This window comes from Mycobacterium pseudoshottsii JCM 15466 (genome assembly GCF_003584745.1).
Classification (GTDB): Bacteria; Actinomycetota; Actinomycetes; order Mycobacteriales; family Mycobacteriaceae; genus Mycobacterium; species Mycobacterium marinum.
The window spans coordinates 5128272-5185942 of the sequence record NZ_AP018410.1 but is presented as its reverse complement, the minus strand read 5'-3'; the positions used below and the strand labels follow the sequence as shown (position 1 = coordinate 5185942).

Sequence of the window (57671 nt, the reverse complement as noted above, 5' to 3'; positions counted from 1 at the left end):
AAGTGTGTTGGTGGATGATAGCTTGTAGTGCATAGGCCGTGCTTGTCCAAGGCTTGGACAAGGGTGACCCCGGGTTGACGTGCCCGTGTCATCTGGGCTTTTCAGTCGGCGGTCGACATCCATGAATCGAACGCCATGACCATGGTCGCCCGCGGCACCGCCGAAGCTCCCGAGTGGGACGCCTCGGCCGCCCGCGACTTCCTTGAGAGAAAGGTAAGCGTCTGTTGTGTAGCAGTTTTCGTCACATGCCACCCGCGCGCACATCCAGCCGAGTAACGGTCGACGTTGTGGCTGGTCAGCGGCTGGTGGGTCTACGTGGTCGCCTGCGATCGGTCGGCGTCCCTCGTGGTGGCCGCGACGTCCAGCTCTCAGGTGATCGATCATGACATCGCCGGTATGGATGGGTTCACCGCCAGAGGTGCATTCGGCGTTGCTGAGTTCGGGTCCGGGTGCGGCGTCGTTGCAGGTGTCGGCGTCGGCGTGGACGCCGCTCGGCGCCGCGTATTCCTCGGCGGCTGACGAACTCACCGCCGTGGTGGTCGTTGGTGAAACCGAGACGTGGGAGGGGATGGGTGCCGCGAATTATGCGGCTGCGCACCAGCCGTATGTGGCATGGTTGATGAGAAACGGAGCCGAAGCCGAGGCGATGGCCGCCGAGCATGAGGCGATGGCCGCCGAGCATGAGGCGATGGCCGCCGCGTACTGTGCAGCGCTGGCGGCGATGCCCACGATGGGCGAGTTGGCCGAGAATCACCTCACTCACGGTGTGTTGCTCGGGACTAACTTCTTTGGCATCAATACCGTTCCGATCGCCGTCAACGAGGCCGACTACGCGCGCATGTGGGTCCAAGCCGCAACTACCATGTCCGCTTATGACGCGGCCTCAACCGTGTTTGCGGCGCGAGCGCCACAAACGACCCCTGCTCCACGACCGATCCGCTCCCTTGGCGACGACGCCCCGAATGTGTTGCCACAGGCTGCAAACGTGCTGGGCAGCTGGTCGGATTTTTGGGAAGAATTCGTGTACAATTTCTTCGATATCTTCACTTATGCCTGGGATTCCATAGCATTGCTCGGCATGGATATCGGCGAGTACCTGGGTGACCCCATCGGCTTCTTGATAGCGGGGGTCATCGGCTTTTTTGGGGGCTTCGCGTATGGAGCTGTGTCTGACGCGGTGGCTGGGCTTCTCGTGGCGCACAGCGTGTCCGAGGCCGTGGCGATCTCGCTAGCTCTCGCCAGCGTGCTCGCGCTGGATTTTGCAGTGACCGCGATGGTGCTAAGCGCCGTTGCCGTGCCACTTGCCGCCGCGATCGCTGTGCCAATCGCATTGCCGATCGCATTGCCGTTGGGCATTGACGCGTATGTCCGGGGTTCATCGGACCTCGGTGTGGGCGTGGCAGACGCTGGTTTGCGGAGTGTGAGTGTGTCGTCGCAAACGCAAAACATTGACACTCCAACGCAACTGGGAGGTCTTGCCGGTGTTCAGTCGGTGCCTGGGCCGAATGATGCCGTGGCGGGTATCGATCAAGATTCTGTGAGGCATGGGTTGGCAGGATCGGTGGGTGTGGGGGATGTGCAGTCGTGGGGGTTTGTCGGGACGTCGGGTTCAGTGAGAGGGGAGCCATCGGGCTTGTCGATGTTGGGTGCTGAGTCCGGGGGCCTGCGGGTGCCGGTGTTGCCGTCGTCGTGGGATCTGAGTTGGTCGAAGTGATCGGCTTTGATGGCGGCTTGTTGGCCGTGCTACGGCCACTGCTTCGTCACCGTCTCAGTGTGACTGGCGCGGCCACAACGCCGACCCATCCAGCACCCACCCGCCTACTTGTCCTGGACCTAGTAATGACTCCCCAGTGGCACAACCTCGGGCACGGTCCAACCAGTAGCCATCATCGCTCGGCCGTCCTGCCAAGGTTCCTACTGGAACCCGTTGCCTTGTAGCGTCTTTCGTCCAGATCCCCTTGTCCGCCGCGACCATAGTTGCGTGTACGGTGAGGAGGTGCGTGACGCAAATGTGTGGATACCTCGCTTCATCGTCGCAGTCTCATTGTCGCTGGCTATCGGCACAGCAGCGTGCGATCGACATGAACACGCCACCAAGCCAATCAGCACCTCTCCAGCGCAGGATATTTCCTCTCCCGTAGAGCACCGAATCGTTGAGCTTGCAATTTCGGACATCTCAACGCAGCTTGGCATTCCAGTCGGTCTCAACGTCAGGCGCCTGAACGCTTCCGGAACGTGGGCGTTCCTGTATGGCCAGATCGTCGCTGGCGATGCGGGCAAACTGGACTACAGCGCTACCCCATTCGCGGATGCGGCCGCCAACGGGCTCAAGACCGATACCTATGCGGGCCTATTCCAGGCCAGCGGCGGCGATGCCAATCAACGCTGGACTCGTGTCGATAGCGCCATTGGGCCGACTGCTTTGGCCTGGAGCGATTGGGCCGTGCGGTACGCGGCACCGGCAGAGATATTCGATACACGATAACGAGCGGAGCAAACGCGACACGTCGTTCGGCTGGGCTGTGTGCAGTGGTACGCCTCCGCAGCAGCCGGCGAAGTAGGACGGCGACCAGAGGCGTCCGAGCGGCGGGCACATCGGCTTCGGTGTATTCGCGGCGCACGGCGTCGGCGGTGCGGCCCTCGACTCGCTGGACCGGTGTGGAGATCGCCAAGTTGGGTGGGTAGCCGACGAGTGGGTGCATGTGGTCGGCTTCGCCGTTGAACTCGATCAACTCGGTACCGAGCTCGGCGCAGACCTGCCCCATGGTGTTCTCGCCACCTGCGAGTGACCCGATCCACCGCAGTGGAATAGAAAATGACACCACTTCGCGCAGCTCAACGGATGCAATCAATTGCCCAACCGCCATGTTTTCGATTAGTACCGCATCCAGTGCGCTAATCGGATTCACGCGCCGCGCGCTGCGGCCGCTTCCTGGATCGCGTTCAGATTTGCCAGCAACGCAATGATCGCCGTGGCCGTGGGTGGCTGTCGGCGGCCAGTTGGTGCAGATGGGGAGCTGGCGCGAGCTCGCCGGACCGGTTAGGTCATATGACTCATCCCAGCAGGAGTTTCGGCGACGAGACTTTACCTACCGTCGGCGCGAGCTGCTTCAAGCTGCTCGGGCTGTCTGCTATTCGATGGCCAATTGGGGACAGCGCATGTCGTTTCTCATCGCAACGCCGGGCTTTGGGGCGCTGATGGGCGACCAACACCGCTATGGCCACTGGCGACCTGAGGCGCCGAGGGCAAGGGGCGTCGTTCATGACGCGAAGGCCGCAATAGCCGCGAAAGTCGTTGTGCTGCAACGTGGCGATCACCGGGACCTTCGGGAGCTACGGGCTGAATATCCGGCGCTCAGTGCGCGGGTGCCGGTGTTCCACGAAGAGTTTGTGCGGGCGTCTTGCTCGGCCGCGCGGCGCGTCTGCGGGCACCCGCTTGGTCTCCGAGAAGAAATCGTTTACGAGTTAAGGGGTCCCAGATGTTGTCTTACGTGACCGCAGCGCCTGAGGCGTTGGCCGCCGCGGCGGGAGATTTGACGGGGATCGGGGAAGCGCTGCGGGCGGCCACCGCGGCGGCGGCGCCCTCGACGACGAGCCTTGTTGCGGCGGCCGGTGACGAGGTGTCCACCGCGATCGCGACATTGTTCTCGGAACACGCGCAGAGCTATCAGGCACTCAGCGCACAGATGGCGGCATTTCACGATCGGTTCATGAACGCCCTGGCGGGTGCCAGCGGGTCGTATGCGAGTGCCGAGGCCGCCAACGTCACGCCATTGCAGACCATCGAGCAAGACCTGCTCGGCGCGGTGAATGCACCGACACAGGTGTTGTTCGGACGCGGGTTGATCGGCGATGGTGCCAACGGCACTGCGCCCGGGCAGGCTGGCGGGGCGGGCGGGCTGCTAATCGGCAACGGCGGTAACGGGGCGCCAAGTGCCGTCGGCCAAGCGGGCGGGGCCGGTGGCGCCGGGGCGAACGGTGGGGCTGGCGGCTCGGCGGGCCTCTGGGGTGCCGGTGGGGCAGGGGGCGCCGGTGGGGCCGGTGCTACCCCGGGTGGGGCAGGCGGTGCCGGTGGAACCGGCGGCGCCAATGGGCTTCTCGGCGGCGGTAACGGCGGCGCCGGTGGTGCCGGCGGGGTCGGCGGTGACGGTGCGACCGGCACCACCGGCGGGGTCGGCGGTGACGGCGGGGCCGGTGGTGCCGGCGGGGTCGGCGGGGTCGACCGGGCGCTGATCGGGTGGTCAGGTGGGGCAGGCGGGGTCGGTGGATCCGGCGGTGCTGGCGGTCTGGGCGGCACCGGCAGCGCTGGTGCAGGCTTGGGCGCGACCGGCGGTGACGGCGGTGCCGGCGGGGTCGGCGGTCAGGCGGGAGCCGGCGGCGCGGGCGGGGCGGTGACTGGCTCAATCAATCATTTGGGGAATGCCGGCGCGCACGGGGCCAATGGCACCGGCGGGGTCGGTGGTACGGGCGGTGCCGGCGGAACCGGCATTGCGGGCACCGGCGACCTGGTCAGTCCGACCGCGGGCTATCAGGGTGGGCAGGGCGGTATGGGCGGCAAGGGCGGTGACGGCGGGGCGGGCATCGGCGGGGTCGGTGGTGGTGCCGGCGGCGACGACCAGGTCAGTCCGACCGCGGGTCATCAGGGTGGGCAGGGCGGTATGGGCGGGCATCGGCGGGGTCGGTGGTGGCACCGGCGGCAAGGGCGGTGCCGGCGGCACCGGCGGCCAGGGCGGTGGTCCGGGCGGCACGGGCGGTATCGCCAGTGCGCTAGACAGCGGCGCCGGCGCTCAGGGCGGCGGGGTCCCCAGCACCACCGGGGTGCCCGGTGCCGACGGTGGTAAGGGCGGCACGGGTGGCACCGCGGGTGCGGCCGGTGTGGGGGTCGACGGCGGCGCGGCGGGCAGCATCGGCACCGGCGGAGTTGGCGGCACGGGCGGCAATGGCGGCGCCGGCGCCGACAATGACGTCAATGGCACCTCGGGTATTGCGCAGGGCTCCGGCGTTGTTGATTAGCAGGCTTGTGAGCTGGGGGATTGTGGATTGAGGAGGTCTAGGCGGCGGTTGGCGGTCAAAGCGGTGATCCGGCAGGCTTCGGCGATGTTGTCGGCGCCGTTGAGGCGGTGCAGATTGATCGCGGTGTTGCGTAGCGTTGCTAGGGCCTGTGCGCCGTTTCCGGTATGTGCCCTTTGACGGTCTTCGTCGAAGGTGACGTCGCGTATCCAGTGCAGGCTGTTCTCGATTCCCCAGTGTTGACGCATCCAGGTCATGATCGCGGTAGGGCGGGCGTGCTCGAAGGGCAGGCTGCAGATGGCATAGACCACCTCCACGCTGCGCTGGTCGGTGGCGGTGATCAAGCGTTCACGAGTGATCCGGATGATTTGTTTTGCGTAGGGGAAGCCGATTCCTCGTGCAGCGGTGATGATTTGCAGGGTGCGGGTCTCGACACGGCCGTGGCCGCGGGAGTCGTCGGTAGCGGCTGCGGGCACCTCGGCCCAGGGCAGCGCGGTGATACGCGCAAGTATTTTGGCTTGGTTGGACTTGACGATCATCAGGTAGTGCGACTTCAAGGTGGCGCAGATCAACTTCGCGGTGACGACCTGGGTATGCATCGCATCCACGGTGACCAGCCACCGCAAGCTACCCGGCAGCAGCGTGAGCAGGGCACGTACGCAGGGAATTTCATTGCTTTTCTCGGCGACAGCGAGTTGACCGAGCACCAATCGGGCACGGTGGGCGAACACCGACACGAGATGCGTGGCTGTCGCTTTGGCGCGTAAAGCACCACGCAGCATCTTGCCGTCCAACGCGATCGGCACCAATCCACTGGGGTCGCTGCTGGCCACGTGTGCAGTGAAGTAACTGCCCATCCTGGCGTTGAGGTCGGCGGGGTCTAGCCGAGACAAAACAGCGCGGAAGGTCTTCTCACTGGGCCGCCGGAACCGGACCCCTAATTGGGCCAACACATCATCGGGAGCGGTGGCCGCCCATGTGGCAAAACCAGCATAGCCGCGCATCCCCGCGGCAGTGGCCAGAACCGCGATCGCCAACAAAGCCATCAGCGAATACCTCCGACCGCGTGGGTCCCTCGGGTCTGGCACCGAGGCCAACACATCGAGAAACTCCGATCCGATGAGCTCGCTGCGCTCACCAGGACTCCAGCGGTCGAACACCTCTGGAACCGACGACACAGGCAATACTGAAACGGTAGGCACGGGCAACTCCAGACCAACGACGAACAGTAACCAACTCGATCGTTCTCCAGATAGCCCGTGCCTACACTCCGGCCCCAATAGCGCGGCACCAAAGATCATCAACCCAGCTCACAAGCCTGCTAATCAACAACGCCGGAGCCCTGGGTTCCGTGGCCGGAGTGTGCATGCGGCACTGCTGGCGGCCGGCGTCTGCGACGTCGTCATCCTCGACCACGCCCCCGGCCTGCCCGCCAACTCGCAGCTGCGACCCGGCCGGGTCATCGGCGCGGCCTTCGACGACGACACCGACACCTGGGCGCTGCGCACGGCCGATGGCGCCACCGTGTGCGGCCGCGTGGTCGTGGCAGCCTGTCCGCCGGTGTACGTCCGCTGGACACCCGACTTTGCCGGGCGTAACGATTTCCGGGGCGAGTCGTTTCACGCGGGCGCACCCGACCCGGCTTTCCGTCCGGCGGGCAAACGCATTGCGGTGCTGGGCACCGACTCCAACGTCGCTCATTGGATCGATGAGTGGGCGGACTCCGCGGCATCGGTCACCGTGTTCGCCCAGGGACCACGGCGCGTGGTCACTGACCTGGCACGCCACCCACCCCAGGCCAAGGGATGGCTACTCGGCCGCATCGGCGCCAAGCGACCGCGGCGGGCGCCCACGATCGCAGCATCAGCCATCGCGGCGCTCACCCCGTCGGGCATCCGGACCAACGATGGCATCGAGCACCCCGTCGACGCCGTCATCTACGGCACCGGATTCAGCATCCCTGAGCAGACCGTTGAACCGACACTGGTGGGCACGCGCGGACTGACCATCCAACAGGCCTGGTACCCGGGCATGGAGGCCTTCCTGGGTGTTGCCGTGCACGGGTTTCCCAACTATTTCTTCATCTGCGGTCCCGACGTCGCCGCGCAGATCAGCTACGTCGCCGAGTGCGTGGACCTGCTGCAACGCACCGCCAGCACCCGCATCGAGGTGCTGCGCAGCAGCCAGCAAGTGTTCAACGAGCGCGCCCAGCTAAGGCCGGTGCAGCCATACCAGCCGCTTCGGGCGTTCGACCTGTCCGCCGGGGCGCCCGAAGACACTGGCATTCCCAATATCCCCAACATTTATGACGGGGCGGCCACGTTGGAGATTGGCGGCGTCCGCCATGCGGTGCATGTGCGCCTTGCCGGCCACCTCGACCCGATCGACGGCAATTACCACTGGCAGGGAACGGTCCTTGATCGGCTTCCGCGGGACACGCTCAAGCAGGCCAGGGCGGGCACCCTGACCGTAGGTGAACGAAGCGCCGCGGTACGTGTCATCGAGCAAACGCCGCGGGGCACCCATTCGGTCGCGGGACTGGGCGCACCCCCCTATGCGGACAGCGGCCGGTAGGCGTCGCTGCGTCGGCCGTCGGCCGTCGGCCGTCGGGCGCGTAGTCGTCGCGCTTGTCCGATCCAAGCCCGATAGGCTTGACCCATCCCAGCCTTGGGTTGGCCGCGCACGTGTGTGGGTAACCATCCTGGGTGGCTCGTGCGGTGACGGACGACGACACAAGCGAGAACGGCATGGTCTGCGATAGCGGTCGGCAGTTCGGGCGGGCGCGGTGGCAGGATCCGCCCGGCCCGCCCTTGGCATGCTGCACGGATTTGCCGGCCGCGCCGATCTACCCGGTCCGGGTACGAACCATCGATAGCCGACAAAATTTCCCGTCTCTTGGCCATGGGCGAGACAGATGGCACCCGATGTACCCAAAGCGTCCGCGTTGGCCGAAAATGGAAGTTTGCGCCACCGATGTAGTCGGTGTCCTCTAACGATTCACGGGCGGGAGTTCGAGGAGCACGACATGGAACCGGAGGACAGGATGCAGCTGGCATACCGGTTCGGGATGTCTGCAGATCGGCTAGCCAGGCACCGGCCGCCGGTCGGGGCGATGATCAGCTCGCGGAAGCGGGAGCGGGTCCAGTGAACGCGACGGCGAAGTCTCCCAACGCCTTGGCCATCGACACGCGCAGCGAAGACTCGCTGGTGGTCCTTTCGGTCGAGGGCGCCATCGACTCCACCAACTGCGCGGCGCTGCGCGATGCCATCATCAAGGCCACGCTCGACGAGCCGTCCGCCGTCGTCGTCAACGTCAGCGCCCTGCAGGTACCCGACGAAGCGTCCTGGTCCATCTTTGTCAGCGCACGCTGGCAGGTCGATACCCCGCAGCATGTCCCCATCTTGCTGGTGTGCGCGAGTCGCGCCGGCCGGGAACTGATCACCCGAACCGGAGTTACCCGTTTCATGCCGGTGTACCCCACCGAGAAAGGCGCCATCAAGGCCGTCGGCCGGCTCGCGCGACGCAAGGTGCGGTATGCCCAAGGTGCAATTGCCCGCCAACCTGGGCAGCCTTCGCGAGTCCCGCAAGCTGGTCCGCGAGTGGCTCACGTCGTGGTCGAAACCCGGGCTGATACCGGTCGCCTTGGTGATCGTCAACGTGTTCGTCGAGAACGTGCTGGAGCACACCGGAAGCGACCCAGTGATCAAGGTCCAGTGCGACGGCACCGCGGCCACCATCGCCGTCTCCGACGGCAGCAATGCCCCGGCTGTCCGGTTGCAGACTCCGCCAAAAGGCATCGACGTGTCCGGCCTGGCCATCGTGGAAGCGCTGTGCCGCGCGTGGGGCAGCACTCCCACCGCGACCGGCAAAACGGTGTGGGCGATCATCGGCCCGGAGAACCAGCTCTAGCCGGCGACGGTGTGAGCCGGGCCCTCATCCCGCGTGCTTGCTGGGCGCCGGCCGAGTAGCCGCGGTTGTCCGGACTCGCCGCGATTGCACTAGAACACGTTCTAGTATCGATCTGGATGCCCGCTCACAGAAGGGAGGGATGACGTGCGGTTCAGCTACGCCGAGGCGATGACCGACCCGTCGTTTTATGTCCCGCTGGCACAGGCCGCCGAGGCGGCCGGCTACCACAGCATGACGATCGCCGACAGCCTCGCCTATCCCTACGAGTCCGACTCGAAGTATCCGTACACACCCGACGGCAATCGCGAGTTTCTCGACGGCAAGGAGATCATTGAAACCTTCGTCCTGACCGCGGCATTGGGCGCGGTCACCAAGACACTGCGGTTCAACTTCTTCGTCCTCAAACTCCCCGTCCGGCCCCCCGCCCTGGTCGCCAAGCAAGCCGGTTCACTGGCCGCGCTGATCGGCAATCGGGTAGGGCTGGGCGTGGGCACCAGTCCATGGCCGGAAGACTACGAGCTGATGGGTGTGCCCTTTGCCAAGCGCGGCAAGAGGATTGACGAATGCATCGAAATCGTCAAAGGACTCACCACCGGTGAATACTTCGAGTTCCACGGCGAGTTCTACGACATTCCCGAGACGAAGATGAGCCCGGCCCCGACCGCGCCAATCCCGATCCTGGTCGGCGGCCATGCCGATGCCGCACTTCGGCGCGCGGCGCGCCTGGATGGCTGGATGCATGGCGGCGGCACCGATCCCGACGAACTCGACCGCCTGATCAGCAAACTTCAGCACTTTCGCGAGGAAGAGGGGCACACCGGCCCGTTCGAAATCCATGTGATCTCAATGGATGCCTACACCGTCGACGGCATCAAGCGGCTGCAGGACAAAGGAGTCACCGACGTCATCGTGGGCTTCCGGATGCCCTACATCAAGGGTCCCGACACCGAGCCGCTACAGACCAAGATCGCCCACCTGGAAAAGTTCGCCGAGAAGATTATCTCGAAAGTTTAGACGCTACAGCGAATCCCATGCCGGCGGACGCTTCTCCTGATGCGCGCGGGCGGCCTCGGCCGGGTTGTTGGTGAAGCCGCTGATAATCTGGGTACGGTTCTCGATTTCCTTGGCATGCCGCAGGCTGGGGGCATCCAGCGCCGCGTTGAGCCCAATCTTGGTCTGCCACACGCCATACGCATTGTTCTCGGCGATCGATCCGGCCAGCTTCTGCGCCGCAGTCAACAATTCGTCCGCTACCACCACCTCGTGCACCAGCCTGATCCGATAGGCCTCCACAGCGTCGATGATGCGGCCGGTCAGCATGAGTTCGCGCGCCACCCCGGCACCGACGATTCTGGGCAGCAGATAACTGGTGCCCATGTCCATCGACGAGAACCCGGCCTTGATGAACACCGATCCGAACCTGGCGTCTTCGGCAGCGATCCGGATATCGCAATGCAGCGCAAAGGCCAGCCCGCCGCCGACCGCGACGCCGTTGACCGCCGCGATCACGGGAATGGGCAGCTCGTAGAGCCGGGTCAATTGGTCGGCCAGTCTGACCTGGGCATCGTAGGTGGCCTTGAACGGCGGGGTGGTGGGTGTGGCCTTCGTCCAAGGCTGTCCGGTGCCGCTCAAATCCGCTCCGGCACAAAACCCGCGCCCGGCGCCGGTCAGGATCGCGGCCCGAAACTCGCCCCCGCTCAGCGCGTCGAGGGCGTCGTCCATCGCGTCGAGCAGCGATCCGTCGATGGCGTTCAACCGGGTCGGCCGGTTCAAGGTGACGCAAGCAATGTTGTGCTGAAGAGTTTGCAATTCCACTGCAGCCATACCCGAACGGTAGGCGACGTGACCGTTTACCGACACGGCCTACGGTGGATTGACGCCTGCCCAAGTCGAAGGAGAAGAAGATGGCACGAACCGAGGGCGATAGCTGGGACCTGGCCAACAGTGTGGGCGCCACCGCCACCATGGTCGCCGCGGCGCGGGCCGCCGCAACCCGGCGGTCACGGCCGATCATCGCCGACCCGTTTGCCGAGCCGCTGGTCCGCGCCGTGGGGCTGGACTTGTTCACCCGGGCGGCCTCCGGCGAGGTTGATCTCGACGAGGTTGCAGCCGGTCTCGGATTTGCGCGCATGGTGGACACGTTCGCCGCCCGTGCACTGTTTTTCGACAAGTTCTTTGCCGATGCGATCGCCGCGGGACTGCGCCAGGTGGTGATCGTGGCCTCCGGCCTTGACGCGCGACCCTACCGGCTGCCCTGGCCGACCGGAATGAGGGTGTACGAAATCGACCAGCCGGAGGTGATCGAATTCAAGACCACCACGCTGGCTCGACTCGGTGCATCCCCAACCGCCGACCACCATCCGGTGGGCATCGACCTGCGCGACGACTGGCCGTCCGCGCTGCGGGCAGCGGGTTTCGACGCCGCCCGCCCGACCGCCTGGCTGGCCGAAGGGGTGCTCATCGGTTTCCTTCCTCCGGAGGCCGAAATTCGATTGCTGGACAATGTCATTGAGCTCAGCGCCGTCGGCAGCCGGCTAGCCGCCGACTACGGAACCATCAATGGGTCATCGGCGGAGTCCCAGCAACTGGCGCAGCAGATGACCGAGGGATGGCGAGCCCATGGACTCGACATGGATATCGCCGGTTTGACCTATCCCGGTGAGCACACCGACGTCGCGGCCTATCTGCGATCACACGGCTGGAAGACGGCCACCGCCGACCATGGCGATCTGGTCCTGGCCGCCGGGCTTGCGGAACTGACCGCGGCCGACCGGCAGAGCCCGGCCAGCACGATCGGCTTCGTGACCGCGGTCCGCTCCACCGACTAGCAACAGCACGGCATCCAGAAAGCAAGTCCGACAACGATACTCGCAGAACACGACGACGCAGTTCGGTATCGCGATACGCTGCACTTTCCCGCCTACTCACCAGAACACAAGGGACAAACATGTCGTATGTGATGGCAGTGCCGGAACTGTTGGCTTCCGCGGCGGCTGACCTGGAAGGAATTGGCTCGGCCCTGAGCACCGCCAATGCTTTGGCACTGCCCTCGACCAGCGAGATCCTGGCCGCGGGTACCGACGAGATATCGACCGCGGTGGCGTCGCTATTTGCCGACCATGCCCAGGACTATCGAACAATCAGTTTAGAAGCCAACGCATTTCACCAGCAGTTCTGGCGATCGTTGAGCGGTGCGGCGGCCTCCTATTCCAGCGCCGAAGCCGCCAACGCATCCCCGCTGCAGGAACTGCTGAACGTGATCAACCAGCAGAGCACGGCCTTGCTGGGGCGCCCGCTGATCGGTAACGGTGCTGACGGTGCCGCGCCTGGGCAAAGCGGCGACGACGGCGGGCTGCTGTTCGGCAACGACGGCAACGGCGCGCCCGGCACGAACCAGGGTGTGGCCGGCGGTAACGGCGGAAGCGCCGGGCTGATCGGCAACGGCGGGGCCGGCGGGCTTGGCGGGCCGGGCGGCGCCGGCGGGGCCGGCGGGCACGGCGGAATGCTGTTCGGCGACGGCGGCGCCGGTGGAGGCGGCGGGGATAGCCCGTCGTTCGTGATCGGCGGCGGTGCCGGCGGCAACGGCGGCAGCGCGGGGCTGTTCGGCAATGCCGGCGCGGGTGGTGCCGGCGGCGCGGGACAGCAGTTCTTTTTCAATGGTGGGGCCGGCGGAGACGGCGGGAGCGTGGGTCTGATCGGCAATGGCGGTGCCGGTGGCGACGGCGCCAATGGCGCGGCCGGCGGTGCCGGCGGTGACGGCGGCATGCTGAGCGGCAATGGCGGTAACGGCGGGGCTGGCGGCGACCTCAACGACCCCGCAGTACCCACAGGCAGCCAGGTCGGCGGTCGTGGCGGAAACGCCGGATTGATCGGCAACGGCGGTATCGGCGGCGACGGCGGTGTGGCCGCAAACGGGGGCGCCGGCGGGCAGGGCGGTCTGCTACGCGGCGACGGCGGTGATGGCGGAGCCGGCGGTGCCGGTCCACCGGCAAGTTTCAACAGTAATGGCGGGCCGGGCGGCAACGGGGGCTCCGCCGGGCTCTGGGGCAACGGCGGCACCGGCGGGGCCGGCGGTGGTCCTGGAACCCAAGGCTCTGATAATTCCGCCTCGGGAGGCAACGGCGGTAACGGCGGCAACGCCGGATTGTTTTCCGGTATCGCCGGCAACGGCGGCGATGGCGGACAGGGCGGCGAGGCCGACCGGACTGGCGGAGTCGGCGGCATGGGTGGGGCCGGCGGGGCGGCCGGGTTGTTCGGCACCGGCGGCACCGGCGGTACCGGAGGCACCGGAGGTACCGGGGGCGCCGCCGGGTTGATCGGCGTCGGCGGCTCCGGGGGCGCCGGGGGCGATGGCCTGCTGTTCTCCGACGCGGGAGTGGGCGGCAGCGGTGGCACCGGCGGAGCCGGCGGATGGTTCTACGGTACGGGCGGTGGAGGGGGCGCGGGCGGCGTCAGTGCCACCACGGGCAATGGCGGCAACGGCGGCAACGCCGGTCTGATCGGGGACGGCGGTGCCGGCGGTGCCGGCGGCGCCGGCGCGATCCCGGGTGCCGGTGGCGCCGGCGGCCGGATATTCGGCGCACTCGGGTTACCCGGCTAGCCCGCTAGACGCGCTTGGCCGCCCACTCGGCCTGCATGACCAGCAGCGCCAATCGCTCTACCTCCGGGGTGTGGGGATCGAGTTCGCGGTAGCGCTGATAGATGTTGACCACGATCCGCTCGGAGTCCAGCCACGCCGCATACTCTCCAAGCTCGACGGTCTCGATTGCCTCGGCGAAGGACAGACCCTTGCGGTAGGCAGCCTCGGCCTGTTCGTTGACGTGCTCGAAATAGCCGCGGACGGCCCGGATTCCATCCGGGTCGGTGACTGGGCCATGGCCGGGGACCACGATGGGCGCGTCCAGCGCGATCATCGCGTCGCAGGCCGCTATCCAGTTCGCGATCGGCCCGTTCCAGACGATCGGCGTGCAGCCGATGAACAGCAGATCCCCGGCGAACAGCACGCCGGCATCGGGCACATGCACCACCGAGTCCGCGGCGGTGTGCGCGGGACCGAGGTTGATCAGATCGACCCGCCTGCCACCAACATCGATCGTCAGCTCGTGGTCGAATGTCTGATCCGCGTTGCGCAGCCTTATTCCGCTGAAATCGAAGTGCCCGAAGCGATCCCGCATGAATCTCGTCGCGACCGGCCCGAGGTCGATGGTCTGCATCGCCGTCAGCAAGGTGGGACCGGTGTCTTCGGCAATCTCCTCGGCGGTGCCTTTGGCCGCGATGATGCGCACCGAAGGGCTCAACAATTGGTTGCCATGGGTGTGGTCACCGTTGGAATGGGTGATCAGCGCATCGGTGATGGGCGCCGCATCGGTGATCGGCCGCATCGCGTCCAGCATCTCGCGCGTGAGCGCCAGATCGAACAGCGTGTCGACCAACAGCGAGGCACCGTCTCCGGCGACCAGCCCGGCGTTGCTCCAGCCAAATCCGCCGTCCGGCAATGTCCACGCCCACACCCGATCGGCGACCTGGTGCAGCCCACGGGTGTAGGGCACCAGCGGCGGCGCCGGGTTGACCCGGGCGGCCTCTGGCGCGGCGTTGGGATCAACGCGAGGTGCCAAAGGCTGCGGTGGCGGGGTCGCACATACCCGCTGCCGCGTCTGCCCCAACCCCTCGACCTCGAGGGTGACGACGTCGCCGTCATGTAGCCAGCCGGGAAACGAGTCGGGGTTGGTCAGGTGCTCGACGAGGGTGCAGGTGGGCACGGTGCCGGAGCCGATCACATCGCCCGGCGCCAGCATCACCCCGCGCGAGACATAGGAGATGACTTCCCCGAAGGTCCAATCCATCGTCGCGGTGGATCCCGAGCCGATGACCGTGTCATTGACCAGCGCGCTCACCTGCAGACTCAGCTTCCCGTCGCGGCGATAGGCCTGCAGCTCATCGGCGGTAACCAGATACGGGCCCAAGGTGACTCCGCTGTCTTTGCCCTTGGCCTGCCCGATGCGCAGCTGGCCTTCCAGTTGCTGCAAGTCACGTGCCGACCAGTCGTTGAAGATCGTGTAGCCGATGATGGACTGCTCGGCCTGCTCGACGGACAGATCCTGGCCGCCGGTTCCGATCACCGCCGCGATCTCCAATTCGAAGTCCTGCCAGGCGCTTCCGGGGGCCATGGGCGCGTCGTCGTAGGGCCCGAGCACGGTGGCCGGACAGGCAAAGTAGAACGCCGGGATGCGATACCAGGTATCCATCAGCACCCGGCCGCCTCCCACCGTTTCCTGACAGTTGCGCATGTGGTCCAAGAAGCACAGTGAGTCGCGGATCGATGGCGGGCGCGGTATCGGCGCCGCCAACGTCACCTCGTCGAGAGCCACCACCTCACTCGGTGAGCGCAAGACGTTTTCACCGGCTTCGCGTAATCCGTCGGCGCCGCGCTTGATCAGATCGAGCAGGGCGACTCCCGGCGCCATCGCGTAGATCGAACCGTCGGACAACACCCCGACACGCTCACCGTCCGCACTTCGATACGTCACCCATTTCATTCGCGCACCACCTCACTCGGGTTTTTGTCCGGGCGCAACCCACGCCAGCTGGATTGCCGCAATCGGCCATCGGGGGTCCACTCGCTATAGCGCACCTCCCCGACCAGTGTCGGCGCGACGAACGTAACACCCTTGGCCTCGCGCGCCGGAAGCGCAGCGTCGAATGGGGATTCGTCGGTATGCAGCGGCGCCAGCGTCTTCTTGAGGTTGGCCAGGTCACGTTCGGTGAAGCCGGTTCCAACACGGCCGGCGAAGTGCAAACCGCTCGGGCCGGGAATGCCCATGGGCAACGATCCAATCCCGCTGCTGCGCCCACCCTCCCCAACTCGCCAACCGCCGATGACGACTTCCTGGGTGTTCCAGTGTTTGTCCTTGATCCACGCCGACGAGCGCCGCCCGGGTTGATAGCCGGAGTCGCGGCGCTTGGCAATGACTCCCTCCCAACCGCGCTTGTGCGAGTAGGCCAGCGCCTCGGCGCCGTCACCGGGCAACAACTCCGGAACGATCAGATTGCCCGCACTGCCCAGGGTTTCCAGTAGCTTGCGCCGGTCGCGGTATCTGGCCCGCAGTAGCGAGCGACCGTCCAGAAAGAGCAAGTCGAACGCCCAGAACTCGATGCGGGTGGCGCGCACCCGGTTCTGCATCTCGTTGAAGCTGGGCACTCCGGAGGAGTCGAGGGCCACCAATTCACCGTCGAGCACCACGTGGTGATCAGCGAGATCGGCGGCCAATGAACGTAATTGGGGGTATTCCGCGGTGACGTCACGTCCGCTGCGGGAGCGCAGTCGCAGCGCGCCATGGTCGGCTTCGACCAGCAGCCGGTAGCCGTCCCACTTGCCTTCGAACGCCCACTGACCCGACTCGAGACCTGCCACCGAACCGTGGGAGGTGAGCATGGGCGCGAGGGTGTCGAAATCGAAGGCCGTCTGGTCCTTCATGCGATGCGCCAGCCATTGGTCCCCGTTGGTCTGAATCAGCGCGTACCGCCCCGAGATTCGACTGCCGTGCAGGTTGACAATCACCTCCCCCTTTTCCGCACCGTTTCTCGAGTCGTCGCGGAACTTCTCGGTGTCATAGGTGCCGGAATCCCAGATGATCACCTTGCCGGCGCCGTACTCCCCTTTCGGGATGTTGCCCTCGAACGTCGCGTATTCCAGCGGATGATCTTCGGTGTGCACGGCCAGGTGGTTCACCGACGTGGTTTCCGGCAGGTTTTTCGGCACCGCCCATGACACCAGTACCCCATCACGCTCCAGCCTGAAGTCGTAATGCAGACGGCGCGCGTGATGCTCTTGGATCACGAAGGTATTACCCTTCCCGACAACGGGTCTGGCTCGGGGCACCGGCTCCGGCGTTTTCGACGCGTTGCGCATGCTGCGATATTTGAGCAGCCGGTCGTCGCCGGGGAGGTCCGCGTCCAGCGCCGCAATCAGATCGCCATCGCGGGTGAGGCGGGCAAGCACCTCGTCGTAGGTCAGTTGGCGCAGCCCCGGGTCGTCGAGCTCCTCCCAGCTGCGTGGTGCGGCGACTGTCGGTTGTTCGCGCCCACGCAGCGAATACGGCGCGATGGTGGTCTTCGAACCGCTGTTTTGGCTCCAGTCCAGGAACACTTTCCCGGCCCGCAGACTCTTGGTCATGGTCGCGGTGACCAACGCCGGCATCACCGTTTCCAGTTGCTGCGCGACCCGTTTGGCCAACACCGTGGCGCCCTTGCTGCTCACCGGCTCGTCGAGCGGGGTGTAGAGGTGCAGGCCCTTGCTACCGCTGGTGAGCGGGAGGGTACTCAGGCCGATGTCGGCGAGCAGATCGCGCACCGCCCGCGCCACCTGCGCGAGTTGGGCCATCGTCACGCCCTCGCCCGGGTCCAGGTCGAACACCAATCGGGTGGCCGGCCCGGGCGTGAGGATTTCGCCTTTGGACGTCCACTCGGCAACGAACCGCCACTGCGGGACGTGCACCTCGAGGGCGGCCTGTTGTGCGATCCAGGCCAGCCCGGTGGCGCTGTCGATGATCGGATAGGTCGTCGTTCCCGACCGGTGCACCACGCTGGCACGCGGCAGCCAGTCCGGCGCCGACGACGCTAGCTGCTTTTCGAAAAAGGACGCCTGATCGACGCCGTTGGACCAGCGCTTGCGAGTCGCCGGGCGCCCGGCGATATGCGGGATCATCACCTCGGCGATGCCGGTGTAGTAACCGAAGACGTCAGACTTGGTGGTTCCGGTAGCCGGGTACAGCACCTTGTCCGCGTTGGTCAGCGTCACCTGCGGACCATTCGCCTGTCCAGGAGGCCAGGCCTGCGTCGAACCCATATGGCCAACGTAACCTGTCGCCATGGCACGTGGGCTGGTGATCGGTGAAGCCCTGATCGACATCGTCGATGGGCCGGACCCGGCCGAGTACGTCGGGGGCAGCCCCCTCAACGTCGCGGTCGGACTGGCCAGATTGGGCCGCGACGTCGATCTGCTGACCCACATCGGCCGCGACGCCCGCGGACGACGGATCGCCGAGTACATTGAATCCTCAGGTGTACAACTTGTTTCGGGAAGCCAGACGGCTGATCGGACGCCCACCGCGACGGCCAGGATCGGCCCCGACGGCTCGGCCACCTACGCGTTCGACCTGGAATGGCAGATACCCGACACACCCCCCGTGGCGCCGCCGCTTCTCGTGCACACCGGTTCCATCGCCGCCGCGCGGGAACCAGGATGCTTGGCGGTCGCGGCGCTGCTCGACGCCTATCGGGCCGCGGCCACGGCGAGCTTCGATCCCAATGTGCGTCCGTCGCTGAGGGCTGACCCGGACCTGACTCGGGAACGCATCCAACGCCTCGTCGAGCGCAGCGACATCATCAAGGCCAGTGCCGAAGACTTGCACTGGATCGACCCCACCCAGCCTCCGGAGCAGACCGCGCGGGCCTGGCTGGCCTGCGGCCCGGCGATTGTCGCGCTGACGTTGGGCGATCAGGGCGCAGTGGCGTTCTGCGCGGCCGGCCCGGCAAGTATGCCCGCCCAGCCGGTTCGCGTGGTCGATACCGTCGGCGCCGGAGACGCGTTCATGGCCGGTCTGCTCGACACGCTGTGGGAGCAGGGATTGTTAGGTGCCGACCGGCGCACCGAGTTGCGCAAGATCGGGGTGTCGGCGCTGACCTCTGCACTCGAAGTCGCGGCCCTGACCTCGGCGTTGACCGTTGCCCGTGCCGGCGCCGACCTGCCCTATCGGGCCGACCTGCGGCAGTCGCGATGACCACCGCACGCCCACAATCGGGCCCGGCGAGGGTGCACGAAATGCCGCGTGATGCGGCGTGTCGCCGTGCCGACACGCACGCTCGCGAGCTGACCGGGGCTGGGGCAGGCAGCAGGACTCCGGTGCCGCGGCGCACTGTTAACCGACCCGGGTTCTGGGCATACTGACTCCATGCGCTCCATCTGGAAGGGTTCAATCGCTTTCGGGCTGGTGAATGTGCCGGTCAAGGTGTACAGCGCCACTCAGGACCACGACATCAAGTTCCATCAGGTGCACGCCAAGGACAACGGACGCATCCGGTACAAGCGGGTATGCGAGGTCTGTGGCGAGGTGGTCGAATACTCCGACCTGGCCCGCGCCTTCGAATCCGACGATGGCCAGATGGTGATCATCAACGACGACGACCTCGCCACGTTGCCCGAAGATCGCAGCCGCGAAATCGAGGTGCTGGAATTCGTCCCAGCCGAAGAAGTCGATCCGATGATGATTGACCGCAGCTACTTCCTGGAGCCCGACTCGAAGTCCTCTAAATCGTATGTGCTGCTGGCCAAGACGCTCGCCGAGACGGAGCGGATGGCGATCGTGCATTTCACGCTGCGCAGCAAGACGCGGCTGGCGGCGTTGCGGGTCAAGGACTTCGGCAAGCGCGAGGTCATGGTGGTGCATACCCTGTTGTGGCCAGACGAGATCCGCGACCCGGATTTCCCGGTGCTGGACAAGGAGGTGGAGATCAAACCCGCGGAGCTCAAGATGGCCGGCCAAGTGGTGGAGTCGATGGCAGACGACTTCAACCCGGACCGCTACCGCGACACCTATCAGGAGCAACTGCAGGAGCTGATCGACGCCAAACTCGAAGGCGGGGAAGCATTTACCGCCGAAGAACAACCCGCAGAGCTGGACGAGACCGAAGATGTCTCCGACCTGCTGGCCAAGCTGGAGGCGAGCGTGAAAGCGCGTTCGGGTGACGGGAAGTCAGCGGCGAAGAAGAGCACCGCCGAAAAGGCGCCGGCCAAGAAGGCCCGGGCCAAACAAGCTGCCAAGTCCTGACCAGCGCCCGACTTGTTCACATATGCTCGTCGTGCCGCCGAGAGGAGTTTTTGCGTGAAGTCCAACCGATCTGGCGTCGTGCTCAGCCTGCTGCTCGCCAGCACATTGGCGTTGTCGGCATACGGAGGCCATTCCAGCAATACCTCGTCGTCGACCGGATCCAGCACGCCATTGGTGCCGGTGGATTGCGGCGGTAAGAAGAAGCTGCTGGCCGCGGGCTCCACCGCACAAAAGAATGCGATGGAACAGTTCGTCTACGCCTATATCCATGCCTGCCCGGGCCACACGCTGGACTACAACGCAAATGGATCCGGCGCCGGAATAAAGCTGTTCCTGGGGAATCAGACCGACTTCGCGGGGTCGGACACGCCGATGAACCCGGCGAAGAACGAGCCCCAGAAGGCCTCCGAGCGTTGCGGATCGGAAGCCTGGGACCTGCCGGTCGTGTTCGGTCCGATTGCGGTCACCTACAACCTCAAAGGCGTGAGCGCACTCAGCCTGGACGGCCCGACGCTGGCCAAGATCTTCAACGGCACCATCGCCAAGTGGGACGATCCGGCGATCAAGGCGCTCAACACCAGCATCAACCTGCCGCCGACGCCCATCCACGTGGTCTTTCGCAGCGACCAGTCCGGAACCACGGCCAACTTCCAGCAGTATCTCGACGCGGCGTCGGACGGAGCGTGGGGCAAGGGGGCCGGCCAGACCTTCAACGGTGGCGTCGGCGAGGGTGCTGCCGGCAATGACGGCACGTCGCAGGCGCTGAAGCGAACCGACGGATCGATCACCTACAACGAATGGTCGTACGCGGTGGGTCATCAATTGAACATGGCCCAGATCATCACGTCAGCGGGCCCGGAGCCGGTGACCATCACCGCCGAGTCGGTGGGCAAGACGATCGCCGGAGCCACCTTCAAGGGGAAGGGCAACGACCTGGTGGTGGACACCTCGTCGTTCTACCGGCCCACCCAGGACGGCGGCTATCCGATAGTGCTGGTGACCTACGAGATCGTCTGCTCGAAGTACCCGGACGCGCCGACCGGCACCGCCGTTAAAGCCTTCATGCAAGCGACAATTGGTGACGGCCAGGTTGGTTTGGATGAGTACGGATACATCCCGCTTCCGGAGTCGTTTCGCTCGAAATTGATCCCGGTGGTCAACGCCATCGCGTAACCGTCTCCGGCGCCGCGGACCATTCGAATCCTCAAGAGTCCGATCTAGTTTCACCGGCCTCAGCGCTACTGGCTCAGCCCCCTTCGGGCCGTTTCGGGCCCGTTGCGGGGCTCTCTCGCGCACGAATCGGTCCGCTCACATCTTCGTCTCAGGATACAGAAATCGCTGTGAGTAACCGGTTTTTGTTGTCTGCTCACTCTCCGACGATTTACCGTGTGTTAACCACCGGTTTCGGCGCACCAGCACCACGGGCGTCGGTAGCGTGAATATGTAGGGTCGGCCCCGGTGGAATGGGCGCCCACGCGAAGGGAGCGTTGACCGTGAGCGAGACCGGGCCGGGTTCACGGGTTGGGTCGCGCTTTGGGCCCTACGAGTTGGTGCGGTTGATCGGCCGTGGCGGCATGGGCGAGGTCTAAGAAGCCGAAGACACCCGCAAACGCCGGGTGGTGGCGCTCAAGCTGATTTCGACGCAGTACTCCGGCAATCCCACGTTTTGCGCGCGGATGCAACGCGAAGCCGACACCGCGGGACGGCTGACCGAGCCCCACATCGTGCCGATCCACGACTACGGCGAGATCGACGACCAGTTCTTCGTGGAGATGAGACTGATCGACGGTGTCTCGCTGCGCGCCATGCTGACGCAGTTCGGCCCACTGACCCCGGCCCGGGCGGTGGCCATTGTGCGCCAGATCGCCGCGGCGCTGGACGCCGCGCATTCCAACGGCGTCACCCACCGCGACGTGAAGCCGGAGAACATTCTGGTCGCCGACAATGACTTCGCGTATCTGGTGGATTTCGGTATCGCCAGGGCCGCCGCCGATCCCGGACTGACCCAGGGCGGGATGGCCGTGGGGACCTACAACTACATGGCCCCGAAACGATTCACCGGCAACGACGTCACCTACCGTGCCGACATCTATGCGCTGGCGTGCGTGCTGGGGGAATGTTTGACCGGTGCACCGCCCTATCGCGCAGACAGCGTGGAGCGATTGATTGCCGCGCACCTGATGGAACCTCCCCCGCGGCCCAGTCAGCTCCGTCCCGGACGGGTTCCAGCCGCGTTGGATGAGGTGATCGCCAAAGGCATGGCCAAGAATCCCGACGAGCGCTACATGAGCGCCGGGGACCTGGCCATCGCCGCGCACGAGGCGCTCACCACCCCCGAGCAGCGCCAGGAAGCAACCATCCTGCGTCAGGGCGACAACATGGCCCTCATGACTCCAGCCGTTGACCCTGGCGCGGGAGGAAGCTGGACCAACTACAGCGGATCGGGCGCCCAGCCACCGGCGCCGCAGCCCGTTGCGCCGCCGCCGCAATATCCGACGGGCGATGAGACGGTGGCTCGGCCGGTGCCGGCAAGCACCACCGGATGGCGCTCCCGCCCAGACGTATCCGACCAGCGCACGCAGGCCGCGCCCGTCATCACCGGCACAAGCTGGCCCAGCCAGTCCGGGATCCGGCCCGCCGTCGGCACCGGATCCAGTCCGAGCGCGACACCGCCGGCCAGTCAGCCGGCCACCGCGCCGCCGGCGAGCCCGAAAAAGAGCCGGAAGAACTGGATAATCGGCGCCGCCGTGGTGGCGGTGCTGCTCGTCGTCGCCGGCGCCACCGCATTCGTGCTCGCCAAACCCAAAGGCTCAACCGAGCCGCGAGGGCAAGTAGTGCTGCCGTTTACCGGTCTCAACTTCCGCTTCGCCCCCGGCGGGGTTGCCGTGGACGCCAACGGCACCGTGTATGTCACCAACCAGACCATGTACGGGCGGGTGGTGGCCTTGCCCGCGGGGTCCAGCACGCCGACGGTGAAGCCGTTCAACGGACTCTACGAACCCCAGGGCGTGGCCGTGGACACCTCCGGCAAGATCTACGTCACCGACTTCAACAACCGGGTGGTGGCCCTGGCCGCCGGGTCGAACAACCAGGTTGAGCTGCCGTTCAACGGCCTCAATTACCCCGAGGGAATCGCCGTGGACGCCCAGGGCAATGTGTACGTCGCTGACCGGGGCAACAACCGGGTGGTGAAGATGCCGGCCGGCTCCACCAGCCAGGTCGTGCTGCCGTTCAACGGGCTCAAGAACCCCGACGGGGTGGCAGTGGACAGCGACGGCAACGTCTACGTCACCGACACCGACACCGACAACAACCGGGTGCTGCAGCTCGACGCCGGCACCAGCAACCAGTCGGTGTTGCCGTTCTCCAACCTGACCGCGCCGTGGGGAATCACCGTGGACAGCGCCGGCAATGTCTACGTCACCGAACACGACAACAATGCGGTGGCCAAGCTGGCGGCCGGGGCCACCACCTCCACCGAGTTACCCTTCACCGGCCTCAACACCCCCTGTCGGTGGCGGTGGACAAGAAGGGCAACGTCTACGTCGCCGATCGCGGTAACGGCAGGGTGCTGAAACTGGCCCAAGGATCCTGAGCGGGGGCTATCGCCTTCGAGTGGCCAGGAACCGGATCCCCCCGGCGATGAGGTTGATCGCGGCCACGATGATGATCAACGTCAGCGCCGCTCCCCACACGCGCAAGAAACCGGCATGCTCGGGGTTGGTGAGCTCGGTGTAGATCAGCAGCGGCAAGGACGCCATGTTGCCGTGCAACACGTCGAAGTTGATCGAACGGCTGTAGCCGACCAACACCAGCACCGGTGCGGTTTCGCCGATGACACGCGCCACCGACAACAGCACACCGGACACGATGCCGGGCATGGCGATCGGGACGACGATGCGCACGATCGTCTTCCACTTGGGTACGCCCAACGCGAAGCTGGCCTCGCGCAGTTCGTCGGGCACCAGCCTGAGCATCTCCTCGGTGGAGCGCACCACTACCGGCAGCATCAGCAGAACCAATGCCAACGACACCGCCAGGGCGCTCTGCTGGAATCCCAGGGTGGCGATCCACAGGCTGAAGATGAACAGCGCCGCCACGATGGAGGGCACCCCGGCGAGCACGTCGACCATGAACGTGGTCAGCCGGGCCAATCGTCCCGAGCCGTATTCGACCAGATAGATCGCGGTCATCAAGCCCAGCGGTACGGCCAGCAGGGCCGCGATTCCGGCCTGCACCAATGTTCCGTACAACGCGTGATAGACGCCGCCGGCAAACTCCTCGGGCAACACCCCGCGAAGGGAGTGCGTCCACCAGTCCGGCTGGACGACGGCGTACCAGCCGCGTTCGATCACCACCCACAGCAGCCACACCAGCGGCACCAACGCGACGGCGAACGAGGCGAAGAGCAGCACCGTCGCCACGCTGTTCTTGATCCGCCGCACCAGGCTCAGTGGCCGAAACACCACCACTTTGACCGGTTGATCGAGCGCGTTGGTGGTCATCCGTTGACCTTCCCGCCGGCGACGGCGCGGGCGAGGGCGTTGACCACGAAGGTCAGGACGAACAACGCGAACCCCGCGGAAATATAGGCACCGGTCGGCAGCGGTTCGCTGAACTCGGAAGCCGCAGAAGCAATTTTGGAGGCGAACGTGTACCCGCCGTCGAACAGTGACCAGTTCCCCGGTTTGGCCGCCGAACGCAGGATGATCAACACCGCCACGGTTTCACCCAGGGCACGCCCCAGGCCCAGCATCGACGCCGCAATGACACCGCTGCGACCGAAGGGCAGCACGGTCATCCGCACCACTTCCCATTTCGTCGCCCCGAGCGCTTGGGCTGCTTCGATCTGAATCTGTGGGGTCTGGCGGAACACCTCGCGCGATACCGAGGTGATGATCGGCAGGATCATCACCGAGAGCACGATGCCCGCGGTGAAGATCGTGCCGCCGCCGGCTAACGAGACGTTGCCCGTCTTGAACAAGAACAGCCATCCCAGGTTGCGATTGAGGAATTCGGCGATGGGCTCGAGCTTGGGGGCCAGCACGAAGATGCCCCACAAGCCGAAAATGATCGACGGCACCGCGGCCAGCAGGTCCACGATCGCGCCCAACGGACGCGAGAGCCGCTTGGGCGCGTACTGGGTGAGAAACACCGCGATTCCCACGGCAATCGGCACCGCCAGTGCCAGTGCGCAGATCGAACTCAGCATCGTGACCATGAATAGATCGCGGATGCCGAACGCCAACTTCTCGTCGTCGGAGGTGTCGAACACCGAACTGGTGAAGAAATTGGCGTGATTCGCGCGCAACGACGGGATGGCGCGGATCAACAGGAATACCGCGATCAGCGCGATGGAGACGACGATGGTCATCCCCGCCGTGGACGCGAAGAGCTTGAACAGCCGGTCGGCTCGTCGCGATGAACTCGCGTCGACCGCCGCTAGCTCAGGCTTGGCCGGCCGGCCTTGGACCACGTCGACCTCAGATCAGGCGATGGCGTTGACTGCGGTCGACAACCTTGACTTGAACTCGTCCGGAATCGGGATATACCCGTTGTCCGCCAAGCCATTCTGCCCAGCACCGATGGTGGACTGCAGGAACGCCCGCACCGCGGTACCCACTTGAGAATCGGGATACTTCGAGCACACGATCTCGTAGGTCGCGAGCACGATGGGGTAGGAACCGGGCTTGGTGGGCTTGTAGAACGAAACCGTGTCCAGCACCAGGTCGTTGCCCTGGCCCATGATCGCAGCGCCGGCGATCGTCTTTCCGACCGATTCGGTGCTGATCGCCACGGGTTCCGGGCCGGCAGAGGTGATGACCTTCGCCATGTTCAGGTGCTGCGCCTGCGCGAACGACCATTCGTTGTAGGTGATCGACCCCTCGGTGTTCTTGATCGCCGCCGACGTGCCGTCGTTGCCCTTCGCGCCCTCGCCGACACCGCCCTTGAACGACTTGCCGGCGCCCTTGCCCCAGGCGCCGTCGGAAGCCGCGTCAAGGTAACGCTGGAAGTTGTCGGTGGTTCCGGACTCGTCGCTGCGGAACACCACGTGAATCGGGGTGTCGGGCAGGCTGGTACCCGAGTTGAGCGCGGCGACCGCGGGATCGTTCCACGTGGTGATGGTGCCGTTGAAGATCTTGGCCAGCGTGGTGCCGTCCAGGTTGAGCGAACTGACGCCGCTGATGTTGTAGGTGACGGCGATCGGGCCGAACACCACCGGCAGGTTCCACGCCGGCGAACCGCCGCAGCGCTGCTCGGCCGTCGCCGCCTCATCATTGCTAAGCGGTGAATCGGAACCACCGAAATCGGTTTGGTTGCCGTTGAATTCGCTAATGCCGGCGCCGGAGCCGTTGCCCGTGTAGTTGAGGGTCTGTCCTGGGCAGGCTTCCTCGAAGGCTTTGACGAAGCGGGTCATGGCATTGGCCTGGGCGGTCGATCCGCTGGCCTTGAGGGTCTTCTTCCCCCCGCAGCTCACGTTGCTCGATTGGCCGGCCGGCGAACTTCCCCCGCTTGCGTTGTTGTCGCTACCGCACGCTGATAAAACCAAAGCGCCCGAGGCCAGGACACTCAGCGCGGCGCCAACTCGGTTGAGTTTCAATTCAGTTCCTAACGGTAGAGATGAAACACACTCCCGCCGCAACCCTCGGGCGCGACACGTCAACCAGCTTTCTTCGCAGCCTGCAGGCTACATTAGCAACAGGGAACCTTCGATTACAGGACGTTGAACACTCGCCCCTGGGCAGGCAGCATTTCGTCGCGATTTCAGCCACGGCCGGGGCTGCGGTAGGCGAGGTTGTCGCGGAGGTTCCACTTCGCGGGGGTCGTTACAATTCGGCGCCGCTATGCCAAACTAGAACCTGTTCCAGAAACTGCCCCACCCGAAACGGCGAGGGTTGCTGCCGTCTCGGTCGACAATTGAAGCGAGGCCGCAGTGATCCTCGACAGGTTCCGTCTCGACGACCAAGTTGCCGTTATCACCGGGGGTGGCCGCGGCCTCGGTGCGGCTATTGCGCTGGCCTTTGCCGAGGCTGGTGCGGATGTGGTGATCGCCTCCCGAACGCAGTCCCAACTGGACGAGGTCGCCGACACGGTCCGCTCAATCGGGCGTCGCGCGCACGTCGTCGCCGCCGATCTGGCCCATCCGGAGGCCACCGCGGAGCTGGCCGGGCAGGCCGTCGAGGCGTTCGGAAGACTAGACATCGTTGTCAACAACGTCGGCGGAACGATGCCCAATACGCTGCTGACCACCTCGACGAAGGACCTCAAGGACGCATTCACCTTCAACGTGGCAACCGCCCACGCGTTGACCGTCGCGGCGGTTCCGTTGATGCTCGAGCACTCCGGCGGCGGCGGCATCATCAACATCACCTCGACCATGGGCCGGGTGACGGGACGAGGGTTCGCCGCCTACGGCACCGCAAAAGCCGCCCTGGCGCACTACACGCGGCTGGCCGCACTGGACTTGTGCCCACGGATCCGGGTCAATGCGATCGCTCCCGGATCCATCCTCACCTCCGCACTGGAAGTGGTGGCCGCCAACGACGAACTGCGCGCACCGATGGAGCAGGCGACACCGCTGCGCCGCCTCGGCGATCCCGTCGACATTGCCGCCGCCGCAGTGTATTTGGCGTCCCCGGCGGGCAGTTTCCTGACCGGCAAGACATTGGAGGTCGACGGCGGCCTCACCCATCCGAACCTCGACATACCAGTCCCCGACCTGTGAATCCGCACTCCTTAAGGAACCAGCCATGGCAATACCCGTCGTGCAGCTCGGCACCGGCAACGTCGGCCTTCACTCGCTGCGTGCGCTCATCACCAACCCCGAGTTCGAGCTCACCGGAGTGTGGGTGTCATCGGACGCCAAAGCCGGCAAAGACGCCGCCGAGCTGGCCGGATTCGCCGAATCCACCGGAGTGAAGGCCAGCACCGATCTGGATGCCGTACTGGCCAGCGGGCCGCAGTGCGCCGTCTACAACGCGATGGCCGACAACCGGCTGCCCGAGGCACTCGATGACTATCGGCGCGTCTTGGCGGCCGGCGTCAATATCGTCGGCAGCGGCCCGGTCTTTCTGCAGTATCCGTGGCAGGTACTGCCCGACGAACTCGTCAAGCCGCTCGAAGATGCTGCCCGCAAAGGCAACTCGAGCCTCTATGTCAGCGGTATCGATCCGGGCTTCGCCAACGACCTGCTTCCGATGGTACTCGCGGGTACCTGTCAGAGCATCGAGCAGATCCGCTGCATGGAGATCGTCGACTACGCCACCTACGACAGCGCCGTCGTCATGTTCGACGTCATGGGATTCGGCAAGCCGCTCGACGAGATCCCCGTGCTGCTACAGCCCGGGGTGCTCAGTTTGGCCTGGGGTTCGGTGGTCCGCCAGCTTGCGGCGGGTCTTGGCCTTTCCCTCGACGTGGTCGAGGAGATGTACGTGCGCGAACCCGCCCCGCACGCCTTCGACATCGCCTCCGGTCACATTCCCCAGGGCAGCGCCGCCGCGCTGCGCTTCGAAGTCCTCGGATTGGTCGACGGAGCTCCTGTCGTGGTGCTCGAACACGTCACCCGGCTACGCGAGGATCTGTGCCCCGATTGGCCCCAGCCCGCCCAGCCCGGCGGGTCCTACCGGATCGAGATCACCGGCGAACCGTCCTACGCCATGGACCTCTGCCTGAGCAGCCGTCGCGGCGACCACAACCATGCCGGATTGGTCGCCACCGCGATGCGGGTGGTCAACGCGATCCCTGCGGTGGTGGCCGCCCCGCCCGGCATCCGCACGACCCTCGAGCTGCCGCTGGTTACCGGCAAGGGCCTGTACCTACCGCCGGCAGGGGCCGCCTAGCCCGCATTTTCCAACGCGCCAAGCCGCGGAATCGACTCCTGCCTGGACTACGATCACGGCCGTCGGCGACAACCGACGCCGGACTGCGACGACGACGATAGGCAGGTTGGCATGACGGCGACTTCCGAGGACAGTGCTGCGGTTCCACGATTCGACGGCCTGCGCGCCCTGTTCATCAACACAACCCTGAAGCGCTCCCCGGACCTCAGCCACACCGAGGGGCTGATCGCGCGTAGTTCGCAGATCATGCGCGAGCACGGTGTCGAGGTGGACAGCTTCCGTGCCATCGACCACAACATCGCGACCGGCGTGTGGCCGGACATGACCGAACACGGCTGGGAGGCCGACGAGTGGCCCGACCTGTATCAGCGGGTCCTGCGGGCGAACATCCTGGTGCTGTGCGGACCGATCTGGCTGGGCGACAACAGTTCGGTGATGAAGCTGGTGATCGAGCGTCTCTACTCGTGCTCAGGCCTGCTCAACGAGAACGGACAGTACGCGTACTACGGCCGGGTGGGCGGTTGTCTCTTCACGGGCAACGAGGACGGGGTCAAGCACCGCGCGATGAACGTACTTTACAGCCTGCAGCATCTGGGTTACACTATCCCCCCGCAGGCCGATGCGGGCTGGATCGGCGAGGCCGGCCCCGGTCCGTCGTATCTCGACCCCGGTTCGGGCGGGCCGCAAAATGACTTCACCAACCGCAACACCACGTTTATGACCTTCAACTTGATGCACCTGGCGCAGATGTTGCAGCGCGCCGGTGGTGTCCCGGCATACGGGAACCAACGCACCGAGTGGGACGCCGGGTGCCGCCCGGACTTCGCCAATCCCGATTACCGCTAAGCGGCCTGCCGGCGGCGCGCCGAGTTGTTTCGGCTAGCCTCACTTTGTTGTTCGGTGGTACTGATCGAAGGCCGGTGAATTGGCGCAAGACACGCAGACCTCGTTCAAGACGAGTTGGTATCTGCTCGGACCGGCTTTCGTAGCGGCGATCGCCTACGTCGATCCCGGCAATGTCGCGGCCAATGTCAGCTCCGGCGCCCAGTTCGGCTACCTGCTGTTGTGGGTCATCGTGGTGGCCAATGTCATGGCCGGCCTGGTGCAGTACCTTTCGGCAAAGCTGGGGCTGGTCACCGGACATTCGCTGCCGGAACAAATCGGCAAGCGAATGGGGCGCCCGGCCCGGCTGACCTATTGGGTGCAGGCCGAGATCGTCGCAATCGCTACAGACGTGGCCGAAGTCGTGGGCGGCGCCATCGCCCTGCGCATCCTGTTCGGCCTGCCACTACCGATCGGCGGGATCATCACCGGGGTGATTTCGCTGCTGCTGCTGCTCATCCAGGACCGCCGCGGCCAACTCCTGTTCGAGCGAGTCATCACCGGACTGCTGCTGATCATTGCCGTCGGCTTCACGGCCAGCTTCTTCGTCGCAACACCTCCCCCTGATGCGATGTTCACCGGACTGGTGCCGCACTTTCAGGGCACCGAAAGCGTGCTGCTGGCCGCCGCGATCCTGGGGGCCACGGTGATGCCGCACGCGGTGTATCTGCACTCGGGCCTGGCCCGTGACCGCCACGGCCATCCCGAGCCCGGGCCATACCGGCGCAGGCTGTTGCGCGTCACCCGCTGGGACGTGGGTCTGGCAATGATCGTCGCGGGCGGGGTCAACGCCGCGATGTTGCTGGTTGCCGCCCTCAACTTGCAGGGCCGAGAGGACACCGCCTCGATCGAAGGCGCCTACGCTGCCGTGCACGACACGCTGGGCGCGACCATCGCGGTCCTGTTCGCGATCGGATTGCTGGCCTCCGGTTTGGCGTCGACGTCGGTGGGCGCCTACGCCGGCGCCATGATCATGCAGGGATTGCTGCATTGGTCGGTCCCCATGGCGGTGCGGCGTTTGGTCACGTTGTGCCCCGCCGTGGCGATCTTGGCGCTGGGCCTGGACCCGACCCGCACCCTGGTGCTCTCACAGGTCGTGCTGTCCTTCGGCATACCGTTCGCGGTACTTCCGCTGGTCAGGCTCACCAGCAATCCCGAGGTGATGGGTAGCGACACCAACCATCGCTTGACCACCTGGATCGGCTGGGGGGTGGCGGTGCTGATCAGCGTGCTCAACGTGGCGCTGATCTACCTGACGCTGACCGGCTGACGGCTTCCCGACACCCGCCAAACCGCGAACAATGGGTGCTTGACGGGCCAGGACTCGCAAACCGCCGGTGCCCGGCCTCCCGGTTGGGATCGGTAGCGAATCCGAGCTTGTGTACTTGCCGCGACTACGCCTGGCCAGGCGGGGCATGACCAGAGGAAGCTCACCATGAACACCACCGCAAACCTGAAGCGGATGATCGCCGCCGCGCTGGTGTCCGGGGGTGTCGCGGTAGCCGGGTTCGGGTTGACCGCGGGCACCGCACACGCCGGGCCCGGAGCCCATGGACCCGTGCCGCAAGCGCCGCGAGGCCCCTACCAATGGTGCCCCGGGGAACCGGTGCCGGCGGGCGGTGTCAACTGGGACATGAACGTCTGCCACACCTGGTATTGGGTGGACTACGGATTCCAGGCCAATCGCGGCGGATTTGTCTATGAAGGCGACACGCCCCCGTCGGATCTGGGCTGTATCCCGCTGCTGTGCCTGCCCGGGCTGTGAGCGCGGCGACGATACGGCAGGATGGATTGCGTCGTCGTCCGTGCTGGCCCGCGGGGAGTTGGTTTGCGTCAAAAAACACCGCGTCGAAATCTGCCGAGCCGATGGTGACCCGCTAAATGCTCACCGGCCGGCATCTGTACTTCGCATACGGTTCCAACCTGTGCGTACGGCAGATGTCGGTGCGATGCCCCGACGCGAGCGACCCGCGTCCGGCGGTCCTGTCCGATCACGACTGGTTGATCAACGAACGTGGGGTGGCCACCGTTGAGCCGCTCACCGGCGGCCAGGTGCACGGTGTGCTCTGGCAGATCTCCGATCGGGACCTGGCCACGCTGGACAGCGCCGAGGGGGTTCCGGTCCGCTATCGGCGTGACCTGCTGTGCGTGCGCACCCACGACGGACCGACGACGGCCTGGGTGTACATCGACCACCGGATCACCCCGGGTCCGCCCCGGCCGGAATACCTCAATCGCGTCATCGACGGCGCGCTGCATCACGGGCTACCGCAACGCTGGATCGACTTTCTGCACCGCTGGGATCCGGTGCATTGACTCCAGCCTGTATCCGCGGCGGCTTCCGGCGCTGGGTCACAATCGCTTTCGGCATTGTTGAGCGAGCCCGGCCTGAGCGAGATCAGCCAGCTACGGTCGCGCTTCGGCTTCCTCGCCATCCACGGCGGCGGCCTGGAGAAGATGACCGACGTCATCGCCGAGCGAGCCGCCGATGCCGCTGGCGCATCGGTGTACGTGCTGCGACATCCCGACCGCTACCCCCACCACCTGCCATCGTCGCGGTTCGACCCCGGCGAGTCGCGGCGGCTCGCGGAGTTCCTCGACCACGTCGACGTCGCGGTCTCACTGCACGGCTACGGCCGCATCGGCCGTGGCACCCAGCTGCTGGCCGGCGGCCGCAACCGCGAGCTGGCCGACCACCTGGCGCGCCACCTTGAACTGCCTGGTTACCAGGTGGTCACCGATCTGGACGCCATCCCGGCGGAGCTACGCGGGCTGCATCCGGACAACCCGGTCAACCGGGTCCGCGGCGGTGGGGCGCAATTGGAACTGTCCATCCGGGTGCGAGGGCTCAGCCCCCGCAGCCCCCTGCCCGGCGACGACGGTTTGTCGCCGGTCACCGCCTCCCTGGTACAAGGCCTGGTGGCTGCCGCGCGTGCTTGGTAAGTGTCGATGGTGGAACGGAGATTGTTGGTGGCCAAAGATTTTCGCTTCGGGTTGAGCGTCCGCTTCATCAAATCGCGCGCAGCGCTGCAAGAGCTGGCCAAACGGGCCGAAGATCTCGGGTTCGACATTCTCTGTGTGCCCGATCATCTCGGTGCCGCGGCGCCGTTTCCCACCCTGACCGCCGCCGCGATGGTCACCACGAAGATGCGGTTGAGCATGTATGTGCTCAACGCCGCCTTCTACAAGCCGGCCCTGCTGAGCCGCGACGCCGAGGCCCTGGATCTGCTCAGCGAAGGTCGTCTCGAGCTCGGCCTGGGCACCGGCTACGTCCGGGAAGAGTTCGATGCCGCCGAGCTGCCCTACCCCAGCGCCGGAGCCCGCGTCGACTATCTCGAACACATGACGGCCTACCTGAAGCAGCATCACCCGACGGTGCCGATCCTGATCGCCGGCAACGGCAACCGGGTGATGACGTTGGCGGCCCAGCAGGCCAACATCGTCGGGCTGACCGGGTCCAACGTCCACGGGGCAGACGATCCGCTGGCCGAACGTGTGGACTTTGTCCGCCGGGCCGCCGGAGACCGGTTTGACGCGCTCGAGCTCAACCTGGCGATCACCGCCCTGCCCAACGAAGGCGAAACCGCGCCCGACCTGGCGATGACCCGCCGGTACGCGCCAGAGCTGTCCGACGAACAGATACTGGCGCTGCACTCGGTGCTCGGCGGGTCACCGCGCGAGATTGCCGACACCTTGGCCGGCTACCGCGATATCTATGGGGTGACGTCGTTCACCGTGCAGGACAATCACCTGGATAACTTCGCAAAGGTGATCGCCGAGCTGCGCTGAGTCGCCCCCCGGTAAGCTCAGCGAAGCCGCCCCCGTAGCTCAGGGGATAGAGCACGGCTCTCCTAAAGCCGGTGTCGCAGGTTCGAATCCTGCCGGGGGCACCATGTGGTTTGTATTGCGTCGGGTGATTGCTGACGTTTCTGTTCCGGTTGATGCCTGACGGTGTTTCGGTTGATCTTTGGCACTCCCTAGACGAGGGAGTTGAGCATGGCTGAGCTAGCCGTCGGGTGGCGACCACCGATGTGGTCTGTGTGGGCTGGCAGCAGGTCTGCGTAGGCGCCCATCATGCCGGTGCGCGCTGCGATGTCCACCTCGATGGCGAGCTGCTGCGCTCGCTTCATCGGCGGGTGGCTTGCCGCCGCAGCAACTTGCTCGCGGAATCAGCAAGGCGCCGACGCAGCGGAATCGCTGGCACCCAGCATCCGGTTGACGTCAAACGGCCACGCGCACGGTGGCATGGCAACTGCTGATTTGAATCAGGCGCACGTGTCGGGGAGGCCCGCGCCTCTCGGGCGTGATCAGCCGTCAACGGCGGTTCGTCGCGAGGCCCCGGCGGCCTCCGGAAGCATGGCTAGTTGGCGGCTTTGGACCACGACCTGACCGGTGGCGTCGAGGATGACGTGGTCCTGCTCGAACCAGCTATCACCGATGACGGTCGAGCTGGCCATGACGCGCATCCAGCCGGGGGCGGGGCGGCGCCGCAGGTAGGTGGTGAGTTGGACGGTGGGGGTCCAGCCGAAGATGCCGCAGTTCACGGTGACGCGCGGGGCGATGTCGCCGGCCATGATCGCAAACAGCGTTGCGGCGGCGGGGTCGGCTTCGTCAGAGGCGAACGGGCGGACCCACATCCGGCTGATCGGTGCTCCGCGTTGCCCGACGAGGAAGCCGGTGGTGGCGGAATCCATCGCGAGCTCGCATCCTTGGCTCACATGGAGGATCTGGGCCAGGGGATGTTCGGCTGAGACGGGTATGGCATCAGCAGGGGGCTGGACCGGCATCTGCGACACGGGCAGTGGTGCGCTGTGTCGTGGCGGCTTTGTGTCGACGGACCCCAGGGTGACCGAGCAGGTTACCGCGGTGCGGCTGTCCTGCGACAGTTCCACATCGACGAGACATACCTGCCGTCCGCGCCGGCGGACCTTCGTGGTGAGCTGCACCTCGCCCGGGTTTGGAGCGCTGATGTAGTTGGCGCTCAGGGCAACTGGCGCCAGGTCGACCGCATCGCCGATCGTCCGATGCGCGGCCGCTGCGCAGACCGCCATCATGCAGCCACCGTGCACCTTGGGGCCGATGGTCCAGATGGGATCGATGGTGGCGCTATACGCTCCGTCACCGAGGTCATGGGCGGTGGTGAGGTCGGTGAAGGGTCGGCTACTGCTCATGGTTTCGGCTGCATTCCGATTCTGGGTGAGTGGGTCTGTGCTGGCGGGCATGATCGGTCATCTGTTTTCCTGCGCGGTATCGAATCCTACGAAGGCCATCCACCGGTGGCCGGCTGGCGACGGGACAGCTTCTGGTGCAGGCGATTTGGGCCGCCAGGACCACCGGCCACGCGGTAGGGGTGTTCAGCAGATCGATCCGATCGTGACTCCAATTTCACCGTGTTACCTCCGCGCCGTCCAGACTAAGCCGCCCGATCCCTCAGCACCTACGCAGCGTGTCGCCTTCGCTTCCGCCCAGCCGGCGTCACAACTACGTCGCGGATGGCCAGCGCGTCCCGGACGCTTCCCCGCCGGCATCGCGGTATCACCGATACCGCCGTGATCACGACACCCGGTTGCCGTTGTGGGCGCCACCATTCCGTGGATATCGCCCCCCACAGCCGCAGCCGCGGAGTGGCTCGGCGCTAACCGGACTGGCCCTGGCCGCCTTGTGCGGTGGCGCTGAATTCGTAGGCAGTGGCGCCATGCCCACCCACGCCGGCAGCATCGCCGCCTGGGCCGCCGTTCGCCCCTAATCCGAAGTCGCCGCCGAGTCCGCCGTGGCCGCCTTTGAAGCCATCTTCACCGGGAGTTCCATCGTTCGAGAGATTTGGTTGTGCAAATCCGCCGCCGCCACCACCACCGACGCCCCCGGGCGCCCCGGCCCCGACCCCGGCGGCACCGCCGGTCCCGCTGAAGCCCGCGGCGAAGGCGTTACCGCCAACCCCGCCGTTTCCGGCCGTACCGCCTGGGCCGCCGGCGGCACCACCGCCACCACCACCACCGCCTACTGCGAAACTAGCGGCGGCGCCGCCGGCACCACCACCACCGCCACCGCCGCCGGTGCCGCCACCGCCAATGCTTCCGGTGGTGGGACTTACCGCGGTTCCTCCGAACCCGTCGTCGCCTCCGGTGCCACCCTGGCCACCGGAGGCACCGCCACCGACGCCGTTGCCGCCGTGGCCCCCGGCACCACCACCCCCACCGCCACCGCCGAATCCGGGTGACGTGCTGGTGCCGGAGCTGTTCGTGCCGCCGGAGCCGCCGTTGCCACCCTTGCCGCCATTACCTCCCATGCCACCCGTGGTGCTGCCGGCACCGGGTGTCCCACCGTCGCCGCCAGCTCCGCCGGTACCGCCGAGGCCACCGGCCGCGCTGCTCCCGGGTCCGGTACCGGTGTACGCGCCGCCTATGCCTCCGGTGCCGCCAGCACCACCCTGGCCGCCCTGGCCGCCGGCACCACCACCGACCCCACCAATGCCGGCACCACCGTCGCCACCGGTGCCGCCCGCACCACCCTGGCCGCCTGGTCCACCAACGGCAGGCGTTATCCCGGATGCGCCGGCAACGCCGGTGCCGCCGGACCCACCCTCGCCTCCGGTGCCGCCAACCCCGCCGGTGTCGATACTGCCCGCCGCGCCACCATCGACCCCCACACCGGCCGCACCCGCGGTGCCACCCGTGCCACCCTTACCTCCGTCAGCGCCGACCCCGCCGGTGCTGGCGGTATTGCTACCACCGGTGCCACCGGATCCGCCGACGCCGCCGTGGCCTCCAGCACCACCGCCGACCCCGCCGATGCCGGACCCGCCGTCACCGCCCTGACCGCCTTGACCGCCCTGGCCGCCTCGGCCATCGCCGGTCGGGTTGGTGCCGTCGGCGCCGAGGGTGCCGGTGCCGCCGGACCCACCGTCGCCGCCCTGGCCGCCGACGCCGCCGGTGCCGATGCTGCCCGCCGCGCCGCCGTCGACCCCCACACCGGCCGCACCCGCGGTGCCACCCGTGCCACCCTTACCTCCGTCAGCGCCGACCCCGCCGGTGCTACCGGTGTTGTTGCCGCCGTTGCTACCGGCGCCACCGGCTCCGCCGGTACCACCGTGGCCGCCGGCGCCACCGCCGACCCCGCCGATGCCGGACCCGCCGTCACCGCCCTGACCGCCTTGACCGCCCTGGCCGCCCTGGCCACCCGCGGTGGGCGCAATACCCCAGGGCTCCGGCGTTGTTGATTAGCAGGCTTGTGAGCTGGGTTGATGATCTTTGGTGCCGCGCTATTGGGGCCGGAGTGTAGGCACGGGCTATCTGGAGAACGATCGAGTTGGTTACTGTTCGTCGTTGGTCTGGAGTTGCCCGTGCCTACCGTTTCAGTATTGCGTGTGTCGTCGGTTCCAGAGGTGTTCGACCGCTGGAGTCCTGGTGAGCGCAGCGAGTTCATCGGATCGGAGTTTCTCGATGTGTTGGCCTCGGTGCCAGACCTGAGGGACCCACGCGGTCGGAGGTATTCGCTGATGGCTTTGTTGGCGATCGCGGTTCTGGCCACTGCCGCGGGGATGCGCGGCTATGCTGGTTTTGCCACATGGGCGGCCACCGCTCCCGATGATGTGTTGGCCCAATTAGGGGTCCGGTTCCGGCGGCCCAGTGAGAAGACCTTCCGCGCTGTTTTGTCTCGGCTAGACCCCGCCGACCTCAACGCCAGGATGGGCAGTTACTTCACTGCACACGTGGCCAGCAGCGACCCCAGTGGATTGGTGCCGATCGCGTTGGACGGCAAGATGCTGCGTGGTGCTTTACGCGCCAAAGCGACAGCCACGCATCTCGTGTCGGTGTTCGCCCACCGTGCCCGATTGGTGCTCGGTCAACTCGCTGTCGCCGAGAAAAGCAATGAAATTCCCTGCGTACGTGCCCTGCTCACGCTGCTGCCGGGTAGCTTGCGGTGGCTGGTCACCGTGGATGCGATGCATACCCAGGTCGTCACCGCGAAGTTGATCTGCGCCACCTTGAAGTCGCACTACCTGATGATCGTCAAGTCCAACCAAGCCAAAATACTTGCGCGTATCACCGCGCTGCCCTGGGCCGAGGTGCCCACAGCCGCTACCGACGACTCCCGCGGCCACGGCCGTGTCGAGACCCGCACCCTGCAAATCATCACCGCTGCACGAGGAATCGGCTTCCCCTACGCAAAACAAATCATCCGGATCACTCGTGAACGCTTGATCACCGCCACCGACCAGCGCAGCGTGGAGGTGGTCTATGCCATCTGCAGCCTGCCGTTCGAGCACGCCCGCCCTACCGCGATCATGACCTGGATGCGTCAACACTGGGGAATCGAGAACAGCCTGCACTGGATACGCGACGTCACCTTCGACGAAGACCGTCAAAGGGCACATACCGGAAACGGCGCACAGGTCCTAGCAACGCTACGCAACACCGCGATCAATCTGCACCGCCTCAACGGCGCCGACAACATCGCCGAAGCCTGCCGGATCACCGCTTTGACCGCCAACCGCCGCCTAGACCTCCTCAATCCACAATTCCCCAGCTCACAAGCCTGCTAATCAACAACGCCGGAGCCCTGCCACGGAACCCCGCCCCGATGATGACTACGTCGTGACAGTCGTGGCAGTCGCGGGGGGCCCGCGCGACACCGGGGGTGTGGGTCACAAGAACCTGCTGCGCTTCCAGCCGCGCCGCGCGATCGGTTCGAGCAGGCCCACCTCGGTCAGAAAAGTGGCCAGCGGTGCGAAGCCGGCGATCTGTATTTCGCGCCGATGTGGGCTGCTGCGCGCGATCCGGCGGGCCCGCTTGGGGTCCAGGCCCGCCCGTGCGTACGGGATCGGATTGCTGAACAGATAGTTGAAGAAGTACCCGCCGAGCCCGTTGATGTTGGCCATGAACCACCGGTTAACCCGAGGCATCTCGCCCACCCGCTTGCGTGCGCCATCCCGCGCGAATTGGATGTGGCGCGCCTCCTCGGTCACGTGAATCCGCATGAGCCGCTGGATGATTGGCTGCAGTTCCGGATCGTCCATCATCTGGCGCTGCAGCGAATCGAAGATCTCCTCGCCGATCAGCGCGGCCACCCACAGCATCGAACCCCGCTGAAAGGCCAGCGGAAGGGTGTTGATGACCATCCGATGCAATCGCCGTGGGCGTACCGGCTTGGCGCCGATGCGCTCGATGGCTTTGCCGAACATGACCATGTGGCGGGTCTCGTCGCCCAGCTCGGTCAGCTTGTAATGCGTCGAGCGGCTGGTCGGGTCCTCGTGCAGGATGGTGCGCAACAGCGATTGGTTGAGCATGTTCTCGAACCAGATCCCGGCCGAGAGCGTATTGACCAGCTCTTGGCGGGACAGCTCGATCTGCTGCTCGCGGGTCATTTCGTCCCACATCTCGGTGCCGTACAGCGACACCAGCCTGGGGGGGCAGGTAGAACTTGTCCGGGTCCAGCGGGGCATCCCAGTCGATGTCGACGATGGGTTCGTAGGACTTTTTGACCGAGCCTCTGAGTAGGCGTTCGGAGAACTCTTCACGACCCGGCCCACTTGGTTTCACCGCAGTGGTCATCGCTTGGCGTCCCTTCATCAGGTGCTTCAGACGTTAGGGAGATCACACTCGATAATCAATACTCATGGTACTGGGTACCGCTGGTAACGGATAGGTATTTCGCGATCTCAATTACGTTGTGTTGCAAGACCCCGACGACCTCCCGGAAGGAGGCCATGGTGAGTCGGCATATTCACGTCATCGGTATCGGCGCCGGTGATCCCGACTATGTGACCGTCCAGGCGATCAACGCGCTCAATGACACGCAAGTGTTTTTCGCGATGGACAAAGGCGAGGCCAAAAGTGAGCTAGTGGAGTTGCGCCGTGCGATATGCGCACGATTTATCCGCGAGCCGAGATATCGCTTCGTCGAGTTGCCCGACCCCAAGCGTGCGGTGGATGCCCATTACGAGGACGCGGTTTCGCAGTGGCGCGCGCAGCGGGCGCGGATCTGGGCGAGGGCCATCAGCACCGAACTGGGGCCCGGTGGGGTGGGGGCTTTTCTGGCCTGGGGCGACCCCTCGCTCTATGACAGCACCCTGCGCATCCTGGATGCGGTGTCCGCCGAGGTGGACTTCAGCTACGACGTCATCCCGGGCATCACGGCAGTTCAGGCGTTAACGGCCCGGCATCGAATTCCGCTCAACGACGTGGGCGCGCCCGTCGTCATCACCACGGGCCGGCAATTGCGCGCCCGCCAAGTCGCCGGCACGGCGGTAGTCATGCTCGACGCCGATTGCTCGTTTCGGGCCTGCCCGCCGCAGACTCGCATTTGGTGGGGCGCCTATCTGGGCACCGAAGACGAACTGCTCGTTGCGGGCACGGTCGGCGAAGTCGGCGAGCGCATCGCGGCATTGCGTGCCGAGGCTCGAGCGCGCCACGGCTGGATCATGGATACCTATCTAATTCGAACTTATTAAGGGCTTGCGTAGGCGAGCGCGCTGAACTGCACTGGCTCAATGATGAATTAAGGATTTGGTTTAAGCGCAGGGCTCCGGCGTTGTTGATTAGCAGGCTTGTGAGCTGGGTTGATGATCTTTGGTGCCGCGCTATTGGGGCCGGAGTGTAGGCACGGGCTATCTGGAGAACGATCGAGTTGGTTACTGTTCGTCGTTGGTCTGGAGTTGCCCGTGCCTACCGTTTCAGTATTGCCTGTGTCGTCGGTTCCAGAGGTGTTCGACTGCTGGAGTCCTGGTGAGCGCAGCGAGTTCATCGGATCGGAGTTTCTCGATGTGTTGGCCTCGGTGCCAGACCTGAGGGACCCACGCGGTCGGAGGTATTCGCTGGTGGCTTTGTTGGCGATCGCGGTTCTGGCCACTGCCGCGGGGATGCGCGGCTATGCTGGTTTTGCCACATGGGCGGCCACCGCTCCCGATGATGTGTTGGCCCAATTAGGGGTCCGGTTCCGGCGGCCCAGTGAGAAGACCTTCCGCGCTGTTTTGTCTCGGCTAGACCCCGCCGACCTCAACGCCAGGATGGGCAGTTACTTCACTGCACACGTGGCCAGCAGCGACCCCAGTGGATTGGTGCCGATCGCGTTGGACGGCAAGATGCTGCGTGGTGCTTTACGCGCCAAAGCGACAGCCACGCATCTCGTGTCGGTGTTCGCCCACCGTGCCCGATTGGTGCTCGGTCAACTCGCTGTCGCCGAGAAAAGCAATGAAATTCCCTGCGTACGTGCCCTGCTCACGCTGCTGCCGGGTAGCTTGCGGTGGCTGGTCACCGTGGATGCGATGCATACCCAGGTCGTCACCGCGAAGTTGATCTGCGCCACCTTGAAGTCGCACTACCTGATGATCGTCAAGTCCAACCAAGCCAAAATACTTGCGCGTATCACCGCGCTGCCCTGGGCCGAGGTGCCCGCAGCCGCTACCGACGACTCCCGCGGCCACGGCCGTGTCGAGACCCGCACCCTGCAAATCATCACCGCTGCACGAGGAATCGGCTTCCCCTACGCAAAACAAATCATCCGGATCACTCGTGAACGCTTGATCACCGCCACCGACCAGCGCAGCGTGGAGGTGGTCTATGCCATCTGCAGCCTGCCGTTCGAGCACGCCCGCCCTACCGCGATCATGACCTGGATGCGTCAACACTGGGGAATCGAGAACAGCCTGCACTGGATACGCGACGTCACCTTCGACGAAGACCGTCAAAGGGCACATACCGGAAACGGCGCACAGGTCCTAGCAACGCTACGCAACACCGCGATCAATCTGCACCGCCTCAACGGCGCCGACAACATCGCCGAAGCCTGCCGGATCACCGCTTTGACCGCCAACCGCCGCCTAGACCTCCTCAATCCACAATTCCCCAGCTCACAAGCCTGCTAATCAACAACGCCGGAGCCCTGGGTTTAAGCGCCAGTATCGGGCGCTAGATCGCGCTAGCATCGGCGTCCTACTCAACTTGTGTCGAAGGTCACGTTTTGGCAGTTGCGCTGTCGTGGGGTCGGGAGGTTTTTCAATGTCGTGGGTGATCGCAGCGCCCGAGTATGTGGCAGCAGCGGCCAACGATCTTGGGGGTATCGGTTCGACTCTTGCTCAGGCCAACGCGGCCGCGTTGGCACCGATCACCACGGTGTTGCCCGCAGGCGCCGACGAGGTGTCGGCTGCGATTTCGTTCTTGTTCGGTGCGCACGCCCAGGCCTACCAGGCGCTCAGTGCGCAGGCTGCGTCGTTCCACCAGCAGTTCGTCCAGCTGATGAGCGGCGGTGCCACGGAGTATGCCGCCGCCGGGGCGGCCAACGTGACGCCGATGCAACAGGTCGAGAAACTGGTAAATGCACCGGTGCTGGGTCTGACCGGGCGTCCGTTGATCGGCAATGGTGCCAACGGAGCCGCGGGCACCGGGGCGGCCGGGGGTGATGGCGGCTGGCTGTACGGCAACGGCGGCAACGGCGGCTCGGGCGCGGCGGGCCAGGCCGGTGGTAACGGTGGGTCGGCCGGGCTGTTGGGCAATGGCGGAAACGGCGGCGCCGGCGGAGCGGGCGCCGCGGGTGCCTCGGGGGTATCCGGCCAGGCCGGTGGTAGCGGCGGTATGGGTGGCAGCGGTGGGTTGCTGTACGGCCTGGGCGGCACCGGCGGTCTGGGTGGCCTTGGCGGCAACGGTGGCGCCGCCACCACGGCCGGCACCAATGGTGGCGCCGGCGGCGACGGCGGCCTGGGCGAGCGCGGCGGATTCTTATTTGGTGATGGCGGGCTAGGGGGTCAGGGCGGCGACGGTGGCGACGCCACCGGCTCCACCAACGCATCAGGTACCGGCGGCACCGCGGGCTCCGCCGGCAACGGCGGCGACGGCGGCCACAGCGGATGGTTGTACGGCAACGGCGGTAACGGCGGCAATACCGGCAACGGTGGGACATTCCAGGCCAGCGCCGACACCATCTTGTCCGGTGCCGGAGGTGGAAACTTTGCGGTAACCGGCGGTAATGGCGGCGACTCCGGGCTGTTCGGCATGGGCGGCGCCGGTGGTAACGGCGGCAACGGTGGGGCAGGTCAGGCCGCCGCCGGCGACCTGACCTTTGCCGGCGCTGGTGGTGACGGCGCCTTCGGCGGTAACGGCGGCAAAGGCGGGTTCATCTGGGGCAACGGGGGCGTCGGCGGCGACGCCGGGGACGGTGCGGCCGGCGGAGCGGGCACCAACAACTTCCAGTCGTATGCCGGCGCTGGCGGCTTCGGCGGCTTCGGCGGTACCGGCGGCCAAGGCGGTCTGTTCGGTAACGGCGGTAACGGCGGTAACGGCGGTAACGGCGGTAACGGCGGTAACGGCGGTAACGGCGGTAACGGTGGCAGCGGCGGTAAGGGCGGCGACGGCGGCGGGGGTGCGCGCAATGGTGCCGATGCCGGTCCGGGCGCGCTCGGCGGCCAAGGTGGCAGCGCGCTGCTGTTCGGCAACGGCGGCGCCGGCGGAGATGGCGGTGCTACCGGGACGCCCGGCACCTACAGCGATGGCACCGGTACCGGCAGCGTCTACCAGACCAGTGACGGCGGTGGTGGCGGTGACGGCGGCTTCTTCTTCGGTAACGGAAGCAAGGGTGGCGCGGCGGGCAGCATCCCGGCAGGCTTCATGGCTCCCAGCGAGAACGGCATCGGCGGTACTGGCGGTGACGCCGGGCTTATCGGCAACGGTGGGGACGCAGGGGCCGGTGCCCCCGCCGCCCAGGGCGGTATCGGTGGCTTGGGCGGTTCCGGCGGAAAGCTGTTCGGCACGGCTGGGGCGCCCGGACCGGCGTAGCCGCCGATTGCCAGGCGGGTGCCGCCCCATCCGGATCGCGATTGAAACCCTTGGTAGCCGTCAGAGGAGCCATCGATGTCTTACCTCTTCGCTGCGCCCGAGTTAGTTGCTTCTGCAGCAACGGATTTGGCGGGCATCGGTTCGTCGATCAACGCGGCCAGCGTTGCCGCGGCGGCACCGACGACGGGGGTACTGGCCGCCGGGGCGGATGAGATTTCTGCAGCCGTGGCGGGAATGTTCGCCGCACACGCGCAGGCCTATCAGGCCCTCAGCCAGCAGGCGGACACATTTCACGCACAGTTCGTGCAGCTGCTGAACTCCGGCGCCAGCGCCTACACCGGCGCCGAGGCGGCGAATGTGTCGCCGCTGCAACAAGCCCTTGACGCTGTCAATGCGCCGGTACAACAACTGACCGGCCGCCCGCTGATCGGCAACGGCGCCGACGGGATCAACGGGACGGGGCAAAGCGGCGGTGATGGCGGCTGGCTACTCGGCAACGGCGGCAACGGCGGGTCCGGCGCGGCGGGTCAGGCCGGCGGGAACGGCGGGTCGGCCGGGCTGTTGGGCAACGGCGGTGCCGGTGGCGCCGGTGCGTCCGGGGCCGCCGGCGACAGTGGCCTGACCGGCGGCAACGGGGGAATCGGGGGCGCGGGAGGATTTCTGTACGGCCTCGGCGGCAATGGCGGGATCGGTGGCCACGGCGGCGACGGCGGCGCGGCCATCGGAACCGGCACCGACGGCGGCAATGGTGGTAACGGCGGCCTGGCCGGCGCGGGCGGACTGCTCTTCGGCAACGGTGGAGTTGGTGGTCAGGGAGGCGACGGTGGCGACGCCACCGGCGGCACCGCCACATTCAGTGGCGGCCTCGCGGGCTCGGGTGGCAACGGCGGCAATGGCGGTCAGAGCGGGTGGCTGTACGGCAATGGTGGGGACGGCGGAAACAGCGGTAGCGGTGGCACCTTCGAGAGCGCCGGGGGCTCCGTCCTCAGCGGCGCGCAAGGCGGTGGTTTCGCCGCCTCTGCCGGTAACGGCGGCAATTCCGGGCTGTTCGGCAACGGAGGCAGCGGCGGCAACGGCGGCAACGGCGGACTCGGCCAGGCCGCGAGCGGCGACGATAGCCAGGGCGGCATAGGTGGCGATGGCGCGCAGGGCGGCAACGGTGGCAAGGCGGGCTTCTTCTACGGCAACGGCGGCAATGGCGGCTTCGGCGGAAACGGCGCCAATGGCGGAGACAACTCCGGCACGTCATCTGCCGTCAACGGTGCCGGCGGCATGGGCGGCTGGGGCGGCGCCGGCGGCCAGGCGGGTCTGATCGGCAACGGCGGCACCGGGGGAGCCGGCGGCAGCGGTGGTGCCGGCGGGAGCGGCGGCACCGAAAACGGCGACGCCGGTCCCGGCGGGTTCGGCGGCCATGGCGGCGACGCGCTGCTGTTCGGCAACGGCGGCAACGGCGCCAACGGTGGAAACACCGGGGCCCCCGGGACGCTCAGCGGCGGCGGCACCGGGACCGTGTACCTGACCAGCAATGGCGGCGACGGCGGTCAGGGAGGCATCTTCTTGGGCAACGGCGCCAACGGTGGTGCGGCCGGGAATGTGCCCGCCGGCTTCATGGCGCCTTCGCTCAACGGTATCGGTGGTGACGGCGGCGACGCCTTCCTGATCGGCAACGGTGGCAACGGCGGTGCCGGTGCCGGTAGCGACCAGGGTGGCACCGGCGGCACCGGTGGAACGGGCGGATTGCTCTTGGGCCTGCCCGGGTTGGAGGGGCCCGCATAGCCCGCCACACACACGAGTATTTGCCGAGCCCGATGTCGGGCCCAGCCCGCAGCGTCTGACTCGGGCTGCAATGCGAAAAATCCCGCGGATATGTCGGGATCTCACAGGAGGTCTTTAAGTGTCCTTTCTCTACGCCGCACCCGATTTCGTGGCCGCTGCGGCCACCGATTTGGCCAGTATCGGTTCGTCGATCAATGCGGCCAGCGTTGCCGCGGCCGCGCCGACGACGAGGATACTGGCCGCCGGCAGCGACGAGGTGTCTACGGCCATTGCCGGAATGTTCGCCGCACACGCTCAGGCATATCAGGCGCTGAGCACCCAGGCGGACCTGTTTCACGCACAGTTCGTGCAGCTGCTGAACTCCGGCGCCAGCGCCTACACCGGCGCCGAGGCGGCAAATGCTTCCCCGCTGCAACCGGTACTGGACGCGGTGAATGCGCCGTCGCAGGCGCTGACCGGGCGTCCGCTGATCGGCAACGGCGCCGACGGCGCGGCGGGAACCGGGCAGAACGGCGGCGACGGCGGCTGGTTGATCGGCAGCGGCGGCAGGGGCGGTTCCGGCGGCGTCGGCCAGAAGGGCGGCAATGGCGGCTCCGCCGGCCTCTGGGGCGACGGCGGTAACGGAGGCCTCGGTGGTGAAGGTGTCCAAGGCGGGCCGGGCCACCCCGGCCAGGCCGGCGGTAACGGCGGTAACGGTGGCAACGCCGGCTTGCTGCAAGGGGTTGCCGGAAACGGCGCGGCTGGAGGGTTGGGCGGCAACGGCGGCACGGTGGGTACGGGTCAGAGCACCAACGGCGGGGCCGGGGGCGATGGCGGTTCCGGCGGCTCCGCGGGGCTGTTCGGCGGCGGCGGTGCTGGGGCGCTCGGTGGCGACGGCGGAAATGGCGTGGGTAGTGACGGGAGCGGCGGCGGCGCCGGTAGCGGTGGCGACGGCGGCAACGGAGGATTTTTCTACGGCGACGGTGGCAACGGTGCCGACGCCGGTAGCCCCGGCGCAGGTCAGTCGTCATTCGGCTCGCTCGGCATCGCGGGCGAGGGTGATGGCGGCGATGGCGGGAATGCGTTTCTGATCGGCAACGGGGGCAACGGTGGTGCCGCGGCCGCATTCGGCTTCCCTGGTTTTGGCGGCAACGGTGGATTGCTGTTCGGCAAGGCCGGGGCCGACGGTCCGGGTAGGTAACCTGGCGCGGATGGACACCCCGTTGCGACCATCGGCACACTGAACAGGTGCCCGAACTCCCGGAGATCGAAGCGCTGGTCGACCACCTGCGCCGGCACGCCGTCGGGACCACCATCGGCCGCGTCGATGTGGCCGCGCTGTCGGTGCTGAAAACCTTCGACCCGCCGATCAATGCCCTGCACGGCCAGACCGTGACCGGTGCGGGCCGGTGGGGAAAATACCTGGGGGTGCAGGCGGGGCCGCTGTGGTTGATCGCGCACCTCTCGCGGGCGGGCTGGTTGCGCTGGTCGGACAAGCTGGCGGCGGCCCCATTGCGCCCAGGCAAAGGCCCGATCGCGTTGCGCGTCCATCTCGGCACCCCCGGGGTGGCACCCGGCTTCGATCTCACCGAAGCCGGGACCCAGAAGCGCCTGGCAGTCTGGCTGGTCGAGGATCCGCGGCAGGTGCCCGGCATCGCCACGCTCGGACCGGATGCGCTCGAACTCGGGCCCGAGGAGCTGGCCGGCGTCTTGGGCCCCCACACCGGCCGGATCAAGACGGTCATCACCGATCAGAAGGTGATCGCGGGCATCGGCAACGCCTACAGCGACGAAATCCTGCACGTCGCGAAGATCTCGCCGTTCGCCACGGCCGCAAAACTGTCCGAAGAACAACTTGCCGCCTTGCACGACGCGGTGGTTTCCGTTCTCACCGACGCGGTCAGCCGTTCCGTCGGCCAGGGCGCCGCCACGCTCAAAGGGGAGAAGCGTTCCGGCCTGCGGGTACACGCGCGCACCGGCCTGCCGTGCCGGGTGTGCGGGGACACCGTGCGAGAGGTTTCGTTCGCGGACAAGTCATTTCAATATTGCGCGACCTGCCAGACCGGCGGCAAAGTGCTGGCCGACCGGCGCATGTCGCGGCTACTCAAGTAGTGGCGCTCGAGCATCGCGGCGCTGCGCAGGGTAACCGCCCGTCGGCCCGACAACTCGACGCTGGGCGGGCAGCCGATATGCTGCGCGAATGACCCGCCAGAAAATTCTCATCACCGGCGCCAGTTCCGGGCTGGGTGCGGGCATGGCCCGCGCTTTCGCTGCCCGAGGCCGCGACCTAGCGTTGTGCGCGCGACGCACCGATCGTCTCGAAGAATTGAAAAGCGAACTTGCGCAAAAACATCCAGAAATCACGATCGCGATAGCCGAGCTGGACGTCAACGACCACGACCAAGTGCCCAAGGTATTTGCCGAGTTGCGCGATGAACTGGGCGGCATCGATCGCGTCATCGTCAACGCCGGCATCGGCAAGGGTGCACCGTTGGGCTCGGGCAAACTGTGGGCGAACAAGGCGACGATCGAGACCAACCTGGTGGCGGCGCTGGTGCAGATCGAAACGGCGCTGGAGATGTTTCACAAGAGCGGTTCTGGCCACCTGGTGCTCATCTCCTCGGTGCTCGCCAGCAAGGGAGTGCCGGGCGTGAAAGCCGCCTACGCAGCGAGCAAAGCCGGCCTGAGCTCGTTGGGCGAGTCCTTGCGCGCCGAGTACGACAAGGGCCCGATCACCGTCTCGGTGATGGAACCGGGCTACATTGAGTCCGAGATGACGGCGAAATCGGGCAGCACAATGTTGATGGTGGACAACGAAACCGGTGTCAACGCGCTGGTCTCCGCCATTGAACGCGAACCTGGCCGGGCCGCGGTGCCCTGGTGGCCGTGGGCGCCGCTGGTGCAGTTGATGCGGGTGCTGCCGCCGCCGCTAGCCAAGAAGTTCGCCTAGCGTGCGTGTCTGTGCGCGACACGCCGTTCGCTTGTGCACAATTGCGCACGCTCGCGCCACCGCTCTAGCCGGTGCGTCCGCGTTGGGTTCGGTATCGACGTACCAACGCGTCGGTGGAGCTGTCCGACTGCCGCTGCGGTGAGCCATCGCTGGTGATCACCGGAAGCAACGCCTTTGCCTGAGTCTTGCCCAGTTCCACGCCCCACTGATCGAACGAGTCGATACCCCACACCACGCCTTCGGTGAACACCTGATGTTCGTAGAGGGCGATCAGCTGTCCCAACACCGACGGCGTAAGCCGTTTGGCCAGAATGGAAGTCGACGGCCGGTTGCCGGGCATCACCTTGTGCGGCACCACCGCGGCGGGGGTGCCCTCGGCGGCGATCTCCTCGGCGGTCTTGCCGAACGCCAGCACCTGGGTCTGGGCGAAGAAGTTGCTCATCAACAGGTCGTGCATGCTGCCGGTGCCCTCGACGGTCGGCAGGTCATCGATGGGCTGACTGAAACCGATGAAGTCTGCCGGCACCAGCCGGGTGCCTTGATGCAGCAACTGGTAGAAGGCGTGTTGACCGTTGGTTCCTGGCTCGCCCCAATAGATTTCACCAGTATCGGTGGTGACTGCTGTACCGTCGGCACCGGTCGATTTTCCGTTGGACTCCATGGTCAACTGCTGCAGATAGGCGGCGAATCGCGCCAGGTCATTGGAGTAGGGCAACACGGCGCGCGACTGCGCACCCAGGAAGTTGGAGTACCACAGCCCGATAAGCCCAAGCAGCGCAGGCGCGTTGGACTCCGGCGGAGCGGTCCTGAAGTGCTCGTCGACGATGTGGAATCCGGATAGGAAGTCGGCGAAGGCCTCCCGGCCGATCGCGGCCATCACCGAGAGTCCGATCGCGGAGTCGACCGAATAGCGTCCACCGACCCAGTCCCAGAATCCGAACATATTGTCGGTGTTGATCCCGAAGTCGTCGACCAGACGCCGGTTGGTGGAGACCGCAACGAAGTGTTGCGACACCGCCGCATCGCCGAGTGCGTCGGTTAGCCAACGCCGTGCGGCGGTCGCGTTGGTCAGCGTCTCGAGGGTGGAAAACGTCTTCGACGCGACAATGAAAAGTGTTGTGGCCGGGTCCAAGTCGGCCAGCGTGGCGATGAGGTCGGCCGGGTCTACGTTGGAGACGAAACGGGCTGAAATCCCGGCGTCGGCGTAGTGGCGCAGCGCTTGGTAGACCATGACCGGGCCCAGATCTGATCCGCCGATGCCGATGTTGACGACGGTGCTGATCCGCTTCCCGGTGGCGCCGGTCCACTCCCCACTGCGCAACCGGTCGGTGAAGTCGCCCATCGCGTCCAGCACCGCGTGCACGTCCTCAACCACGTTGCGGCCATCCACGATCAACTCGGCGTCGCGGGGCAGCCGCAGCGCCGTGTGCAGAACCGCCCGGTCCTCTGAGGTGTTGATGTGGGCACCCGCGAACATCTGGTCACGGTGTGCTTCCAGATTTGCCGTACGCGCCAGATCGACCAGCAAACTTATTGTGTCGCGAGTGATCCGGTGCTTGCTGTAGTCGATGTAGAGGTCGCCGACGGTGACCGTGAGATCGTGGCCGCGATTGGGATCGTCGGCGAAGATCTGCCGAAGGTGGGTTTCTCCGATCTGATCGTGATGCTTGCGCAGGGCTTCCCACGCCGGGGTGGCGGTGATGTCAGGGATTGATTGCTCGGAGGTCATGGTTCGACCCTAATGCGGTCGGATTCGCGCTAGTAGGGGCGTCTAGCCCGCGCCCAGCACACGTCGTAGATCCGGTAGCATGGCCTGTAACTGCGCGCCCCAGTACTGCCACGTGTGTAGCCCGTTGTCTGGAAAATTGGATACGCCGTTGTAGCCGCCGGCCGCTTTGTATTTGCTCTGGAATGCCTTGTTGCTCACTCGGGTGGCGTTTTCCAGCAGACTGGCCCCGGGCTTGTCCCCGCCCAGTTCTGCCGAGGGGGTGCCGTTGCCGGAATAGACCCAGATGCGGGTGTTGTTGGCGACCAGCTTTGCGGCATTGACCGTCGGATCGTTTTGCGCGCATGCGGGATCCTCCGCAGGGCCCCACATGGCATCGGAGTGAAAGCCACCCGCACCCAGTTGCGCGACACTGACCAGCGACGGCCACTTGCCCGCGGACAAGTTCAGAAAGCCCGACATGGACGAGGCGTAGACGAAGTTGCTGGGGTGGCGGGCCGCCAGGATCAGCGACGCGGATCCGGCCATCGACGCGCCCACCACCGCGTTGGCCATCTGGCTGACGCCCTTGTTGTTCTCCAGCCAGGCGGGCAGTTCCTCGGTGAGGAACGTTTCCCACTTGTAGGTCCAGGTGCCGCCGTTGCCGACCGCAGGCCGGTACCAGTTGGAGTAGAAGCTGGCCATTCCACCCGTGGGCATCACGACGGACAATCCCGACTGATCGAACCAGTCGAACACCGGGGTGTTGATGTCCCAGCCGTTGTAGTCGTCGCGGGCGAGCATGCCGTCGAGCAAGTACACCGCGTGTGGGCCGCCGCGCTGGAACTCCACCTTCACCTGGCGGTGCATCGCCGGCGACGGGACGGTCAGATACTCGATGGGTTGGCCGTGGCGTGACCACGCGGATGAGGTTGCCGAAGTCGAGGACAGCGCGACGAGCAGGACTAGCAGGGCGGCCGCGGACATCCACGTCAGACGGCGCGCCCGTGAAATCCCAGCCGGCTTTGCTGCATCCATTTCGGCGGAAATGTACCGCAGCATTGCCGCAATCTGCGGCAAAGAGCCGCGTTAGTGACCGTTTAGTGGCCGAGTCGACCTCTACCCAACCGCAAAAGCAGAATTGCCAGGTCTTTACCCTCGGGTCCCAGCTCGCTGTAGCGCTCGATGACCTTCATCTCGCGGTTGTGCACCAGTCGGGTGCCGCCGGAGGCCATCCGGGCCTTGCCGATCGCCTGAGACACCTCGGCGCGCCGCTTGACCGCGGCCAGGATCTCGCGGTCCAACCGGTCGATCTCTTCGCGCAGCTCGTCAATGCTGGGGAGATCTTCAGTGTCGATAGTTTCGGTGTTCATTTCTAACTCCGCGTTCTCGTGAGGTGGGGGTTCTGATCTCATCCGGCATCAGGCCTCACGCGAGAGACGAGCCCCGATCGCCGAAGCGGACCACGGGGCTCTGCGAAAGCAGCTACGCCTCGGGTACCGCTGGCTGGTACCCGTAGAAAAATCGACGCTGCGTGTTGAGCACCAGGAGAGTGTGCCATTAACGGCCGCACCTGCGCAAAAGGGGTATGGGATGTGAGCCCGGGGCGGTGGCCGAATCGCACGCGGTTTGCGGCGATCGCGCTCGCTGGGAACCGCCTGTGAATCATGGCCCGGTTGCTGGAAAGCGCACGGATCCCGGATCCAGGAGCAGGGCTCCGGCGTTGTTGATTAGCAGGCTTGTGAGCTGGGTTGATGATCTTTGGTGCCGCGCTATTGGGGCCGGAGTGTAGGCACGGGCTATCTGGAGAACGATCGAGTTGGTTACTGTTCGTCGTTGGTCTGGAGTTGCCCGTGCCTACCGTTTCAGTATTGCGTGTGTCGTCGGTTCCAGAGGTGTTCGACTGCTGGAGTCCTGGTGAGCGCAGCGAGTTCATCGGATCGGAGTTTCTCGATGTGTTGGCCTCGGTGCCAGACCCGAGGGGCCCACGCGGTCGGAGGTATTCGCTGGTGGCTTTGTTGGCGATCGCGGTTCTGGCCACTGCCGCGGGGATGCGCGGCTATGCTGGTTTTGCCACATGGGCGGCCACCGCTCCCGATGATGTGTTGGCCCAATTAGGGGTCCGGTTCCGGCGGCCCAGTGAGAAGACCTTCCGCGCTGTTTTGTCTCGGCTAGACCCCGCCGACCTCAACGCCAGGATGGGCAGTTACTTCACTGCACACGTGGCCAGCAGCGACCCCAGTGGATTGGTGCCGATCGCGTTGGACGGCAAGATGCTGCGTGGTGCTTTACGCGCCAAAGCGACAGCCACGCATCTCGTGTCGGTGTTCGCCCACCGTGCCCGATTGGTGCTCGGTCAACTCGCTGTCGCCGAGAAAAGCAATGAAATTCCCTGCGTACGTGCCCTGCTCACGCTGCTGCCGGGTAGCTTGCGGTGGCTGGTCACCGTGGATGCGATGCATACCCAGGTCGTCACCGCGAAGTTGATCTGCGCCACCTTGAAGTCGCACTACCTGATGATCGTCAAGTCCAACCAAGCCAAAATATTTGCGCGTATCACCGCGCTGCCCTGGGCCGAGGTGCCCGCAGCCGCTACCGACGACTCCCGCGGCCACGGCCGTGTCGAGACCCGCACCCTGCAAATCATCACCGCTGCACGAGGAATCGGCTTCCCCTACGCAAAACAAATCATCCGGATCACTCGTGAACGCTTGATCACCGCCACCGACCAGCGCAGCGTGGAGGTGGTCTATGCCATCTGCAGCCTGCCGTTCGAGCACGCCCGCCCTACCGCGATCATGACCTGGATGCGTCAACACTGGGGAATCGAGAACAGCCTGCACTGGATACGCGACGTCACCTTCGACGAAGACCGTCAAAGGGCACATACCGGAAACGGCGCACAGGTCCTAGCAACGCTACGCAACACCGCGATCAATCTGCACCGCCTCAACGGCGCCGACAACATCGCCGAAGCCTGCCGGATCACCGCTTTGACCGCCAACCGCCGCCTAGACCTCCTCAATCCACAATTCCCCAGCTCACAAGCCTGCTAATCAACAACGCCGGAGCCCTGGATCCAGGAGCTTGGATATTCGCAGGCTCCGAATTCGGTGCGGCCGGGAGTCGGCGGCTCAGCTTCGAAGCCTGGCTAAGACCGCTATTGGGAAGGGCTGCGGCAATGAACTTTTCGATTTTTCCTCCCGAGATCAACTCCCTGCGAATGTTTACCGGCGCCGGTTCTGCCCCGATGCTTCAGGCCGCGGCGGCGTGGGAAGGCCTGGCCGGCGAGCTGGGGTCGGCGGCGGACTCGTTCGCATCGGTGACCTCCGGGCTGGTTGGGCAGGCGTGGCAGGGCCCGGCATCGGCGGCAATGGCGGCTGCGGTCGCGCCCTACACGAGTTGGCTGAGTGCGGCGGCGGCGCAGGCGGTCGGTGCGGCCGGTGCGGCCAAGATGGTGGCGAGCGCGTTCGAGGCGGCGCGGGCGGCGACGGTGCTGCCGGCCGCGGTGGTGGCCAATCGAAATGCGTTGGTGCAGATGGTGATGTCGAACATCTTCGGTCAAAACGCGCCGGCCATTGCGGCCGCCGAAGCCGCCTATGAGGAAATGTGGGCGCAGGACGTCGCGGCCATGTTCGGCTACCACTCCGGGGCGTCGGCGGTGGCGGCGGCGCTGTCACCGTGGGAACAGCTGCTGCAGAATGTCCCTGCCCTGAGCCCGCTGGCGGCAATCGGCAACCTCGGCGCCGGGAATCTCGGATTCGGCAACATCGGAATCGCGAACCTGGGCAACGGGAACACGGGCAACCTCAACTTCGGCGGCGGCAACATCGGAAACTTCAACTTCGGCAGCGGAAACCGGGGCGGCAACGTCAACTTCGGCAACGGCAATAACGGCTTTTCAATCTGGGCGGCGGGAACATCGGGTCGAACAACTTCGGCAGCGGTAACCGCGGAAACGGAAATATCGGCTTCGGGAACTACCAAAGCACCGGCGGCGCAAATATCGGCGGCGGGAACAGTGGCAGTGGCAACAAGGGATTCGGTAACACCGGAAACTACAACATCGGTAGCGGAAATTTCGGGAGCTTCAACTTTGGTGACGGGAACCGCGGCAGCAACAACTTCGGTTTCGGCAACACCAATAGCGGCAACGTGGGTTTCGGCAACCTGGGCGCCAACAACGTGGGCTTCGGAAACCTTGGCAGTGGCAACGTGGGCTTCGGAAACACCGGCAACAACAACTTTGGGATCGGGCTGAGCGGCAACGATCAGGTTGGCATCAACTTCAACGGACTCAATGGCGGAAGCGGAAACATCGGCGTGTTCAACTCGGGCAACAACAACGTCGGCTTCTTCAACTCCGGTGACGGAAACTGGGGCATAGGGAACTCGGGTGACACCAACACCGGCATTGGCAACTCCGGCAGTTTCAACACCGGGTTCGTCAACGCCGCCTCGCTCAACACCGGCATGGCGAACTCGGCCAACACCTGCTTGGGCGTCGGCAACTCCGGCGCCGGCGACGTCGGCTTCATGAACGCCGGCCACGACAATGTCGGGCTCGGCAACGCCGGCAGCTTCAACATGGGCTTCGGCAACGCGGGATCCGGAAACGTCGGCTATGAGAACGCCGGCGGTGCCAATGTGGGCTTCGGCAACTCGGGTTCGGACAACACCGGGTTCCTCAACTCGGGCAGCACGAACACCGGCGCCGGCAATTCCGGTGAGGTCAATACCGGCTTCGGTATCGCAACCGACAGTGGTGCGACCAACTCCGGCTTCGGGAATACCGGCAGCGGAAACTCGGGGTTCAACAACGACGGCAACGACAACTCGGGCTTCCAGAACACCGGCACCTCGAGCGAGGGTTTCGGAAATGTGGGCAATAACCAAACGGGTTTCCAGAACACCGGCGGCACCAATACCGGCTTCTTCAACACGGGCACCAATGATGTGGGAGTCGGGAATTCGGCCAACCTCAACATCGGATTCTGGAATAGCACCGGGGCCGGAAACGTGGGCGTCATGAACACCGGCACGGACAACTCCGGTTTCATCCAGACCGGAACCGCCAACTCGGGCTTCGCCAACTCGGGCACCAGCAGCTCCGGCGGCCTCAACAAGGGTGACCAGCAATCGGGCTTCGGGAACTGACCCCGAATCCAGACGCTCGCCTGGGTGTTGGACCCCGTCGGCGCCAAGTCGTCGGCGGGCGGCGGTAAGTTTGGGCGGACATGACTGTTCAAGCGACCGATGCCGACCAACTGCTGGAAGGTCTCAACGCACAACAGCGCCAGGCCGTGGTGCACGAAGGCTCGCCGCTGCTGATTGTCGCGGGCGCGGGCTCGGGCAAGACGGCGGTGCTGACCAGGCGGATCGCCTACCTGATCGCGGCCCGCGGTGTTGGGGCCGGTCAGATCCTGGCCATCACCTTCACCAACAAGGCCGCCGCCGAGATGCGGGAGCGGGTGGTGAGCCTGGTCGGCGGCCGGGCCAAGTACATGTGGGTGTCCACCTTCCACTCGACCTGCGTGCGCATCCTGCGCAACCAGGCGGCGCTGATCAAGGGCCTCAACTCGAACTTCTCGATCTATGACGCAGACGATTCACGGCGGCTGCTGCAGATGATCGGGCGCGATATGGGCTTGGACATCAAGCGATACTCGCCGCGCTTGCTGGCCAATGCCATCTCCAATCTGAAAAACGAATTGATCGACCCGGATCGGGCGGTGTCGGATCTGTCGGAGGATTCCGATGACTTGGCGCGCACCGTCGCATCGGTCTACGCGGAATATCAGCGCCGCCTGCGGGCCGCCAATGCGCTGGACTTTGACGATCTCATCGGCGAGACGGTGGGCATTCTGCAAGCTTTTCCCGACATCGCCGGGCACTATCGGCGCCGGTTTCGGCACGTTCTGGTCGACGAATACCAAGACACCAACCACGCGCAATACGTCCTGGTGCGGGAACTGGTTGGTCGCGGCAGCGAAGACGAGCCCGGGGACGTGCCCCCGGCGCAGTTGTGCGTAGTCGGCGACGCCGATCAGTCGATCTATGCGTTTCGCGGCGCCACCATTCGCAACATCGAAGACTTCGAACGCGACTATCCCGATGCCACAACGATGCTGCTGGAACAGAATTACCGCTCGACACAGAACATCCTGTCGGCGGCCAACTCGGTGATCTCGCGCAACTCCGGACGTCGCGAGAAGCGGCTGTGGACCGATGCTGGCGCGGGGGAGTTGATCGTCGGCTACGTCGCCGACAACGAACACGACGAGGCGAGGTTCGTCGCCGAAGAGATCGACGCACTGGCCGAGCGGGACGAGATCACCTACAACGACGTCGCGGTCTTCTATCGCACCAACAATTCGTCGCGGTCGCTGGAAGAGGTGTTCATCCGCGCCGGCATTCCCTACAAGGTCGTCGGCGGCGTGCGCTTCTACGAGCGCAAGGAGATTCGTGACATCGTCGCCTACCTGCGGGTGCTGGACAACCCCGGCGATGCGGTCAGCATGCGGCGCATCCTCAACACGCCGCGCCGCGGCATCGGCGATCGTGCCGAGGCCTGTGTGGCGGTGTACGCGGAGAACACCGGCGCCGGCTTCTCCGACGCTCTGGTGGCCGCCGCCGAGGGCAAGGTGCCGATGCTCAATAGCCGTGCGGAGAAGGCGATCGCGGGCTTTGTCGAGTTGCTCGACGAGTTGCGAGGACGCCTCGACTCATCCGAGGGGGATCTCGGTGAGTTGGTGGAGGCGGTGCTGGAACGCACCGGATACCGCCGCGAACTGGAGTCCTCCACCGATCCGCAGGAGCTGGCCCGGCTGGACAACCTCAACGAACTCGTCAGCGTTGCCCACGAATTCAGCACCGACCTGGCAAATGCCGCCGAGCCCGAACCGGATGCCGAGGATGTGCCGGACACCGGCATGCTGGCGGCCTTTCTGGAACGGGTGTCGCTGGTCGCCGACACCGACGATATTCCCGAGCATGGCGCGGGCGTGGTCACCCTGATGACCCTGCACACCGCCAAAGGTCTGGAGTTCCCGGTGGTGTTCGTGACCGGGTGGGAGGACGGGATGTTCCCGCACATGCGGGCACTGGATGATCCGACCGAACTCTCCGAAGAACGGCGACTGGCCTACGTCGGCATCACCCGGGCCCGGCAACGGCTCTACCTGAGTAGGGCCATCGTCCGGTCTTCCTGGGGGCAGCCGATGCTCAACCCCGAATCCCGGTTCCTGCGGGAGATACCTCAGGAACTCCTCAACTGGCGCCGCCTTGCGCCCAAGCCGTCGTTCAGCGCGCCTGTGAGTGGAGCCGGCCGGTTTGGCACTGCGCGGTCAGCACCCGTCCGCACGAGCACGAGCAAGCGGCCGCTGTTGGTGCTGCAGCCCGGCGATCGCGTCACACACGACAAGTACGGTCTGGGCCGCGTCGAGGAAGTATCCGGTGTCGGCGAATCGGCGATGTCGCTGATCGACTTCGGTAGCTCGGGACGGGTGAAGCTGATGCATAACCACGCCCCGGTCGCCAAGCTTTAGCGGCTACTCGCCGAACCTGAACTCGTTGCGAAAAAGTTGCGAAATCGTCGCAGTGAGAACACATTCGGCCGGAGCCGGCTAGTCGAAAAGCCAGCGCCTGGTCTGGGGATGCAGCGCCAGCACCGCGCTCGCGATCGGCAACACCGGAAAGGCGTGCACGATCCAAGCGACGAGAGCGCCGGCGATGAACACGCCACCGTATGTCAATACCGCAACCACGGCGCCCACCACGATCAGGTAGCGCCCGAAAGGGCGGCGTAGCAACAGCATGATCACCCCGGCGGTGGTGGAGCTCGCGAAGACCAGCGCCAGAAATCCCACCGCGATGCAGAACAGGCGGTCGCTGCGCCACCAGCCGGTGATCAGGTCGGTGGCAACCACCGAGGTGGCCCATCCGTTGACGATGCTGACGGCCGCGGTTGCGACCGCCGTCCGCGAACTTGGCTCGACGGGCAGCCCGTCGGGCAACGGCGGTAGCCG

General features: G+C 65.8%; 43 protein-coding genes, 1 tRNA gene and 7 pseudogenes (1 of these 51 only partly in view). 35 read left to right on the top strand and 16 right to left on the bottom strand.

Going from position 1 to position 57671, the window contains the following annotated elements; genetic code table 11:
- Positions 1-285 precede the first annotated feature (285 nt).
- The 3 genes from MPSD_RS29865 to MPSD_RS29860 all read left to right on the top strand — a co-directional run bounded on the left by MPSD_RS29865 (position 286) and on the right by MPSD_RS29860 (position 2485).
- Positions 286-519 (top strand): hypothetical protein, encoded by a 234-nt coding sequence (locus tag MPSD_RS29865; protein WP_232022917.1) that lies wholly within the window; start codon positions 286-288, stop codon positions 517-519.
- Positions 419-1714 carry a PPE family protein gene (locus tag MPSD_RS23590; protein ID WP_232022897.1) on the top strand — a complete coding sequence of 432 codons (1296 nt, stop codon included), beginning with the start codon at positions 419-421 and terminating at the stop codon, positions 1712-1714. The genes MPSD_RS29865 and MPSD_RS23590 overlap by 101 nt, the downstream gene beginning before the upstream one ends.
- Positions 1715-1996: 282 nt before the next feature.
- The gene (locus MPSD_RS29860; protein ID WP_020786075.1) at positions 1997-2485 is read left to right on the top strand and encodes a hypothetical protein; all 489 of its coding nucleotides are present in this window, start codon (positions 1997-1999) and stop codon (positions 2483-2485) included.
- Positions 2486-2657: 172 nt separating this feature from the next.
- Here MPSD_RS29860 and MPSD_RS29855 read toward each other — a convergent pair.
- Positions 2658-2765 (bottom strand): annotated as a pseudogene (locus tag MPSD_RS29855) (transposase); the annotation flags it as partial.
- Positions 2766-3479: 714 nt separating this feature from the next.
- Between MPSD_RS29855 and MPSD_RS30475 the strand changes: the two are divergent.
- Together MPSD_RS30475 and MPSD_RS28285 are read left to right on the top strand one after the other, a co-directional pair.
- The gene (locus tag MPSD_RS30475; RefSeq protein WP_276046368.1) at positions 3480-4841 is read left to right on the top strand and encodes a PE family protein; all 1362 of its coding nucleotides are present in this window, start codon (positions 3480-3482) and stop codon (positions 4839-4841) included.
- Positions 4819-5013, top strand: coding sequence for a hypothetical protein (locus MPSD_RS28285; RefSeq protein ID WP_165601459.1), 195 nt, complete (start codon positions 4819-4821; stop codon positions 5011-5013). The genes MPSD_RS30475 and MPSD_RS28285 overlap by 23 nt, the downstream gene beginning before the upstream one ends.
- Here MPSD_RS28285 and MPSD_RS23560 read toward each other — a convergent pair.
- On the bottom strand, positions 5010-6212 hold the full coding sequence (locus MPSD_RS23560; RefSeq protein WP_420811974.1) for an ISAs1-like element IS2404/ISMul1 family transposase: 1203 nt from the start codon (positions 6210-6212) through the stop codon (positions 5010-5012). The two genes, MPSD_RS28285 and MPSD_RS23560, sit on opposite strands and share 4 nt — an antisense overlap.
- Positions 6213-6306: 94 nt before the next feature.
- Between MPSD_RS23560 and MPSD_RS23550 the strand changes: the two genes are divergently transcribed.
- From MPSD_RS23550 to MPSD_RS23540, 3 genes and pseudogenes are all read left to right on the top strand, one after another.
- Positions 6307-7584 carry a DUF4873 domain-containing protein gene (locus tag MPSD_RS23550; RefSeq protein WP_197716259.1) on the top strand — a complete coding sequence of 426 codons (1278 nt, stop codon included), beginning with the start codon at positions 6307-6309 and terminating at the stop codon, positions 7582-7584.
- Positions 7585-8154: 570 nt separating this feature from the next.
- Positions 8155-8920, top strand: a pseudogene (locus MPSD_RS23545) (STAS domain-containing protein).
- A gap of 144 nt (positions 8921-9064) precedes the next feature.
- Complete coding sequence (locus tag MPSD_RS23540) at positions 9065-9934, top strand: LLM class flavin-dependent oxidoreductase (RefSeq protein ID WP_086085563.1); 870 nt, start codon at positions 9065-9067, stop codon at positions 9932-9934.
- Between the two features lie 3 nt (positions 9935-9937).
- Here the strand turns inward: MPSD_RS23540 and MPSD_RS23535 are convergent, their stop codons facing one another.
- Positions 9938-10744: an enoyl-CoA hydratase/isomerase family protein gene (locus tag MPSD_RS23535; RefSeq protein WP_036427146.1), complete on the bottom strand. Its 807-nt coding sequence runs from the start codon at positions 10742-10744 to the stop codon at positions 9938-9940.
- Positions 10745-10824: 80 nt separating this feature from the next.
- Between MPSD_RS23535 and MPSD_RS23530 the strand changes: the two genes are divergently transcribed.
- Both MPSD_RS23530 and MPSD_RS30330 read left to right on the top strand, forming a co-directional pair.
- Positions 10825-11748: an SAM-dependent methyltransferase gene (locus tag MPSD_RS23530; RefSeq protein WP_020786080.1), complete on the top strand. Its 924-nt coding sequence runs from the start codon at positions 10825-10827 to the stop codon at positions 11746-11748.
- A 119-nt stretch (positions 11749-11867) separates the two neighbouring features.
- Entirely contained in the window at positions 11868-13520 is a 1653-nt protein-coding gene (locus MPSD_RS30330; RefSeq protein WP_086085562.1) for a PE family protein, read from the top strand.
- Positions 13521-13524: 4 nt separating this feature from the next.
- On the opposite strand, the gene MPSD_RS23520 is transcribed toward MPSD_RS30330, so the two are convergent.
- Together MPSD_RS23520 and MPSD_RS23515 are read right to left on the bottom strand one after the other, a co-directional pair.
- On the bottom strand, positions 13525-15456 hold the full coding sequence (locus MPSD_RS23520) for a fumarylacetoacetate hydrolase family protein (RefSeq protein WP_020786081.1): 1932 nt from the start codon (positions 15454-15456) through the stop codon (positions 13525-13527).
- The gene (locus tag MPSD_RS23515; protein ID WP_086085561.1) at positions 15453-17765 is read right to left on the bottom strand and encodes an ATP-dependent DNA ligase; all 2313 of its coding nucleotides are present in this window, start codon (positions 17763-17765) and stop codon (positions 15453-15455) included. The genes MPSD_RS23520 and MPSD_RS23515 overlap by 4 nt, the downstream gene beginning before the upstream one ends.
- Positions 17766-17787: 22 nt before the next feature.
- On the opposite strand from MPSD_RS23515, the gene MPSD_RS23510 reads away from it, so the two are divergent.
- From MPSD_RS23510 to MPSD_RS23495, 4 genes and pseudogenes are all read left to right on the top strand, one after another.
- Positions 17788-18699: a carbohydrate kinase family protein gene (locus MPSD_RS23510; protein WP_036426288.1), complete on the top strand. Its 912-nt coding sequence runs from the start codon at positions 17788-17790 to the stop codon at positions 18697-18699.
- A gap of 171 nt (positions 18700-18870) precedes the next feature.
- Complete coding sequence (ku, locus tag MPSD_RS23505; protein ID WP_012396123.1) at positions 18871-19746, top strand: non-homologous end joining protein Ku; 876 nt, start codon at positions 18871-18873, stop codon at positions 19744-19746.
- 54 nt (positions 19747-19800) lie between these two features.
- Positions 19801-20919 (top strand): phosphate ABC transporter substrate-binding protein PstS, encoded by a 1119-nt coding sequence (gene pstS / locus MPSD_RS23500; RefSeq protein WP_086085560.1) that lies wholly within the window; start codon positions 19801-19803, stop codon positions 20917-20919.
- Positions 20920-21239: 320 nt separating this feature from the next.
- Positions 21240-23341, top strand: a pseudogene (locus MPSD_RS23495) (serine/threonine-protein kinase PknD).
- A gap of 7 nt (positions 23342-23348) precedes the next feature.
- On the opposite strand, the gene pstA reads toward MPSD_RS23495, so the two are convergent.
- The 3 genes from pstA to pstS (MPSD_RS23480) all read right to left on the bottom strand — a co-directional run bounded on the left by pstA (position 23349) and on the right by pstS (MPSD_RS23480) (position 26347).
- Positions 23349-24251 (bottom strand): phosphate ABC transporter permease PstA, encoded by a 903-nt coding sequence (pstA, locus tag MPSD_RS23490; protein WP_015357056.1) that lies wholly within the window; start codon positions 24249-24251, stop codon positions 23349-23351.
- Entirely contained in the window at positions 24248-25120 is an 873-nt protein-coding gene (gene pstC, locus MPSD_RS23485) for a phosphate ABC transporter permease subunit PstC (RefSeq protein WP_420811973.1), read from the bottom strand. Before pstC ends, pstA begins: the two co-directional genes overlap by 4 nt.
- A 114-nt stretch (positions 25121-25234) precedes the next feature.
- The gene (gene pstS, locus MPSD_RS23480) at positions 25235-26347 is read right to left on the bottom strand and encodes a phosphate ABC transporter substrate-binding protein PstS (RefSeq protein ID WP_012396128.1); all 1113 of its coding nucleotides are present in this window, start codon (positions 26345-26347) and stop codon (positions 25235-25237) included.
- 333 nt (positions 26348-26680) lie between these two features.
- On the opposite strand from pstS (MPSD_RS23480), the gene MPSD_RS23475 reads away from it, so the two are divergent.
- The 8 genes and pseudogenes from MPSD_RS23475 (at position 26681) to MPSD_RS23440 (ending at position 33361) form a co-directional block, all read left to right on the top strand.
- Positions 26681-27472, top strand: a complete 792-nt coding sequence (locus tag MPSD_RS23475; protein ID WP_020786087.1) for an SDR family oxidoreductase — start codon at positions 26681-26683, stop codon at positions 27470-27472.
- A 25-nt stretch (positions 27473-27497) separates the two neighbouring features.
- Positions 27498-28586: an NAD(P)H-dependent amine dehydrogenase family protein gene (locus MPSD_RS23470; RefSeq protein ID WP_086085559.1), complete on the top strand. Its 1089-nt coding sequence runs from the start codon at positions 27498-27500 to the stop codon at positions 28584-28586.
- A 111-nt stretch (positions 28587-28697) separates the two neighbouring features.
- Positions 28698-29432 carry a flavodoxin family protein gene (locus MPSD_RS23465; RefSeq protein ID WP_086085558.1) on the top strand — a complete coding sequence of 245 codons (735 nt, stop codon included), beginning with the start codon at positions 28698-28700 and terminating at the stop codon, positions 29430-29432.
- Positions 29433-29511: 79 nt separating this feature from the next.
- Positions 29512-30738, top strand: coding sequence for an Nramp family divalent metal transporter (locus MPSD_RS23460; RefSeq protein WP_012396132.1), 1227 nt, complete (start codon positions 29512-29514; stop codon positions 30736-30738).
- 165 nt (positions 30739-30903) lie between these two features.
- Positions 30904-31233 (top strand): hypothetical protein, encoded by a 330-nt coding sequence (locus tag MPSD_RS23455; protein ID WP_020786090.1) that lies wholly within the window; start codon positions 30904-30906, stop codon positions 31231-31233.
- 116 nt (positions 31234-31349) lie between these two features.
- A pseudogene (locus MPSD_RS23450) lies at positions 31350-32411 on the top strand (poly-gamma-glutamate hydrolase family protein).
- Positions 32412-32432: 21 nt separating this feature from the next.
- Positions 32433-33257, top strand: coding sequence for an LLM class F420-dependent oxidoreductase (locus MPSD_RS23445; protein WP_172607307.1), 825 nt, complete (start codon positions 32433-32435; stop codon positions 33255-33257).
- 28 nt (positions 33258-33285) lie between these two features.
- A tRNA-Arg gene (locus tag MPSD_RS23440) sits at positions 33286-33361 on the top strand.
- Positions 33362-33445: 84 nt separating this feature from the next.
- Here the strand turns inward: MPSD_RS23440 and MPSD_RS28280 are convergent.
- The 3 genes from MPSD_RS28280 to MPSD_RS23425 all read right to left on the bottom strand — a co-directional run bounded on the left by MPSD_RS28280 (position 33446) and on the right by MPSD_RS23425 (position 36435).
- Positions 33446-33598 (bottom strand): hypothetical protein, encoded by a 153-nt coding sequence (locus MPSD_RS28280; protein WP_011742030.1) that lies wholly within the window; start codon positions 33596-33598, stop codon positions 33446-33448.
- Positions 33599-33775: 177 nt separating this feature from the next.
- Positions 33776-34639 carry a thioesterase family protein gene (locus MPSD_RS23430; protein ID WP_086085565.1) on the bottom strand — a complete coding sequence of 288 codons (864 nt, stop codon included), beginning with the start codon at positions 34637-34639 and terminating at the stop codon, positions 33776-33778.
- Positions 34640-35103: 464 nt separating this feature from the next.
- On the bottom strand, positions 35104-36435 hold the full coding sequence (locus MPSD_RS23425) for a hypothetical protein (protein WP_086085557.1): 1332 nt from the start codon (positions 36433-36435) through the stop codon (positions 35104-35106).
- A gap of 120 nt (positions 36436-36555) precedes the next feature.
- On the opposite strand from MPSD_RS23425, the gene MPSD_RS30325 reads away from it, so the two are divergent.
- Both MPSD_RS30325 and MPSD_RS23410 read left to right on the top strand, forming a co-directional pair.
- On the top strand, positions 36556-36684 hold the full coding sequence (locus MPSD_RS30325) for a hypothetical protein (protein ID WP_264000732.1): 129 nt from the start codon (positions 36556-36558) through the stop codon (positions 36682-36684).
- Between the two features lie 123 nt (positions 36685-36807).
- Entirely contained in the window at positions 36808-38010 is a 1203-nt protein-coding gene (locus tag MPSD_RS23410) for an ISAs1-like element IS2404/ISMul1 family transposase (protein ID WP_420811972.1), read from the top strand.
- Positions 38011-38112: 102 nt separating this feature from the next.
- Here MPSD_RS23410 and MPSD_RS23405 read toward each other — a convergent pair.
- A pseudogene (locus tag MPSD_RS23405) lies at positions 38113-39019 on the bottom strand (AurF N-oxygenase family protein).
- 155 nt (positions 39020-39174) lie between these two features.
- On the opposite strand from MPSD_RS23405, the gene cobF reads away from it, so the two are divergent.
- The 8 genes and pseudogenes from cobF to MPSD_RS23365 all read left to right on the top strand — a co-directional run bounded on the left by cobF (position 39175) and on the right by MPSD_RS23365 (position 47939).
- Positions 39175-39918 (top strand): precorrin-6A synthase (deacetylating), encoded by a 744-nt coding sequence (gene cobF, locus MPSD_RS23400; protein WP_036426292.1) that lies wholly within the window; start codon positions 39175-39177, stop codon positions 39916-39918.
- Between the two features lie 210 nt (positions 39919-40128).
- Positions 40129-41331, top strand: coding sequence for an ISAs1-like element IS2404/ISMul1 family transposase (locus MPSD_RS23390; RefSeq protein WP_420811971.1), 1203 nt, complete (start codon positions 40129-40131; stop codon positions 41329-41331).
- 133 nt (positions 41332-41464) lie between these two features.
- On the top strand, positions 41465-43234 hold the full coding sequence (locus MPSD_RS23385; RefSeq protein WP_086085857.1) for a PE family protein: 1770 nt from the start codon (positions 41465-41467) through the stop codon (positions 43232-43234).
- A gap of 75 nt (positions 43235-43309) precedes the next feature.
- Positions 43310-45010: a PE family protein gene (locus MPSD_RS23380; protein ID WP_020786098.1), complete on the top strand. Its 1701-nt coding sequence runs from the start codon at positions 43310-43312 to the stop codon at positions 45008-45010.
- Between the two features lie 118 nt (positions 45011-45128).
- A complete protein-coding gene (locus MPSD_RS23375) occupies positions 45129-46190 on the top strand; it encodes a PE family protein (RefSeq protein ID WP_020786099.1) in 1062 nt (353 codons plus the stop codon).
- Between the two features lie 47 nt (positions 46191-46237).
- Positions 46238-46432, top strand: a pseudogene (locus MPSD_RS29835) (DNA-formamidopyrimidine glycosylase family protein); the annotation flags it as partial.
- Between the two features lie 201 nt (positions 46433-46633).
- Positions 46634-47101 carry a zinc finger domain-containing protein gene (locus tag MPSD_RS29830; RefSeq protein WP_180338886.1) on the top strand — a complete coding sequence of 156 codons (468 nt, stop codon included), beginning with the start codon at positions 46634-46636 and terminating at the stop codon, positions 47099-47101.
- Positions 47102-47189: 88 nt separating this feature from the next.
- Positions 47190-47939, top strand: coding sequence for an SDR family oxidoreductase (locus MPSD_RS23365; RefSeq protein WP_012396107.1), 750 nt, complete (start codon positions 47190-47192; stop codon positions 47937-47939).
- Between the two features lie 64 nt (positions 47940-48003).
- Here MPSD_RS23365 and pgi read toward each other — a convergent pair whose 3' ends face one another.
- From pgi to MPSD_RS23350, 3 genes are read right to left on the bottom strand one after another with little or no spacing between them, the layout of a single operon-like run.
- Positions 48004-49668 (bottom strand): glucose-6-phosphate isomerase, encoded by a 1665-nt coding sequence (gene pgi, locus MPSD_RS23360; protein WP_086085858.1) that lies wholly within the window; start codon positions 49666-49668, stop codon positions 48004-48006.
- A gap of 42 nt (positions 49669-49710) precedes the next feature.
- The gene (locus MPSD_RS23355) at positions 49711-50706 is read right to left on the bottom strand and encodes an esterase family protein (protein ID WP_086085860.1); all 996 of its coding nucleotides are present in this window, start codon (positions 50704-50706) and stop codon (positions 49711-49713) included.
- 38 nt (positions 50707-50744) lie between these two features.
- Positions 50745-51059: a chorismate mutase gene (locus tag MPSD_RS23350; protein WP_083866496.1), complete on the bottom strand. Its 315-nt coding sequence runs from the start codon at positions 51057-51059 to the stop codon at positions 50745-50747.
- Positions 51060-51497: 438 nt separating this feature from the next.
- On the opposite strand from MPSD_RS23350, the gene MPSD_RS23335 reads away from it, so the two are divergent.
- From MPSD_RS23335 to pcrA, 3 genes and pseudogenes are all read left to right on the top strand, one after another.
- Positions 51498-52700 (top strand): ISAs1-like element IS2404/ISMul1 family transposase, encoded by a 1203-nt coding sequence (locus MPSD_RS23335; RefSeq protein WP_420811970.1) that lies wholly within the window; start codon positions 51498-51500, stop codon positions 52698-52700.
- Positions 52701-52825: 125 nt separating this feature from the next.
- A pseudogene (locus MPSD_RS23330) lies at positions 52826-54801 on the top strand (PPE domain-containing protein).
- Positions 54802-54881: 80 nt separating this feature from the next.
- Entirely contained in the window at positions 54882-57191 is a 2310-nt protein-coding gene (gene pcrA, locus MPSD_RS23325) for a DNA helicase PcrA (RefSeq protein ID WP_020786104.1), read from the top strand.
- 78 nt (positions 57192-57269) lie between these two features.
- Here the strand turns inward: pcrA and MPSD_RS23320 are convergent, their stop codons facing one another.
- On the bottom strand, positions 57270-57671 hold the 3' portion of the coding sequence (locus tag MPSD_RS23320; RefSeq protein WP_174524088.1) for a hypothetical protein. Its footprint extends 183 nt past the window's final position; the window shows 402 of its 585 coding nt (coding positions 184-585); the start codon falls outside the window, past its right edge — the gene reads right to left on this strand; it ends in the stop codon at positions 57270-57272.

Excerpts from the sequence above, each read along its gene's own strand:
- MPSD_RS30475 (WP_276046368.1), top strand. The coding sequence starts at position 3,480 with ATGTTGTCTTACGTGACCGCAGCGCCTGAGGCGTTGGCCGCCGCGGCG.
- MPSD_RS23535 (WP_036427146.1), bottom strand. The coding sequence starts at position 10,744 with ATGGCTGCAGTGGAATTGCAAACTCTTCAGCACAACATTGCTTGCGTC.
- MPSD_RS23530 (WP_020786080.1), top strand. The coding sequence starts at position 10,825 with ATGGCACGAACCGAGGGCGATAGCTGGGACCTGGCCAACAGTGTGGGC.
- MPSD_RS30330 (WP_086085562.1), top strand. The coding sequence starts at position 11,868 with ATGTCGTATGTGATGGCAGTGCCGGAACTGTTGGCTTCCGCGGCGGCT.
- MPSD_RS23520 (WP_020786081.1), bottom strand. The coding sequence starts at position 15,456 with ATGAAATGGGTGACGTATCGAAGTGCGGACGGTGAGCGTGTCGGGGTG.
- MPSD_RS23515 (WP_086085561.1), bottom strand. The coding sequence starts at position 17,765 with ATGGGTTCGACGCAGGCCTGGCCTCCTGGACAGGCGAATGGTCCGCAG.
- MPSD_RS23510 (WP_036426288.1), top strand. The coding sequence starts at position 17,788 with ATGGCACGTGGGCTGGTGATCGGTGAAGCCCTGATCGACATCGTCGAT.
- ku (WP_012396123.1), top strand. The coding sequence starts at position 18,871 with ATGCGCTCCATCTGGAAGGGTTCAATCGCTTTCGGGCTGGTGAATGTG.
- pstA (WP_015357056.1), bottom strand. The coding sequence starts at position 24,251 with ATGACCACCAACGCGCTCGATCAACCGGTCAAAGTGGTGGTGTTTCGG.
- pstC (WP_420811973.1), bottom strand. The coding sequence starts at position 25,120 with ATGACCATCGTCGTCTCCATCGCGCTGATCGCGGTATTCCTGTTGATC.
- MPSD_RS23470 (WP_086085559.1), top strand. The coding sequence starts at position 27,498 with ATGGCAATACCCGTCGTGCAGCTCGGCACCGGCAACGTCGGCCTTCAC.
- MPSD_RS23465 (WP_086085558.1), top strand. The coding sequence starts at position 28,698 with ATGACGGCGACTTCCGAGGACAGTGCTGCGGTTCCACGATTCGACGGC.
- MPSD_RS23455 (WP_020786090.1), top strand. The coding sequence starts at position 30,904 with ATGAACACCACCGCAAACCTGAAGCGGATGATCGCCGCCGCGCTGGTG.
- MPSD_RS28280 (WP_011742030.1), bottom strand. The coding sequence starts at position 33,598 with ATGAAGCGAGCGCAGCAGCTCGCCATCGAGGTGGACATCGCAGCGCGC.
- MPSD_RS23430 (WP_086085565.1), bottom strand. The coding sequence starts at position 34,639 with ATGAGCAGTAGCCGACCCTTCACCGACCTCACCACCGCCCATGACCTC.
- cobF (WP_036426292.1), top strand. The coding sequence starts at position 39,175 with ATGGTGAGTCGGCATATTCACGTCATCGGTATCGGCGCCGGTGATCCC.
- MPSD_RS23385 (WP_086085857.1), top strand. The coding sequence starts at position 41,465 with ATGTCGTGGGTGATCGCAGCGCCCGAGTATGTGGCAGCAGCGGCCAAC.
- MPSD_RS23380 (WP_020786098.1), top strand. The coding sequence starts at position 43,310 with ATGTCTTACCTCTTCGCTGCGCCCGAGTTAGTTGCTTCTGCAGCAACG.
- MPSD_RS23365 (WP_012396107.1), top strand. The coding sequence starts at position 47,190 with ATGACCCGCCAGAAAATTCTCATCACCGGCGCCAGTTCCGGGCTGGGT.
- pgi (WP_086085858.1), bottom strand. The coding sequence starts at position 49,668 with ATGACCTCCGAGCAATCAATCCCTGACATCACCGCCACCCCGGCGTGG.
- MPSD_RS23355 (WP_086085860.1), bottom strand. The coding sequence starts at position 50,706 with ATGCTGCGGTACATTTCCGCCGAAATGGATGCAGCAAAGCCGGCTGGG.
- MPSD_RS23350 (WP_083866496.1), bottom strand. The coding sequence starts at position 51,059 with ATGAGATCAGAACCCCCACCTCACGAGAACGCGGAGTTAGAAATGAAC.
- pcrA (WP_020786104.1), top strand. The coding sequence starts at position 54,882 with ATGACTGTTCAAGCGACCGATGCCGACCAACTGCTGGAAGGTCTCAAC.